This window comes from Achromobacter seleniivolatilans (genome assembly GCF_030864005.1).
Taxonomy (GTDB): domain Bacteria; phylum Pseudomonadota; class Gammaproteobacteria; order Burkholderiales; family Burkholderiaceae_B; genus Achromobacter; species Achromobacter seleniivolatilans.
The window spans coordinates 1605398-1660686 of record NZ_CP132976.1 but is presented as its reverse complement, the minus strand read 5'-3'; the positions used below and the strand labels follow the sequence as shown (position 1 = coordinate 1660686).

The 55289-nt window shown below is 61.6% G+C and carries 59 protein-coding genes (2 of these 59 running past the window's edge); 40 read left to right on the top strand and 19 right to left on the bottom strand.

The genetic code is table 11. From position 1 onward, the window contains the following. Positions 1–181, bottom strand: partial view of a cardiolipin synthase ClsB gene (gene clsB, locus RAS12_RS07460; protein ID WP_306946808.1) — the start only. 1022 nt of this gene lie to the left of the window's left edge; 181 of the gene's 1203 nt are visible here — the first part of the coding sequence; the start codon lies at positions 179–181; its stop codon lies off the left edge, out of view. Next, complete coding sequence (locus RAS12_RS07455; protein ID WP_306946806.1) at positions 178–948, bottom strand: endonuclease/exonuclease/phosphatase family protein; 771 nt, start codon at positions 946–948, stop codon at positions 178–180. The genes clsB and RAS12_RS07455 overlap by 4 nt, the downstream gene beginning before the upstream one ends. Before the next feature lie 193 nt (positions 949–1141). Here RAS12_RS07455 and fhuE point away from each other — a divergent pair, with 193 nt between their 5' ends. After that, positions 1142–3337, top strand: coding sequence for a ferric-rhodotorulic acid/ferric-coprogen receptor FhuE (fhuE, locus tag RAS12_RS07450; RefSeq protein ID WP_306946804.1), 2196 nt, complete (start codon positions 1142–1144; stop codon positions 3335–3337). 98 nt (positions 3338–3435) lie between these two features. Here the strand turns inward: fhuE and RAS12_RS07445 are convergent, their stop codons facing one another. Next, positions 3436–3726: a hypothetical protein gene (locus tag RAS12_RS07445; RefSeq protein WP_306946802.1), complete on the bottom strand. Its 291-nt coding sequence runs from the start codon at positions 3724–3726 to the stop codon at positions 3436–3438. A 185-nt stretch (positions 3727–3911) separates the two neighbouring features. Here RAS12_RS07445 and RAS12_RS07440 point away from each other — a divergent pair, with 185 nt between their 5' ends. Continuing rightward, positions 3912–4103 carry a hypothetical protein gene (locus tag RAS12_RS07440; protein ID WP_306946800.1) on the top strand — a complete coding sequence of 64 codons (192 nt, stop codon included), beginning with the start codon at positions 3912–3914 and terminating at the stop codon, positions 4101–4103. A gap of 39 nt (positions 4104–4142) precedes the next feature. After that, a complete protein-coding gene (locus RAS12_RS07435; protein WP_306946798.1) occupies positions 4143–4679 on the top strand; it encodes a hypothetical protein in 537 nt (178 codons plus the stop codon). A gap of 9 nt (positions 4680–4688) precedes the next feature. Here RAS12_RS07435 and RAS12_RS07430 read toward each other — a convergent pair whose 3' ends face one another. Together RAS12_RS07430 and RAS12_RS07425 are read right to left on the bottom strand one after the other, a co-directional pair. Further along, positions 4689–4913 carry a YMGG-like glycine zipper-containing protein gene (locus RAS12_RS07430; protein WP_306946796.1) on the bottom strand — a complete coding sequence of 75 codons (225 nt, stop codon included), beginning with the start codon at positions 4911–4913 and terminating at the stop codon, positions 4689–4691. Positions 4914–4923: 10 nt separating this feature from the next. Further along, a complete protein-coding gene (locus RAS12_RS07425; RefSeq protein ID WP_306946793.1) occupies positions 4924–5307 on the bottom strand; it encodes a hypothetical protein in 384 nt (127 codons plus the stop codon). 246 nt (positions 5308–5553) lie between these two features. Between RAS12_RS07425 and RAS12_RS07420 the strand changes: the two genes are divergently transcribed. The 13 genes from RAS12_RS07420 to RAS12_RS07360 all read left to right on the top strand — a co-directional run bounded on the left by RAS12_RS07420 (position 5554) and on the right by RAS12_RS07360 (position 20843). After that, positions 5554–6684, top strand: coding sequence for an NAD(P)/FAD-dependent oxidoreductase (locus tag RAS12_RS07420; protein WP_306946791.1), 1131 nt, complete (start codon positions 5554–5556; stop codon positions 6682–6684). Positions 6685–6725: 41 nt separating this feature from the next. Continuing rightward, complete coding sequence (locus tag RAS12_RS07415) at positions 6726–7877, top strand: NAD(P)/FAD-dependent oxidoreductase (RefSeq protein ID WP_306946788.1); 1152 nt, start codon at positions 6726–6728, stop codon at positions 7875–7877. A gap of 57 nt (positions 7878–7934) precedes the next feature. Beyond that, positions 7935–9560 carry an ABC transporter substrate-binding protein gene (locus tag RAS12_RS07410; protein WP_306946786.1) on the top strand — a complete coding sequence of 542 codons (1626 nt, stop codon included), beginning with the start codon at positions 7935–7937 and terminating at the stop codon, positions 9558–9560. A gap of 6 nt (positions 9561–9566) precedes the next feature. Continuing rightward, a complete protein-coding gene (locus RAS12_RS07405; protein ID WP_306946784.1) occupies positions 9567–10517 on the top strand; it encodes an ABC transporter permease in 951 nt (316 codons plus the stop codon). Between the two features lie 7 nt (positions 10518–10524). Then, on the top strand, positions 10525–11424 hold the full coding sequence (locus RAS12_RS07400) for an ABC transporter permease (RefSeq protein WP_306946782.1): 900 nt from the start codon (positions 10525–10527) through the stop codon (positions 11422–11424). Then, entirely contained in the window at positions 11421–13094 is a 1674-nt protein-coding gene (locus RAS12_RS07395) for a dipeptide ABC transporter ATP-binding protein (RefSeq protein ID WP_306946781.1), read from the top strand. Before RAS12_RS07400 ends, RAS12_RS07395 begins: the two co-directional genes overlap by 4 nt. A gap of 468 nt (positions 13095–13562) precedes the next feature. Continuing rightward, entirely contained in the window at positions 13563–14675 is a 1113-nt protein-coding gene (locus RAS12_RS07390) for an ABC transporter substrate-binding protein (RefSeq protein ID WP_306946779.1), read from the top strand. Between the two features lie 17 nt (positions 14676–14692). Then, a complete protein-coding gene (locus RAS12_RS07385; RefSeq protein ID WP_306946778.1) occupies positions 14693–16567 on the top strand; it encodes an ABC transporter permease in 1875 nt (624 codons plus the stop codon). Continuing rightward, positions 16567–17430: an ABC transporter ATP-binding protein gene (locus RAS12_RS07380; RefSeq protein WP_306946776.1), complete on the top strand. Its 864-nt coding sequence runs from the start codon at positions 16567–16569 to the stop codon at positions 17428–17430. Before RAS12_RS07385 ends, RAS12_RS07380 begins: the two co-directional genes overlap by 1 nt. Then, complete coding sequence (locus RAS12_RS07375; protein WP_306946774.1) at positions 17423–18166, top strand: ABC transporter ATP-binding protein; 744 nt, start codon at positions 17423–17425, stop codon at positions 18164–18166. Before RAS12_RS07380 ends, RAS12_RS07375 begins: the two co-directional genes overlap by 8 nt. After that, complete coding sequence (locus tag RAS12_RS07370) at positions 18163–19890, top strand: FAD-binding protein (protein ID WP_306946772.1); 1728 nt, start codon at positions 18163–18165, stop codon at positions 19888–19890. The genes RAS12_RS07375 and RAS12_RS07370 overlap by 4 nt, the downstream gene beginning before the upstream one ends. Beyond that, positions 19890–20258, top strand: a complete 369-nt coding sequence (locus tag RAS12_RS07365; RefSeq protein ID WP_306946770.1) for a 2Fe-2S iron-sulfur cluster-binding protein — start codon at positions 19890–19892, stop codon at positions 20256–20258. Before RAS12_RS07370 ends, RAS12_RS07365 begins: the two co-directional genes overlap by 1 nt. 96 nt (positions 20259–20354) lie before the next feature. Beyond that, a complete protein-coding gene (locus tag RAS12_RS07360) occupies positions 20355–20843 on the top strand; it encodes a winged helix DNA-binding protein (protein ID WP_306951345.1) in 489 nt (162 codons plus the stop codon). Between the two features lie 8 nt (positions 20844–20851). Here RAS12_RS07360 and RAS12_RS07355 read toward each other — a convergent pair whose 3' ends face one another. After that, positions 20852–22015: a CaiB/BaiF CoA transferase family protein gene (locus RAS12_RS07355; RefSeq protein WP_306946768.1), complete on the bottom strand. Its 1164-nt coding sequence runs from the start codon at positions 22013–22015 to the stop codon at positions 20852–20854. Continuing rightward, positions 22005–23336, bottom strand: a complete 1332-nt coding sequence (locus tag RAS12_RS07350) for an acyl-CoA thioester hydrolase/BAAT C-terminal domain-containing protein (protein ID WP_306946766.1) — start codon at positions 23334–23336, stop codon at positions 22005–22007. The genes RAS12_RS07355 and RAS12_RS07350 overlap by 11 nt, the downstream gene beginning before the upstream one ends. A gap of 230 nt (positions 23337–23566) precedes the next feature. On the opposite strand from RAS12_RS07350, the gene RAS12_RS07345 reads away from it, so the two are divergent. From RAS12_RS07345 to RAS12_RS07270, 16 genes are all read left to right on the top strand, one after another. After that, complete coding sequence (locus RAS12_RS07345) at positions 23567–24373, top strand: ABC transporter ATP-binding protein (protein WP_306946764.1); 807 nt, start codon at positions 23567–23569, stop codon at positions 24371–24373. A gap of 2 nt (positions 24374–24375) precedes the next feature. Further along, on the top strand, positions 24376–25179 hold the full coding sequence (locus RAS12_RS07340) for an ABC transporter permease (RefSeq protein ID WP_306946762.1): 804 nt from the start codon (positions 24376–24378) through the stop codon (positions 25177–25179). A 51-nt stretch (positions 25180–25230) separates the two neighbouring features. Further along, complete coding sequence (locus tag RAS12_RS07335; RefSeq protein ID WP_306951343.1) at positions 25231–26235, top strand: zinc-binding dehydrogenase; 1005 nt, start codon at positions 25231–25233, stop codon at positions 26233–26235. Positions 26236–26256: 21 nt separating this feature from the next. Continuing rightward, positions 26257–26682, top strand: a complete 426-nt coding sequence (locus RAS12_RS07330; RefSeq protein ID WP_306946759.1) for a PaaI family thioesterase — start codon at positions 26257–26259, stop codon at positions 26680–26682. 11 nt (positions 26683–26693) lie between these two features. Next, the gene (locus RAS12_RS07325) at positions 26694–27548 is read left to right on the top strand and encodes a VOC family protein (RefSeq protein ID WP_306946756.1); all 855 of its coding nucleotides are present in this window, start codon (positions 26694–26696) and stop codon (positions 27546–27548) included. Next, the gene (locus RAS12_RS07320; RefSeq protein WP_306946753.1) at positions 27538–29073 is read left to right on the top strand and encodes a class I adenylate-forming enzyme family protein; all 1536 of its coding nucleotides are present in this window, start codon (positions 27538–27540) and stop codon (positions 29071–29073) included. The genes RAS12_RS07325 and RAS12_RS07320 overlap by 11 nt, the downstream gene beginning before the upstream one ends. A 60-nt stretch (positions 29074–29133) precedes the next feature. Next, positions 29134–30219, top strand: a complete 1086-nt coding sequence (locus tag RAS12_RS07315; protein ID WP_306946751.1) for an ABC transporter substrate-binding protein — start codon at positions 29134–29136, stop codon at positions 30217–30219. Beyond that, a complete protein-coding gene (locus tag RAS12_RS07310; protein WP_306946748.1) occupies positions 30216–30977 on the top strand; it encodes an ABC transporter ATP-binding protein in 762 nt (253 codons plus the stop codon). Before RAS12_RS07315 ends, RAS12_RS07310 begins: the two co-directional genes overlap by 4 nt. A gap of 3 nt (positions 30978–30980) precedes the next feature. Further along, positions 30981–31763 (top strand): ABC transporter permease, encoded by a 783-nt coding sequence (locus RAS12_RS07305; protein WP_306946745.1) that lies wholly within the window; start codon positions 30981–30983, stop codon positions 31761–31763. Further along, positions 31735–32517, top strand: coding sequence for a class II aldolase/adducin family protein (locus tag RAS12_RS07300; protein ID WP_306946743.1), 783 nt, complete (start codon positions 31735–31737; stop codon positions 32515–32517). The genes RAS12_RS07305 and RAS12_RS07300 overlap by 29 nt, the downstream gene beginning before the upstream one ends. Positions 32518–32545: 28 nt before the next feature. Further along, complete coding sequence (locus RAS12_RS07295) at positions 32546–33538, top strand: ABC transporter substrate-binding protein (RefSeq protein ID WP_306946741.1); 993 nt, start codon at positions 32546–32548, stop codon at positions 33536–33538. Positions 33539–33682: 144 nt separating this feature from the next. Further along, positions 33683–34177 (top strand): rhodanese-like domain-containing protein, encoded by a 495-nt coding sequence (locus RAS12_RS07290; protein ID WP_306946738.1) that lies wholly within the window; start codon positions 33683–33685, stop codon positions 34175–34177. A gap of 1 nt (position 34178) precedes the next feature. Then, on the top strand, positions 34179–35108 hold the full coding sequence (gene epsC / locus RAS12_RS07285; protein ID WP_306946736.1) for a serine O-acetyltransferase EpsC: 930 nt from the start codon (positions 34179–34181) through the stop codon (positions 35106–35108). Beyond that, positions 35105–35338, top strand: coding sequence for a helix-turn-helix domain-containing protein (locus RAS12_RS07280; protein WP_306946734.1), 234 nt, complete (start codon positions 35105–35107; stop codon positions 35336–35338). Before epsC ends, RAS12_RS07280 begins: the two co-directional genes overlap by 4 nt. A gap of 85 nt (positions 35339–35423) precedes the next feature. Further along, positions 35424–36356, top strand: coding sequence for a family 2A encapsulin nanocompartment shell protein (locus RAS12_RS07275; RefSeq protein ID WP_306946733.1), 933 nt, complete (start codon positions 35424–35426; stop codon positions 36354–36356). An 8-nt stretch (positions 36357–36364) separates the two neighbouring features. Then, positions 36365–38347: a family 2A encapsulin nanocompartment cargo protein cysteine desulfurase gene (locus tag RAS12_RS07270; protein WP_306946731.1), complete on the top strand. Its 1983-nt coding sequence runs from the start codon at positions 36365–36367 to the stop codon at positions 38345–38347. 84 nt (positions 38348–38431) lie between these two features. Here the strand turns inward: RAS12_RS07270 and RAS12_RS07265 are convergent, their stop codons facing one another. From RAS12_RS07265 to RAS12_RS07250, 4 genes are all read right to left on the bottom strand, one after another. Further along, complete coding sequence (locus RAS12_RS07265) at positions 38432–40084, bottom strand: methyl-accepting chemotaxis protein (RefSeq protein ID WP_306946729.1); 1653 nt, start codon at positions 40082–40084, stop codon at positions 38432–38434. A gap of 161 nt (positions 40085–40245) precedes the next feature. Continuing rightward, positions 40246–40911 carry a glycosyltransferase family 2 protein gene (locus tag RAS12_RS07260; protein WP_306946726.1) on the bottom strand — a complete coding sequence of 222 codons (666 nt, stop codon included), beginning with the start codon at positions 40909–40911 and terminating at the stop codon, positions 40246–40248. Next, positions 40883–41509 carry a class I SAM-dependent DNA methyltransferase gene (locus tag RAS12_RS07255; RefSeq protein WP_306946724.1) on the bottom strand — a complete coding sequence of 209 codons (627 nt, stop codon included), beginning with the start codon at positions 41507–41509 and terminating at the stop codon, positions 40883–40885. Before RAS12_RS07255 ends, RAS12_RS07260 begins: the two co-directional genes overlap by 29 nt. Next, entirely contained in the window at positions 41497–42546 is a 1050-nt protein-coding gene (locus RAS12_RS07250; RefSeq protein WP_306946722.1) for an acyl-CoA dehydrogenase family protein, read from the bottom strand. The genes RAS12_RS07255 and RAS12_RS07250 overlap by 13 nt, the downstream gene beginning before the upstream one ends. Positions 42547–42729: 183 nt before the next feature. On the opposite strand from RAS12_RS07250, the gene RAS12_RS07245 reads away from it, so the two are divergent. From RAS12_RS07245 to RAS12_RS07235, 3 genes are all read left to right on the top strand, one after another. Further along, positions 42730–43122: a PRC-barrel domain-containing protein gene (locus RAS12_RS07245; RefSeq protein WP_306946720.1), complete on the top strand. Its 393-nt coding sequence runs from the start codon at positions 42730–42732 to the stop codon at positions 43120–43122. A gap of 12 nt (positions 43123–43134) precedes the next feature. Next, the gene (locus RAS12_RS07240) at positions 43135–43425 is read left to right on the top strand and encodes a hypothetical protein (protein WP_306946718.1); all 291 of its coding nucleotides are present in this window, start codon (positions 43135–43137) and stop codon (positions 43423–43425) included. A gap of 149 nt (positions 43426–43574) precedes the next feature. Further along, on the top strand, positions 43575–44210 hold the full coding sequence (locus RAS12_RS07235; protein WP_306946716.1) for a class I SAM-dependent methyltransferase: 636 nt from the start codon (positions 43575–43577) through the stop codon (positions 44208–44210). 59 nt (positions 44211–44269) lie between these two features. Here the strand turns inward: RAS12_RS07235 and RAS12_RS07230 are convergent, their stop codons facing one another. The 7 genes from RAS12_RS07230 to RAS12_RS07200 all read right to left on the bottom strand — a co-directional run bounded on the left by RAS12_RS07230 (position 44270) and on the right by RAS12_RS07200 (position 50398). After that, the gene (locus RAS12_RS07230; protein WP_306946714.1) at positions 44270–45655 is read right to left on the bottom strand and encodes a 3-carboxy-cis,cis-muconate cycloisomerase; all 1386 of its coding nucleotides are present in this window, start codon (positions 45653–45655) and stop codon (positions 44270–44272) included. 24 nt (positions 45656–45679) lie between these two features. After that, positions 45680–46258, bottom strand: coding sequence for a protocatechuate 3,4-dioxygenase subunit alpha (pcaG, locus tag RAS12_RS07225; RefSeq protein WP_306946712.1), 579 nt, complete (start codon positions 46256–46258; stop codon positions 45680–45682). A gap of 3 nt (positions 46259–46261) precedes the next feature. Next, a complete protein-coding gene (gene pcaH / locus RAS12_RS07220) occupies positions 46262–46963 on the bottom strand; it encodes a protocatechuate 3,4-dioxygenase subunit beta (protein ID WP_306946710.1) in 702 nt (233 codons plus the stop codon). 71 nt (positions 46964–47034) lie between these two features. After that, a complete protein-coding gene (locus RAS12_RS07215) occupies positions 47035–48315 on the bottom strand; it encodes a TRAP transporter large permease subunit (protein WP_306946709.1) in 1281 nt (426 codons plus the stop codon). Continuing rightward, positions 48312–48878 carry a TRAP transporter small permease gene (locus tag RAS12_RS07210; protein ID WP_371321294.1) on the bottom strand — a complete coding sequence of 189 codons (567 nt, stop codon included), beginning with the start codon at positions 48876–48878 and terminating at the stop codon, positions 48312–48314. Before RAS12_RS07210 ends, RAS12_RS07215 begins: the two co-directional genes overlap by 4 nt. Before the next feature lie 49 nt (positions 48879–48927). Continuing rightward, entirely contained in the window at positions 48928–49371 is a 444-nt protein-coding gene (locus tag RAS12_RS07205) for a type II 3-dehydroquinate dehydratase (RefSeq protein ID WP_306946705.1), read from the bottom strand. Positions 49372–49390: 19 nt separating this feature from the next. Then, the gene (locus RAS12_RS07200) at positions 49391–50398 is read right to left on the bottom strand and encodes a TRAP transporter substrate-binding protein (RefSeq protein WP_306946703.1); all 1008 of its coding nucleotides are present in this window, start codon (positions 50396–50398) and stop codon (positions 49391–49393) included. 131 nt (positions 50399–50529) lie between these two features. Here RAS12_RS07200 and RAS12_RS07195 point away from each other — a divergent pair, with 131 nt between their 5' ends. Next, positions 50530–51354, top strand: coding sequence for an IclR family transcriptional regulator (locus RAS12_RS07195; RefSeq protein WP_306946701.1), 825 nt, complete (start codon positions 50530–50532; stop codon positions 51352–51354). A gap of 76 nt (positions 51355–51430) precedes the next feature. Next, positions 51431–51814 carry a 4-carboxymuconolactone decarboxylase gene (gene pcaC, locus RAS12_RS07190; RefSeq protein ID WP_306946699.1) on the top strand — a complete coding sequence of 128 codons (384 nt, stop codon included), beginning with the start codon at positions 51431–51433 and terminating at the stop codon, positions 51812–51814. Positions 51815–51874: 60 nt separating this feature from the next. Here pcaC and RAS12_RS07185 read toward each other — a convergent pair whose 3' ends face one another. Continuing rightward, entirely contained in the window at positions 51875–52831 is a 957-nt protein-coding gene (locus tag RAS12_RS07185; RefSeq protein ID WP_306946697.1) for a hypothetical protein, read from the bottom strand. Between the two features lie 148 nt (positions 52832–52979). Between RAS12_RS07185 and RAS12_RS07180 the strand changes: the two genes are divergently transcribed. The 3 genes in view from RAS12_RS07180 to RAS12_RS07170 are tightly spaced (at most 12 nt apart) and all read left to right on the top strand, a layout consistent with a single transcriptional unit that may run on beyond the window. Then, on the top strand, positions 52980–53750 hold the full coding sequence (locus RAS12_RS07180) for a MipA/OmpV family protein (RefSeq protein ID WP_306946695.1): 771 nt from the start codon (positions 52980–52982) through the stop codon (positions 53748–53750). A gap of 12 nt (positions 53751–53762) precedes the next feature. Continuing rightward, the gene (locus tag RAS12_RS07175) at positions 53763–54446 is read left to right on the top strand and encodes a response regulator transcription factor (RefSeq protein ID WP_306946693.1); all 684 of its coding nucleotides are present in this window, start codon (positions 53763–53765) and stop codon (positions 54444–54446) included. Continuing rightward, on the top strand, positions 54415–55289 hold the 5' portion of the coding sequence (locus tag RAS12_RS07170; RefSeq protein ID WP_306946691.1) for a sensor histidine kinase. 508 nt of this gene lie beyond the right edge of the window; 875 of the gene's 1383 nt are visible here — the first part of the coding sequence; it begins with the start codon at positions 54415–54417; its stop codon lies off the right edge, out of view. The genes RAS12_RS07175 and RAS12_RS07170 overlap by 32 nt, the downstream gene beginning before the upstream one ends.

The following is a 55289-nucleotide window of genomic DNA, read 5'->3' as shown; positions in this document are numbered from 1 at the left end:
CTGCGATCAGGACCTGCTGCAATTCCTGACCCACCTTGTCGTCGAACAGGATGAAAGTCTCGACCAGTACCTCGTTCTTTGCGGCCTCGATGGCGCGGCGCACGGCCGGAAAATAGACTTCGCCGTTTTCAAGCAATGTGTAGCGGTTGCCCTCGCGCCATCCCAGATTCACGGCATTCATAACGCAATCTCCGCAGAGATCGGCACATGGTCAGACAGCCGCGACCACACGCGAGACGCCAGCGGCAGGGGCTGCCAGTCGCGCACGTTGCGCACATAGATCCTGTCCAGGCGCAGCACGGGCCAACGCGCCGGAAAGGTGCGGGCAGGGCGGCCCAGCCGGGTCGTGAAGACTTCCTTTGCGCCGCAGCTGACCATCAGACGGTCTGCCTTGTGCCGCCAGTCATTGAAGTCGCCCGCGATAAGCAAGGGTTCATCAGCAGGAACATCGCGGTCCACCAGACGGCAAAGTCTGCGCATTTGTTCGCCGCGATGGCGTTCCAGCAAGCCCAGATGCACGCAAATCGTGTGCACCGGGGTGTCGTGGCCGGGTACGCGCAGCACGCAGTGCAGCAGGCCCCGGCCTTCATGCCCGTGAACGCTGACATCGTGATTCTCAAACCGCTCTATTGGGTAGCGCGACAGGATGGCATTGCCATGGTGCCCGGCGGGATAGACCGCGTTACGGCCATAGGCGTAGTCGGACCACAAGGTATCTGCCAGAAATTCATATTGCGATATGGCGGGCCACGCGCCCACGTGACGTTCCGCGTGGGTCACATGTTCCCCCAGCACTTCTTGCAGAAACACCACGTCTGGCGCTGCCATCCGCAGCGCTTCGCGCAGGTCGTGCAACATAAAACGGCGATTGAAACTGGTGAAGCCCTTATGGGTGTTGACGGTAAGCACCGTCAGCAGCTGCGGGGAACCATCGGCGGGAACTGCCATAGTCGCTCCGGACAGAGAAAAGTCCGTGACTGCCGCAATTCGCGTGCCTGGGCGTAGGCCTGTTTCGAGAGCCCGGGCGATGTAGAAACAGGGTCAGAGCAGAGTCGTAAATTCGCCACACATAATCTACATGCGAATCAGTTGCATTACACTTTTCTCCGATTCATCGTCGGGTCAGGGAAAGGGAATTTACATGCAAGATCAATGGCCTGTTGGCCTCACTGCCGCAGCACGCACACAGTTTGTCCTGCGCCGCACCTGCGGCCTGCTTTTTTTAGCATTCGCATCCGCCGCCGCGTCGGCGCAGCAAAGTGGTGTGGCCACATTGCCTTCCGTACAAGTCGTAGGCGAATCGGACAGCACCACAACCGAGGGCACTGGCTCATACACACCGCGAGCCACCTCCGCCAGCACGGGGCTACCCTTAACGCTGCGAGAAACGCCGCAGTCGGTAACCGTCGTTACCCGTCAACGCATGGAAGATGAAGACATGCGATCGCTGGCCGACGTCATGGCCAGCACGCCGGGCATTTCGGTACAGACCTACGACAGTGAGCGGTCTTCGTTCAGCTCACGGGGTTTCAGTGTCAGCAACTACATGTATGACGGCATGCCCACGAGTTTTGACGTCGGTTATGCGGCTGGGGAGTCATCCATTGATCCCATCATTTATGACCGGATAGAAGTCGTTCGCGGCGCAACCGGGCTGATGACGGGCGCGGGCAATCCATCTGCGTCGATCAATCTGGTGCGCAAACATGCCATCAGCCGCGAATTCAAGGCGGATGTAAGCGTCAGCGCAGGCAATTGGGATACATATCGTGGCTCGGTAGACCTGTCCACGCCGCTAAACACCGAGGGGAGCGTGCGCGGGCGTATCGTATCGGCGTATCAAGACAACCATTCCTATCTGGACGGCTATCAGAATCGCAAGAAGATCTTCTATGGCGTGGTGGATGCCGACCTGACGTCGCGCACCACTCTCAGCATCGGGTTCAACTACCAGAACAACGATCCGCAGCGCAGCAGTTGGGGCGGCTTCCCGCTGTGGTACGCCGACGGCGGCCGTACCGATTGGCGCCGTTCGCTTAACACGGGGGCAGACTGGAGCTCTTGGGGCAGCACGACACAAGGGGGCTTCGCCACCCTGGAACACCGCTTTGACAATGAATGGAAAGTCGAGGCCGCAGTCTCCCATTCCAAGCACGAGATGGACGGCAAACTGCTCTATCTGTACGGCTGGCCCGATCGGGAAACCGGCCTGGGCATGGGCGCATCGCCCGCATGGTACTTGGGGGATCGCAAGCAGAACAGTTTGGACGTCAAGGCGTCCGGCCCCTTTACCCTGTTCGGCCGCCGTCATGAGGCCGTGGTGGGGGCGAGCCTGAATCGCCAATACGCCGATTTTGACTACCGTGCCGCTATGTCCACCACGCCGGTTGGCAATTTCATGAACTGGGACGGTTCCTACCCTGAACCCGATTGGAGCGACACTTCGGTTACGGCAAGCCGATACACCACCAAGCAAACCGGGTGGTATGGGGCGCTGCGCCTCAATCTGGCAGATCCGCTGAAATTGATCGTGGGCGGGCGATACAGCACATGGAAGACTGACTCGGTCGGCTTTGACGGCGGCAGCCGCATGGCCTTTGAGAAGAATGAATTTACGCCTTACGCCGGGTTGTTATACGACATCAATGAAACGTACACCGCCTACGTGAGCTATACCGGAATCTTCAATCCGCAAAGCTATCAGGACCGCAACGGGGGCTGGCTGGACCCGCTGGACGGCAAGGCGTACGAGGCCGGTATCAAAGGCGAGTTTCTGGAAGGGCGCCTGAACGCCAGCGCCGCAGTGTTCCAAGTGGAACAGGACAACGTGGCACAGATCGATCCCGGTTACATGGTGCCCGGCACGATCAACCAGGCCTATTCGGCTGCTCAGGGCACGCGCAGCCGCGGGTTTGACCTGGAAGTCTCAGGTGAAGTGTCGCCGGGCTGGAATCTTGCGGCCGGGTGGTCGCACTGGACCGCCCGTGATGGCCAAGGCAATGCGATTCAGACTGACCAGCCTCGCAGTCTGGTACGGGTCTTCACCACCTATCAATTGCCGGGTGACTGGAATCGACTGACTGTAGGCGGCGGCGTCAACTGGCAGAGCGGTGTTTACTCGATTGGCAGCGGCCCCAATGGAGATGAACGGGTCGGCCAGGGTAGTTATGCCATCACCAACCTGATGGCGCGCTATCGCTTCAACCGCAACCTTACGGCCCAGCTTAACGTCAACAACCTATTTGACCGCAAGTACTACAGCCAGGTCGGGTTCTACAGCCAAGGGGCGTGGGGGGCGGGCAGAAGCGCCGTGCTGACCATGCGGTATCAATACTGAGCCTGGAGCGGGATGCGGCCCGGCGCCGGTAAGTTCTTACCTGGCGGTGTAAAAGCATCCCGCACACCCTGAATCCTCTTCAGCGCTGGCGAGCCCGGTCACGCGGTCAACACGGAAAAGCTCAACAGCATCGCGGCGCAAATGGCCCAAAACACAAGGAGCAGATACACGCCAAACCCGACGCGCTTGCGCCGATGTACTTCGGCAGGGATCGGGGGCGGCGGAGTGGCCCCTGCGGGTTCCAGGTGCGCAAAGATGCCGTTGGCGCAGGGCGGATAAGCCGCTGCTTCCGGCGCGATTGCCTCGCTTGACGCTGTATGGGGATGAAGGAAATGCACCGTTGTGCCGCCGATTTGCATCGGCGCGGGGATGGGCTGGGGCGAGGCCATGGAAGATCCTTGTTTCGACAACCGCGAAACTCGCAGCGCCATGTTGCCGTCTGGCTGCCGCCGCGAAGGGGATTTCCCTCTAGCAAGCGGCGTGCCCAAGACAGTCAGACAAAGGTTTTTTTGCTTGGGCACGCGACTTGCTGAAGGGGGTATGCGGTCTTTCATGGTTTCCCAGGAGAAGCGTCATGGAATTACAGAACAACAATCCCCAATTGGTGCGCCCTTTAAGTGACGGAGAGCGCCGTGCGCAGCGCACGTTGGCTGCTGCGCAACGGCTGCTGCATCCCGATGAACCGCAATCGGAAGCCATTTCTTCGGTAGAGGCCGAATTGGCGGGGTACGTTAAAAACGCCTACGCTCGCCGCGCATACGGTTAAGGAGCGGCATCGGCTGCGCCGGGGCGGGATAATGGCGGCATGACGTCAATATCCCTTCTTACCTTCCTGCAAACCGGCGCGTTTGGCCCGTATATGCCTGTGGCTTCCAGCACGCCTGAAGCGGTAATCGCCGCATTGGGCGAGCCAGAGGAAATCTATAGCCCCGCTGATCTGGATCGCCCGTACCGCGCGGACGATCCAGCCTGCTTCCCGTTGATCATCACGTATGGCGACGCTGAATTTCATTTTGCTGCGGCAACGGCTCTGGCCACCGTCTTTGTGGATAGTTTCAGCGGACGAGGGGGCGTGGCTTGCGGCGGCTCGCTAGCGTTAATGCAAGCAGACCTGCTGCCCGTTGGCATGGCTATGCAACAGTTTCTGGACACAGCGCCAGGCTATGGAATCGGTATCCGGTCCGTGCGGCCTCATATGCCGCCATTTGCTTTTCAAGTAAGAACAGCCGGCGGCGTGGATATCGGGTTTGAGCACGACGATCCTGACGACTCCGAGTCAGTGCCGCGATTGACGTGGTTCTGCTGGACACCGGGGGCGGACTCGTCCCCGGCGCCTGCATAAGGCATTGAATCAGTGGGAGTTTCCACCGCGGATATTGCCCGCGACGCCGCCCGCCACGCCACCTATGGCCGCGCCAGTCCAGGCGCTGCCGCCCGCGATGGCAGCGATACCGGCGCCAGCTGCGGCGCCTATGGCTGCGCCTGACATCGTGCCCTGTTGTTTAGGGGTCATGTTGGTGCAGGCCCCTAGCGTTCCTATTGCAACGCCCAAGATAATCGATCGAATAATCTTCATGACGGCTCCTTCAGGGGGTGCGCTTGGCGCCGGGTACGACGATCTCAAACCACAGGGTTTCGATCACGGGGCGGTCCAGCCGCGTCGGATTGGCGGCATACCAGCGATCCAGCCCGTCACGCACTGAGTCGATGGTATGGGTTTGCAAACCCTTGGAGAATCTGGGGATCAGGCTTTGGCTATCGGGGGGCGCGCGGCGCTCTTGATACGCCCGTTCAACTTGAAGAAGATTGGCCACGCCCAGTAGATAGGCTTTCTTCAGATTGGCGTCGGACTCAGTCCATTGTTTGCCCGTCACAATTGGGACGGGGTCCGCTGTTTGAGCCACGCCGGGCGTGGAAAACAGCAGGGATGCAGCAAGGGCTGCAGGGCCTAGCAGGTGTTTCACTTTCATCGCATCGCTCCTGGCGGGCACAAAAGATAAAAAACAACCTAGGAATGCTGTTCTGGGCAATTGCCGCAACGGGCAAACCCGCAAACAGCATTGCTCAATTTATGTCCGAAAGCGGGCCGCTGCAAGCGCTACGCGAACCGCGCGCCAACGCCGCATGCGATATCCATATGCCGATTAGGTCGTTGGTGCACTGCTGCGACTCATCCAGAATGGCCCGCTGATAAGTCGTGCCTGAAGGATGATTTGATGTCTGTGGTGAAGAAGGTCGTGGTAATCGGGGCAGGTGTGTTGGGTTTAAGTGTGGCAACTGAGGCCGCGGCTCGCGGCGCTCAGGTTGTGGTGGTAGAGCTGCCGCCAGACCATCGCACGGCATCGCTGCGTTCGTACTCTTGGCTGAATGCGTTTGGTGCAGCGCCAGAAAGTTACCGACGGCTGCGTCTGTTGTCCCTGGACCGCTATCGCGCACTTGCTGCTGCGGTGCCGCAAGCGGGCTGGCTGCGGTTCCACGGGTCGCTGACATGGCGCAATGCAGCGCAACAAGAACAATTGAAATCGCGCGCCGCACAGCTGGGCGAGTCCGGATACAGCGCACGCTGGCTCGACACGGATCAAGCCATACACGCGGAACCCGCGCTGGATCGCGCCGCTATCGACGGCTTTGGTCTGGTCGAGTCATCCATTGAAGGCTGGATTGATCTGCCCGAATACCTGAGCGTGTTGCGGCAGGGCTTAAGCGCCCGGCAGGTCCAATTCGTCACGGTGGGCCAATCGCCCCGGCTTCAGGCGGCTGGCGGAAAAATCACAGGTCTGGTGATCGATGATGGCGGCACAATCCACGCGGATGCCGTCGTGCTGGCTGTCGGCGCTGGCACGCCAGAGGTGCTGCGTCAGGTGGGCTTCGAGTTGCCTGCGCAAACCAATAACGCCTTGCTCGTTACGGCTCGCCGTCGCGGCGTCGCGCCCAAGTCTGTGCTGCGCGCACCCGATGTTGCCATCCGCCCGCGTGGGGATGGCGCGCTGGCCCTGCATGCGGACTGGGCCGATCTTGAAGTGACGGGCGATGACACGCAAGGCTGGAGCGTGCCGCCCGGCGTCATTCAAGCCGTGACCACGGCCGCGGCGCGCTGGCTTGATGGCAGCCCCGAATGGTCCGACGTGCGTACTGGCATCGGCCGGCGCCCGATTCCGGGAGATCAACGGGCCGTGGCAGGCGAACTGCCTTCCGTGTCTGGCCTGCATGTCTTGTTCAGCCACAGCGCCGCCACTCTGGCGCCCATTCTTTCCGAATTGCTCGCAGGCGAAATTGTCGATGGCGCTCAGTCGCCGCTGCTGGCCGACTTCCGGCCCGCGCGCTTCGTCACGCCAGCCGCTGCCTGACGCCTTAGACGTTTTCCTGAATCTGTCTGTGTGGATGAAATATGACTGACGTATCAAGTGATTATGTGATTGTGGGCGCTGGCATCTTTGGCGCGTCCCTGGCGTGGACGCTGGCAACAGCAGGCCATTCCGTTACCTTGCTGGAACGCCACGAAGTAGCCAGTGGCGCGTCCGGCGGCCCGGGCCATCGTGGCGTACGCGCCAATAACCGGGATTTGCGTGAGCTGCCGCTGGCCGTGCGCGCGTTGCAGATTTGGCCAACGCTGACGTCCCGGCTCGGCACTGACAGCGGGTTTCAACCTTTGGGCGGATTGAGCCTGGGTGAGTTGGAGCGGGTCGGCGGCACGCATGGCCGCGTAACACTGGCGGCTCGCGCCGCTGTCCAGAACGCGTACGGCGCCCGGACAGAGATTCTGGACGCCGCAGGGGTGCGTGAAAAGCTGCCTGATGTGTCGGATAAGGTGATCTATGCGCTATACAGCCCGAACGATGGCATTGCCGATCACAACATCGCCACTCGCGCCTTTGCACAAGCGGCGGTGGCGCAAGGCGTCACATTGATAGAGGGCGCCAATGTCTCGGCCGTTCAGTCCCATGGCGTTGGCAACGCGTCCGTTGTGTTGGCCGATGGGCGCGTCTACCGGGCCGAGCGGGCGGTGGTGCTTGCCGCGAACACCCAGGTCCCCAAACTGCTGAACGACGCGTTTGGCATTCAGTTGCCAATCTGGTCGTTCAACCCGCAGGTGGCGCAGTTGCGGGTTTCGCGTGATCTGAAGCTGGACTACCTGATCAACCACAGCAACCGGACCTTGTCGATTAAACGCGCCGATGCCGATCACATCACCGTCACGGGCGGCGCCGTCGGCCGCTGGGACGACGAGACCGAAACCGGCAACACAGATCTATCGACCTTGAACGCCAGTCTGACGGCCTTGACCGCCACATTTCCCAAGACGTCGGTGGATACGGTGGTGACCCATCTGGACGCCAGCCGGGCGGATTCCAGCTCGGTGGACCAGATTCCCGTCATCGATCGTGTGCCGGGTCACGAAAGCGTGCTGTACGCGACGGGGTGGAGCGGCCATGGTTTTGCCATCGGCCCGGCCGTGGCTGAAGCGGTCGCTGCGTGGCTGACATCGGGCGAACGCCCCGAGGTGCTGGCGCCGTTTGCGGCCGCGCGTTTTAAAGCGTAAACGCCGGGCAGTCTGCCGCTCTGGCATCGCCGTCCAATCTTTTCATCAGAGCCAATTGTGATCACTGAATATTCGTACACGCACGCGCCCTCGTTGCAACACCGCAAGATCTGGCCCGCCGCCATTGCCGGGCTGTTTGCCGGCGCCTTGCTAGCCAGCACAGCGTTGGCTGCCGAACCCGCGCCCCGCAGCGGCGGAAAACTGGTCTTGGCGCAAAGTTCTTTTCCGCCATGCCTGGATCTGGCGCAAAGCGCACGGGCGCAGAACGCCAGCCGCCAGGCGCTGGATACGCTGTTGGACCAGGACAAGCAGTCGGGCCAGATCCTGCCATGGCTGGCCACGCAATGGGAATTTCAGGACGATGGCAAGAAGCTGGTGCTGCGTCTGCGCGAAGGGGTGACGTTCAGCAATGGCGAGCCGTTGGACGCCAATACAGTCAAAGCAAATTTTGACGCGCTGGCCGTTTATGCCAAGGAAGGGCGCGCGCCGCAGGCATCAGGTTATCTGGCCGGGTACGTGGGGGCAGACGTTTTGGACCCGCTGACAGTGGTTATTCGATTCGACCACCCCAAAGCGGGGTTCCTGCAGGCGTTGACGGAAAAGACGTTGGCGCCGCTGGCGCTCGCCACATTGGCCAAGACGCCTGAACAGCGCTGCCAGGGAGCCATCATCGGCACCGGCCCCTTTGTGATTGATCAGGTGGTGAAGAACGAGAAAATTGTGTTGAAGCGCCGGCCCGACTACCAATGGGCGTCTTCGAACGCCGCGCACAATGGCCCGGCGTATCTGGACGAGGTCACGTTCCAGACAATTTCTGAGGGCAGCGTGCGGGTCGGCTCTTTGGTCAGCAAGCAGGTCGGCGCCATCGAAGAAATTCCAACCGAAGACGTCCAGCGCGTGAAAGCGGCGGGCGCAACGGTGGTGGCGCGCTCGGCAGGCGGTATTGGAATAACCCTTTATCCGAACATTGCCAGTCCCATCCTGGCACACCGCGAGGTGCGGCAGGCACTGGTGATCGGCGTGAACCGCGCGGAGATCATCGAGGCGCTCTACACCGAATACGACAAAGCGGCGACCAGCGTGCTGTCATCCACCGTGCCGGGCTACCTGGACCTCTCATCCAAGCTGGCCTATCAACCCGACGCCGCACGGGCCTTGCTGGACAAGGCAGGCTGGAAGCCGGGCAAGGACGGCATTCGCAGCCGCGACGGGCAACGTTTGCAAGTGGGCGTGACGTGGAGTTTTCCGGGTTACACGCCCACGCTTGAATTGATCAAGGAGCAACTGGCCCAGATCGGTCTGGACTTGCGGCTGAATCTGCGCTCGGACGCCGAAATCGGCGGTGTGATCCGCGCTGGCAACTATGACCTGCGCTTGTCGGATCTGACCCGGCCAGACCCCGATGTCTTGCTGGCGATGTTTTCCAGCAAGTTCGGCCGTGGCCTGGGCGCGCCGCAACCCGAGCTGGATGCCTTGTTGGATCAGCAAAGCGTAACGGTCGACACGGCTCGCCGCCTTAAGCTGGTCGGCGATATCCAAAGCACCATCATCGATCAGGGTTACGCCATTCCGCTGAAAGAGAGCAATACGGTATTCGCGGTGGCGCCCAATGTACGTGGCTTGTGGCTGTCCACGCCACGCTGGCCGGTGTTGCAGGATACGTGGCTGGCCTCCAGCCGCTGATTTCCAATGCGCCGCTACCTGCTTTCCCGCTTTGGACAGGCGATCTTCGTGGTGTGGGCCGCCTTTTCGGTGTCGTTCCTGATCTTGTACGTGCTGCCCGGCGATCCCGTGGCGATCATGCTGGATGCTCGGGGCGAGGGCGTGCTGGCAGACCCCGCGCAAGTGGCCCAGATGCGCAGCCAATTTGGCCTGGATAAGCCTGTCGTCGTGCAGTATCTGACAGCGCTGGGCCGTGCCGTGCAGGGCGACTTCGGGATATCGATCGAGAACGGCCAGGATGTCGTCGAGACGGTTCAAAAAGCCTTGCCCGAAACGCTGAAACTGGCGTCTCTGGCTCTGCTGATCTCGTTGGCGCTGGGCTTGGGTATCGCGCTGGCTGCCACCTACACGCGCCGCCGCTGGCTGTCGGATCTGCTGCTATGCCTGCCGCCGCTGGGCGTCAGCATTCCTTCCTTTTGGATCGGGCTCGCGCTGTTGCAGTTTTTCTCCTTCGGATGGGCGATTTTTCCGGCGACAGGAAACGCAGGCTTTGCGGCGTTGGTGTTGCCCGCGCTAACGCTGGCGATTCCGACCAGCGCGGCCATTGCCCAGGTACTGGCAAAGAGTCTGCAATCCGCCTTGCGGCAGGGGTACATCGACACCGCCTACGCCAAGGGCGCATCTCGCCGCCGCGTTCACTTACTGCATGCGTTGCGCAACGCTGCGATTCCCACGCTGACGCTGGTTGGAATGAGCGCCGGCCACTTGTTGGGCGGTTCGGTGGTGACGGAAACGGTGTTCTCTCGCACAGGCATTGGCCGCCTGACTGAAATCGCCGTGCAGGCGCAGGATATTCCCATGGTGCAAGGGCTGGTAGTGCTGTCCACGTTGATCTATGTGCTGGTCAATCTGCTGGTGGACCTGTTGTATCCCTTGTTCGACCCGCGCATCGTCTCGGCGCAGCGTGCTTACGCATAAAGACCCCATGGCTCGCTCCTATTCCCTTTTGCCGGACCCGTCTATCGCAGCGGCGCAGCCGCGGATGTTGCCCCGCCGCTGGCCGGAATTATTCGGTGACGCCCGCCGTTGGCTGGCGTTGTTGCTGGCGTTGAGTGTCGTGATTGTGGCGCTGGGCTGGGCGTTCTTTCCGGATGTCTTTGCCCCGCAAAGCCCTTTTCAGACCCATGTGGCGTGGCGTTTGCGGCCGCCTTCGGCGGCGCATTGGTTTGGCACGGATTACCTGGGCCGCGACGTTTACGCGCGCGTCGTACATGGCGCTGCATTGTCGTTGAAGGCTACCGTCATTGCCGTTTCTCTGGGGCTTGCTGCGGGTTGCGTGCTTGGGCTGCTGGCGGGATTCTCCGGGCGCGCGGTAGACGACGCGGTGATGCGGATTGTGGATGTGCTGCTGGCTATTCCATCTTTGCTCTTGTCGCTGATGGTCGTGACCGTGCTGGGCTTTGGAACCGTCAATGTTGCGTTGGCGGTAGGGGTGGCCACTATCGCAACCTTCGCCCGCGTGATGCGTGCCGAAGTGTTGCGGATCAAGGCTCACGCGTACATTGAAGCCGCATTTGGCAGCGGTCAACGTTGGTTCGGCGTGTTGCGGCGGCATGTGCTGCCCAACGCGGCCGGCCCTGTGCTGGTGTTGGCCGGGCTGGAATTCGGCTCGGCCATTCTGTCCGTGTCGGCCTTGAGCTTTCTGGGCTTTGGCGCGGCGCCGCCTGCGCCGGAGTGGGGCACGCTGGTCGCCGAAGGCCGCAATTATCTGGTGCGCGCGTGGTGGCTGACCGCGATGCCCGGCGCCGTCATCATCCTGGTGGTGCTGTCCACCAACAGCTTGGGAAAAACTCTGGAACGCCTGCGTACGAAAGGATCGCGATGACTACAGACTCCATTGGTTCAGCCGCGGGTCCGTTGCTGGACGTGCGTGGCTTGCATGTTGCCTATGCCGCCGGCAGACACGCAGTGCATGCCGTGCGTGGCGTCACCTTGCACGTGGATGGGGGTGAAATCGTCGCCATTGTGGGCGAATCAGGATCGGGCAAGTCTTCTACCGCGCACGCGATTATTGGCTTACTGCAAGAGGGCGCGCGCATTGCCAGCGGCTCGATCCGCTTTCAGGGCGAAGAGCTGACCCGCGCAGGCGAGGGCGCATGGCGCCGCCTGCGTGGCGCCCGAATCGGCCTGGTGCCGCAAGACCCCGCCGTCTCGCTGAACCCGGCCATGCGCATTGGTGATCAGGTGGCGGAAGTGCTGCGTATTCACGGTTTGGCAGACCGCGTGAACGCACGTCAGCGGGCGGTGCAGATCCTGGATCAAGTGGGCCTGTCGCAGCCGTCGTTGCGCGCAACGCAGTATCCGCATGAGTTATCAGGCGGTATGCGCCAACGGGTGTTGATAGGCATTGCGTTTGCCTGCCGGCCGGATCTGGTAATTGCCGACGAACCCACCAGCGCGCTGGACGCGACGGTTCAACGGCGAATACTGGATCAGCTGACACTGATGACGCAAGAGTGCAAAACATCGGTCTTGTTGATCACACATGATCTGGCGCTGGCCGCCGAAAGGGCTGACCGGGTCATCGTGATGCGCCAGGGGCTGATTGTGGAGGAAGGGCGTGCGCGTGATGTATTCGAACGGCCCCAACATCCCTACACGCAGGCCTTGCTTGCCGCGCGTCCCGGGGCATCTTCCCGAACGTTTGCGGTGTCGCCTCCAGAAGCGGCCAACGCCGCAGCGATCAAGCCCTTGCTGACGGTCAGCGACCTGAGCAAAACCTTTGCCTTGGCGGGCGGCGCGGCATTGCACGCCGTGCGCGGCGTGTCGTTTGACATTGCGCAGGGCCAGACCCTGGCCCTGGTGGGTGAATCCGGCTCTGGTAAATCCACCACCGCGCGCATGATCGTTCGCATGGAGCAACCCTCGGGGGGCCGCGTCACCTTCGCCGGGCAAGATATTGGCGGCCTCAAAGGCGAAGGGCTAAGGCTCTTGCGGCGGCGTATTCAGTTCGTGCATCAGAATCCGTACAGCTCGCTAGACCCCCGGTTCACCATCGAAGACATCCTGACCGAACCCTTGCGGGCCTTCCGGGCAGGATCGACGCGTGACCAGCGAGCCAGGGCGGCACAGCTCTTGGATCAGGTGGCATTGGAACGCGGGATGCTGTCGCGCAAACCTGCGGCGCTATCGGGCGGGCAGCGGCAACGGGTGGCCATCGCTCGGGCGCTGGCTCTGCAACCAGAGCTGATCGTGCTGGATGAACCGGTGTCCGCGTTGGACGTTGCGGTGCAAAGCCAGGTGCTGGACCTATTGCAGCAATTGCAGGCCGAATTCGGCCTGACCTATCTGCTGATCTCGCATGATCTGGAGGTTGTCCAGCACATCAGCGACCGGGTTGCGGTCATGGCGGCTGGCGTATTGGTGGAGCAGGGCGCCGTGGACCAGGTGTTCGCGAAGCCGCAGCACGCCTACACGCGGGAGCTCCTGGCGGCTCGTCCCGGCTATCGGGATGCCGGTCAACGGCAAACCGAGTTGGACGCTGAAGCGGCCTGAGCGGCGGCGTGGAGCGGGGCAGCAGCACGCGTTGCCCACCCGGCCATCAGCTCAATTCTGCCGGACAACGCGTATTGCGCGCTGTCCGGCGCAGCGGCCGTCGGGGCAGCGCCGGAATGAAACAGCAAACGCCTGCGGGCTGTGTCGATAGATGGCAGTTTCTTAAACGAACTCATGCTTCCGAACTCCAAAAGATTTCTGTGAAATAGCTTGGAGTCATACTAAGGAGCGCCAGCTGTGCAGACAAAGAATATCTAGGCATATGCTTGTTGCCGCATCAGGCGCAGCGACTTGCGGGCAAGGCGTGCTTGCGGTGGAACCCCAGTTTCACACTAGCTTATTGCTAATATTAAGTTAGCGTTTTATCGACAAAAAGTTAATGTTCCGACCTTCATGCCAGCGTGGCATGGCGTGGCGGTGATCAGAAAAACATGATCGCGCCGCGCGTTCAACATCGAGGTCGTCAACATGTCCCGTCGCTACTCCCGCCCGCTGTTCGCAGCGTTGTCTTCGCTTCTGACTGCGTCCGCGCTGGCTGCTGACCCTGTCAGCATCGGTTTCTTTTCTCACCTGTCCGGCAACTTCGCCCAATACGGCATCAGCTTCCAGGAAGGGGTGAACCTGTACCTGGACGAAGTGAAAGCCGCGGGCGGCATCGAAGGCCGTCCGGTAAAGCTCATCGTTGAAGACGATCGCAACTCTCCGCAGGAAGCCGCCACAGTAGCGCGCAAAATTGCTGAAACTCCGGGTGTGGTGCTGGCCATCGGCTCCTGGTCCACCACGGCTTCCGTCGCGGCGGCGCCCATCTTTACTGAAGCGAAGATTCCGCAGATCAGCCCGACCGCATCGCATCCCGACTTCTCCAAATTAAGCCCCTATCAATTCCGCCAGAACAACACGGATGACGTGCTGGCGCAGTACAACGCCGACACGATTCAAAAGCAGTTGAAGGCCAAGACTGTTGTCATTCCTTACTCGCAAGACGATTGGGGCCTCTACACCGGCAAGGCCACGGCTGCCGCCATCGTCAAGGGCGGCGGACAAGTGCTGCTGACCGAAGCCGTGGTGGCAGGCGCGAAGGACTTCCGGCCCTTGGTCAGCAAGATCAAATCGCTCAAGCCGGAAGGCGTGTTCCTGGCGCTGCCGTATCAGGAAGCGTCCATCTTCTTGCAGCAACTGCGCCAGGCTGGCGTCGACATTCCGGTGGGCGGCGGTATTCCGTTGACCTCGCCCAAGTTCCTGGAACTGAGCGGCAAGGCCGCCGAAGGCGTAGAACTGCACACCTTGTTCTTTGCAGGCAACCCGAAGACAGCGGCTTTCACCGAGGCCTATCGTAAAAAGTACAACCGCACGCCAGATCAGTTCGCCGCACTGGCCTATGACGCCACGGGCGTTGGCGTTGCCGCGATCCGCCGCGTGATTCAGTCGGGCAAGCCGCTGACCGGACAGGCCGTGCGCGACGAACTGGCCAACGGTGCGGCCTATCAAGGCATTACCGGCGTGACCAAGTACGAAAACGGCAACGTCCGCAAGGACCCGGTGTTCATCAAGGTCAGCAACGGCCAGTTCCAGATCGACTGATCAAACTGGCGGACGTGATGGAATTGTTCTTCAGCCAGGTACTAAACGGTCTGGCAATCGGTCAGGTGTATGCCTTGATCGCGCTTGGGTTTTCGCTGGTATTCGGCGTTGCCAATCTGATCAACTTCGCCCAGGGCGCGCTCTTCATGCTGGGCGCATTCCTGGCATTCACCGGGGTGTCATTCGGGCTGCCTTTGTGGGTGGCGGCAATTTTGTCGGTGCTGGCGACCACGGTGCTGGGTATGTTGCTTGAGCGCGTGGCGTTGCGTCCGCTGGAGAACGCGCCCTACATCGCGCCGTTGCTGTCGACATTGGCGATCAGCATGGTTCTCGACCAGCTCGCGGAAATTATCTGGTCGCCGGAAGGGCAGGTGTTTGCGCTGCCTTACGAAGAAAAGACCTTCTTCGTGGGCGGCGCCTACATCGGCAGCACGGATATTCTGATTTTCGGGTTCGGTCTTGCGGCGACGGCCGCCTTGACCTGGTTCTTGCGCAGCACCTGGACGGGGCGTAGTTTGCGCGCCACCGCCCAAGACCGCGACGCGGCCTCCCAATTGGGCGTGCGCACGGGTCAGGTCAAGCAACTGGCGTTTGGCCTGGCGGGTGCGCTGGGCGCACTCAGCGGCATTTTGGTGGCGATGTACTTCAAGAGCGTTTTTCCGCAAATGGGGTTGCCGTTCGGGCTGAAAGGTTTTGCCGCGGCGCTGCTTGGGGGCTTGTCCAGCATCCCCGGCGCGGTGCTGGGCGGTCTGCTCCTGGGCGTGGCCGAGACGCTTGCCAGTGCTTATCTGGGCGAGGGGTATCGTGATCTGGTGGCTTACGCGCTGTTGCTGTTGTTCTTGCTGGTGCGGCCGCAAGGCCTGCTTGGCGACCGGCGGCTGGAAGCCTTGGGCGGCGTGTCGGGCGCATCTGGGCCAATGCCAACCACAAGTTTGCTGGCGTCTTCGTCGAGCCAGCGCGCGGCGTGGCGTTCGTACCGGCTACAGCCTCGCGGCTATTTGATGGCGGGTGTGGTCTTTGCGCTGTTGCCGCTGCTCACGCAGAGCGGCTATGTCTTGCAAGCCTTTTCCTACGCGTTGATTTTCGCCTTGCTGGCAGCCAGCGTGACGCTGGTGTCAGGCGCTCTGGGCGTGCTGTCCCTGGGACATGCGGCGTTTTACGGTGTGGGCGCGTATGCGGTGGCCATTCTGGCCAAGCAGTATGGCTGGCCTGTGGAATTGGCCTTGCCCGCAGCGGCGTTGATAACGGCTGCCGTGGCAGTGTTGGCGGCGCTGCCGTTGCGCAAGCTGAATGGCCATACCGCGGCGTTAGGCACGCTGGCTATCGGGCAGGTGGGTTTTCTGGTGTTCATGACATGGATCGATCTGACGCGCGGCCCGATGGGTATGCCCGGCATTCCAGCGCCCCGGTTGGCGCTGGCGGGTGATCTGCGCTTGGGCAGCGTGTCGCACAAGTATTGGCTGGTGGTTGCAGTGACGGCAATGGGCCTGTTTCTGGCCGAGCGCCTGCTCCGTTCGGATATTGGACGCGCATGGCGCGGTATCCGTGAAGACCGGCTGGCGGCGCATACCAGCGGACTGCCAGTGCTGCGGTATCTCTTGCTGGGGTTTGCGGTTTCGGGCGCGTTGGCGGGTCTGGCAGGCGGGCTGTTTGCCTATGTGCAGTCCGTGGTCAGTCCCGACAGCTTCTCGGTTCAAGCGTCGCTGTTGCTGCTGGCGATGGCGGTTCTTGGCGGATTGGGCAATTTGGCAGGAGCCGCCGTTGCGGGTATTGCGCTGACCTTGCTGCCTGAATTGCTCAGGCCGTTTGCGGACTGGCGAATGATCGCCTATGGCGTGCTGCTGTTGTTGATGCTGCGGTGGCGGCCCCAAGGCTTGCTGGGAGCGCATTGATGAATCAAAAACAGAATACAACGCCGGTCGGTCTGACGGCGCAGGCCGTGTCGCGCCATTACGCCGGTGTGCGCGCGGTGCATGACGTCAGCTTCCATCTGGCGCCGGGGCAGACGTTGGCCCTGATCGGCCCGAACGGCGCAGGAAAATCCACGCTGATTCAGTTACTTAGCGGCGTTGCCCGGCCCAGCGCCGGTTCGATATTTTTGGACGGCAAGCGTATTGATCGCCTGCCGCCCGAGCGCATTTGCCGCATGGGACTGGGCCGCAGTTTTCAGACCTCGCGGGTGTTTCCTGCCTTGACCGTATGGGAAAGCGTGCTGCTGGGCACGCAGGCGGCGGCGTTGCGCCAGCTTGGCGGCGGCTTGCTCAATCCGCTGTCCGAAGCGCTGGGCGCTCTTGTCCGCTCGCGGGGATGGCGCAAGCGCACAGGCATCCAGCACGAACGTGCGGAGTACGCAATGCGGTTATTTGGTGATCGCCTGTGGCAGCGCCGCGACGCGCCTGCCTATAGCCTGTCTTACGCGAATCGCCGGCGCCTGGAGCTGGCCCGAGTATTGGCGGGCGATCCGCGTTATGTGTTGCTGGACGAACCGGCCGCTGGCATGAATCCCACGGAAACGGGCGAACTGACGGAGCTGCTGCTGACCTTGCGCCGCACTCATCCCGAGCTTGGCCTGTTGGTGGTGGAACACAAACTGTCGCTCGTGCGGCAGGTGGCGGATCACCTGGTGGTGCTGAACCAGGGGCAGGTGTTGGCCGAAGGCGCGCCTGCGCAAACTTTGGATGATCCGGCGGTGATCGAAGCTTATCTGGGACGGGTTCGCACCCGCCCGTCGGAATCGGATGCGCATCTTGGCTGACACTCTTTCTATTCATGCGGCGCCGCCGCTGCTCGCCATTGCCGGGCTGGACGTCCACTATGGCGCAGTACAGGCGCTCTTTGGCGTATCGCTGCATGTGCAACGCGGTGAAGTCGTCGCCGTCCTGGGTGGCAACGCCTGCGGCAAGTCCACAACGCTGAAGTCCGTGCTGGGGCTTGTCCGGCCATCTGCCGGTTCCATCCATTTGCGCGGCTTGCCCATACACGGTCAGGCGCCAGCAGATGTCATCGCGCAAGGCGTGGCCAGCGTGCCGGAAGGCAGGCGGGTCTTTCCCGAAATGAGCGTGCAGGAAAACCTGCTGATGGGCGCATGGCCGCGCCGCGCCCAACGCGCCGAGGTGGCCGCCGACCTGGAGCGGGTCTATGCCAGTTTTCCGCGTTTGGCGGAACGCCGCCGCCAACTGGCTGGCACCTTGTCAGGCGGCGAACAGCAGATGCTGGCACTGGGCCGCGCATGGCTACGGCAGGCCGAACTTGTTTGCATCGACGAGCCGTCGATGGGCCTGTCGCCCAAGTTTGTCGATAGCGTGTATGAAATCCTGTTCCGCTGGAAAGCGGCGGGCCAGACGATTCTGCTTGTTGAGCAGAACGCGCGCATGGCGCTGGAATTGGCGGACCGGGCCTACGTGTTGCAGCATGGACAACTGGTTACGGAAGGCGCGGCTGCGGAATTGGCGGCCGATGGCGCGGTGCAGCGGGCGTACTTGGGGGCATGATGAACGATCTTGATATCGATACCGATGTGCTGGTGATCGGCGCAGGCGCGGCGGGTATGAGCGCCGCAGTGGCGGCAGCCGAGAACGGCGCTCGCGTGCTGTTGGCCGACCGCAGTCTTATTGGCCGGGGCGGGGCTACCATCATGGCGCAAATGACGGTAGCCGCGGCGCTGGGCGAACAAACCGAAGACCATTGGCGTCATCACTACGACGACACACTGCGCGCTGGCCGGGGCTTGTGCAGCGAGCCGCTGGCGCGGCTGCTGTGTGAAGAAGGCGTGGATGCCATCCGGCTGCTTGAGCGTTGGGGCGTGGGCTGGGCGCGCGAGGCCACTCATCTGCGTCAGGCCCATGCACCGGGGCATGACCGGCCTCGCTGTGTGTACGTGGACTATCTGAATACCGGTCCGGCAGTGGCCAAGACATTGCGCACGCAGGTCGCCCGGCATGACAGTATTCGCCGCGCGGGTGATCTGTATGTGGTGGATGTGCTGGTGCGTGATGGCGTTGCGGCCGGCGCGCTGGCGCTGCACCTGGACAGCGGCCGGCCGGTAGTGATCCGGGCGGGCGCCGTCATCGTCGCCACGGGCGGGCTGACACGTTTGTACCGCCGCAACAGCGCGTCCAGCAATATGGGCGGCGATGGATACGCTTTGGCGGCGCGGGCGGGTGCACGGTTGATCGATATGGAGTTTGTGCAGTTCTTTCCGATCGGGCATTTGGCACCCAGGCTGGTCGGTCTGGACCCGATCATGTGGGACCCGTTTCGCTACAAGCTGGGCGGCGAGCTGCTGAACGGATTGGGCGAACCGTTTGTCGGCAATTACGACAGCGCGTCGCAGGCTACCGGCCGGTATGTTGTGACGCGGGATGCGGCTACCTACGCCATCGTCAAAGAAGTGGAAGCTGGACGCGGCACACCGGCAGGCGGCGCCTACTTGAGCTTTCGGCATGTACCGCCCGAGAAATTGCGCGAGGCCTTTGGTCCGATCATCGACACGCTGGCATCCAATGGCATCGATTTGACCCGCGACATGGTCGAAGTGGCGCCCATTGCGCACTATCACATGGGCGGCGTGCGCGTGGGCGTGGACATGCAGTCAGATGTGCCGCGTTTGTTCGCCGCCGGCGAGGCAGTGGGTGGCGCCAACGGGGCCAACCGCCTGTCAGGCAATGCCATCACCGAGGCCGTGGCATTTGGTTTGCGGGCAGGGCGGTATGCCGCAGAGGCGGCTCAGGCGGCGCCCGCGCTGTCTGCCGCTGCGCTGCGTGTGCAGGAAGCTGTGCGTATCCACGCACTGGAACAAGACGACTCGCGAGTCAATCCGCCCAATGCGGCGGCCTTGCTGCGGCGTCTTCAAGAAACCATGCAAGCGGATGCCGGCCCCTTCCGCACGCGGGCAGGACTTCTGCGCGCTCAATCGCAGTTGCAGGCGCTACGCGACGAATTGGGCGATACCTTGACCGGCAGCGCGGGTCCGCACGATGCGCGCCGCATTGATTGCCTGGACCTGCACAGCATGCTGCTTGTGGCCCAAGCTGTCGTGGCGTCTGCGCTGGCGCGCGAAGAGAGCCGGGGCGCGCATCAACGAGAAGACTTTCCCAGCCTGGACCCCGACTGGCGTTTGAACCAGACCGCTGTGCTTGATCCACAGGGTTGGCGGCTGGAACCACAAGCTGTCTGGACGGCGGGTCCACACCAAGAAACGGCAGGAGCGACGTAGTGGCCATCCCAAACGAATCAGAGACCTGCGTCAACTTGTCGGTGCTGCGCGGGCTGGCCGAAGGCCCATCCCACTATGACGACTATCAAATACCCACGGCGCAGGCGGCCTCCTTGCTGGATGCCTTGCGGTGGATTCGCGAACAACACGACGACAGTCTGGCATTCCGCTATTCCTGTATCAATGCAAACGCTTGCAAGGAATGCATGATGCAGTTTGACGGGAAGGTGGTGTATGCCTGCGTGGCACGGCCGGTGCCGGGCGCGCGCCATGTGGTGGAACCGTTGCCCAACAAAACGCGGCTGCGTGATCTGGTTACGGCGATTGCGCCCGCAAAGGAACGGCTGGTGAATGATGAATCCGACTGACAACGTACTGAGGAGAAAAGCACGGTGAGCAGCAAGCGAGCGACCAAGCAGCACATCGATACGGCAAGCCAGACGCCACAGGGCGCTTTGCGGATTATGTCTGCGGCGCACCTGGCAGAAGGCGCGCATCCCGAGCTGTCAGAGCTGGAATTCGGCATCATCGTGGCCAATAATGCGTTCCAGCGATGGATCACGCGCTGCATGGCAGCCGCCGGCGCGCAGGATCTGGGCGCCACAGACATCCTGGTACTGCATCACGTTCACCACCGCGGCCGCGGCAAACGCTTGGCGGACATCTGCTTCACGCTGAACTATGAGGACACCCACGTCGTTAATTACGCCTTGAAGAAACTGATTGGCCAGGGCCTGATTCAAAGCACGCGCAGCGGCAAGGAAGTGTTCTATGCCACGTCGCAACACGGTTCTGAATTGCTGGGGCGGTTCCGCGAGGTGCGTAAAGAGTGTTTGTTGCAAAGCGTGGAAAGCGAGCTGGACGACGCGCAGGAACTGTCTCGCATCGCCAGCCGCTTACGTTTTCTGTCAGGCATCTACGACCAGGCGGCACGCGCCGCCTCGTCGTTGTAGCCGGCCAACTAGCCCAGCAAGCCGAGCGACTGGGCGCGGTCCACTTGCGCGGGCGACAGCCACTGACTTAGCGCCACCAATGCCGCCGTGCCCCGCAAGGGCTGCGCCACCGGGCTTATCGGCGGGGCTGCGCTGCGGCTAAAGCGTGGCGCCGCTGCGGGCTGTGACACGCCGTCGATCTCAATAAACGTGCCACGTGCCTGCATATGGGCGTGCGCCGGCGCTTCTTCAAAGCTAAGTACGGGCGCGAAGCAGGCGTCCGTTCCTTCCAGCAGCGCGCACCATTCATCACGCGTGCGTTGAGCAAATGCTGTCGATAGGTGCTGCCGCAAGGCGGGCCATTGCGCACGGTCTGACTGCTGTTGCACTAGTGCTGGCGGCAGGTCCAGCAAGGCCAGCAGCTTTTCGAAGAACTTGCGTTCCAACGGGCCGACGGACACATAGCGGCCATCCCGGCAGGCGTACACGTCGTAGAAGGGCGCGCCTGAATCGATCAGATTAACGCCCCGTTCGGCGCGCCAGACGCCTGCTGCGGCCAAACCGAAGAAGGCGGTGGACAGCGAGGCCACGCCATCCACCATGGCTGCATCAATGACCTGACCCTGGCCGCTGCGCGTACGTTCCAGCAATGCGGCCAGAATGCCCAGCGCCAAATACAGTCCACCTCCCGCAAAGTCGCCCAATAGCGCCAGCGGCGGCGTTGGCGGCTGACCTTGGCGGCCTATCGCGTCCAGTGCGCCTGTCAGCGCCAAGTAGTTGATGTCGTGTCCAGCAGACTGCGCCAACGGCCCGTCCTGACCCCAGCCCGTCACCCGGCCGAAAATCAGGCGCGGGTTGCGCGCCAGGCAAACGTCAGGACCCAAGCCCAGACGTTCCATGACGCCGGGCCGGAAGCCCTCGATCAACACATCGGCGTTTTCCAGCAAATCCAGCACCAGGGTGACGGCATCTGGCTGCTTAAGGTCCAGTGCTATCGTCGTACGGTTACGCAATAGCAGGTTGAAGCGCAGATCACGCTGAATGCCTTGTTCCACCGGCTCGCGCCGTTGAATGCGCAGCACCGTGGCGCCCATGTCCGCCAGCAGCATTGCTGCCAGCGGCGCCGGGCCGATACCTTCCATTTCAATGACGGTCAGGCCGGCCAGCGCACCGCCCGCAGTCTTATCCGGCATGTGCGACGGCCAGCGGCGTGTGTTGAGCCACCGCGTTGGACAAGAAGCGGTGCACGGTTTCCCAGGAATCCACATTGGCGCGAGCATTCGCTGCGGCGTCGCCGCCGCCTGTCAGCACGACCCCGGACACCGCATGCGCCCGCGCGAGCTCGGTGGTTGGCACGTGCGGCGCTTGCAAAGCATGCCCGGCCTGGGGGTAATCGTGGTGTTCAACGGCGTGCGGGTGATCTGCCGCCTTCAACGCCTGGGCCACGTCACGCGCATATTGCGTCGACGGCCAATAACCGTCATCGCCCGCCGATAGCAGCAGGACAGGCCCAGCAATGCGTTCGACGGGAATCCGGGCTCGGGCGACAGCCGTTTCATCCTGCTGGGCCTGCACAAAGGCTTGGGCCTGGCGGCGCGGCTCGGGCAGGGCGTCAACAAGGCTCCAGTCTTGCGCAGCATTTTGTTCCCAAACGTGCGCAAGCGCTTGGCCGCCTTGCGTCCAGGCGGGTTTGAAGCGGCCTTCGCCGGGTTTGCCTGCGTTCAGTACGCCGTGCACGACCGAGCTGGGCACATAGGCAATCACCGCCGATACGGCGCGAGGGTAAAGGCTGCCCAGCAACAGCGCCAGTTCGCCGCCGCGTGAATGGCCGCTGACCGCAACAAAATCTCCGGCCGGCTTGACCGTGTGGCGCAACCATTGCAGCGCTCGTTCGAAGTACTCCAATGGAATGCCCGAAAGATAGTCGGGCAGACCGGGCGCACCAAAATAGCCCAACGCAAGCGCCGCGTAACCATGCGAGGCGAACAGGGCGGCGCGCGCATCATTGATGCCGCCGCCCGAGCCGTTGAGCACAACGATGGCAGGGTGGGGGCCAGGGCCAGCCGGAAGGTATAGCGTGCCAACCAGACCATCTTGACGCAGTTCCTGCCGGACGGCGCCGGGTGCGGCGTAGTGCTGTTCAATACGCGCCGACGCATGGTTGCCGTGGCCGTCGGTGGCGGACGCCAGTGTGTGAATCGCGCCGTCCGCGCCCGCTGGCGCGAGCAACAGCGCGGCGTCGGCATCGTCCGTCAACAGAACGGATTGAGACCAGAACGGTCCTTGACCGTCCACGCCTGCATAAGCGCCAGACTCTGGCGCCTGCTGCGCAACATCAATCGCGCCATTGGCATCCAACAGATACACGTTGCGGCTGCGCCAGACCTGTCCGTCGGCCTGTTTCGAGGTCAGCGTGAGCGTGACGGGAGTGTGCGCGGCGAAACCAGACAGCGTAATGGCGCGCGGAACGTCGATCAATGCGACGGCGGGGTGGATGGCAATGCGGGCAGTCATAGGATGCGTTTTCCGAAAACAACAGCGAAGGCCATCGAACTTAGGCGCTGATGACGCCGTCTCCAAGGAAGCTTTTCGCATAGCGTTACTTGTTTTCCGGCTAAGGACGAGCCGCAATTAGCAGATGGGAAATCGGTAGTTCCGAAGCATGTGCGCGACGCATAAGCTGCAAGGCATGTTGTTGTTACGCCGTAGTGTCGGTGTGGACAGCATCGCTAACAAAGCCCTTCATGACCGATCTGTCCGACATTCATCACGCTCACCGCACTTCGCCCAGCCTTCAAGCGACTCCTGCCGCCATTTCGCTAAGAAACGTGTCCAAGCGCTTTGCACGCCGCAATGACGCGCCGCTGCATGTGCTGGACGAAATCAATCTGGATATACCCCACGGGCAGGTTGTGGCCATTCTGGGCGCATCGGGTTGCGGCAAGAGCACGCTGCTGAATCTGATCGCCGGGCTGGCCCACCCGGACGAAGGGGCCATTCTGGTTGAAGGCGCCAGCACGGCGGCCTACACCGATTGGCGCGCGGTGGGATACCTGTTTCAGGACGACCGCTTGTTGCCTTGGCGTACTGCGCGCGACAACGTCTGCTTCGGTCTGGAAGCGGGAACGCTGCCCCGGTCGCAGCGTCAGACGCGAGCGCTTCAAGCGCTGGTCGCTGTGGGCCTGACCGGTTTCGAGAAAGCCTATCCCCACGAACTCTCTGGCGGCATGCGCAGCCGGGTTGCCTTGGCGCGCAGCCTGGTCAACGAGCCGCGCATCCTGTTGCTGGACGAACCCTTTTCCAAGCTGGACCCGGGCACCCGTGCGCAGATGCATGCGGAACTGCTGGCTATTCAGGCCAGCCGTAACATGACTGTCGTCTTTGTGACGCATGACGTCGAAGAAGCGATCGTGCTGGCCGATCAGGTGGTGATCCTGCAACCGCGGCCCGGCCGTATCCGGGAGATCGCGCCGGTGACGCTGGCGCGCCCGCGTGTGCCGGCACAGGTCGAGGTTGCCGAACTGATCCGTCAACTTCGCGTGCTGGTGTAGGTATGACTCAGTCTTCCATTACCAGCGAGCGCACCTCGCTCTGGCGCGTCATGGGCGGCAACGCCGGCAAGCGCCTGTTGCTCGCCGCGCTGTTGCTGGCCGCATGGGCGTTTGCCGCGCGCGGCGTGCCGGCTTACATCCTGCCGGGACCGGCCCGCGTGGCTGACGCCTTGGGCCGCTTGTTGGCTAGCGATACATTTTGGCGCGACCTGGGCGTGACGTTCTGGCGGGTAATCGCCGGGTTTTCGCTCGCGGCCGTGGCCGGCACGGCGCTGGGGCTGCTGTTTGGCAGCCGCCGCAAGCTGGGCGAGTTCTTCGAACCGGTCCTGGCCGTGACCAACACCATTTCGTCAGCGATCTGGGCAATTTTCGCGATCATCTGGTTCGGTATCTCGAACGCCACCACCATCTTTGTGGTGTTCATGACGGCGTTGCCGCTGATCCTGACCAACGTCTGGCAGGGCGCGCGCTCCGTGCGCGCCGACCTGGTCGAGCTGGCGCACAGCTTTCGCATGTCGCCCCTGCGGATTCTGCGCAAGATTTATGTGCCCACCATCCTGCCCGATTTCTTCTCGGGCGCGCGGCTGGCCTTCGGCTTTGGCTGGCGCGTGTCGCTCGTGGCGGAAACCATCGGCGCATCCAATGGCGTGGGCTACCGGCTGCGTCAGGCGGCCGATCTGGTGCAAACGGATCAGGTCTTCGCCTGGACCATCACGCTGATCGTACTGATGATGCTGATCGAGTTCTGCGTGCTCAAGCCGCTGGAAACCTATCTGTTCCGCTGGCGCCGCGCGGCAGCGGACTGACTTCTTAGATTTTCTCTTTTCATTCACGGATTCAATCGTATGTCCCAAACCATGAAGGCGCTGGTGCTCAACGCGCACGGCGACCTGGACCAACTGTCGGTCGTCGAAGACAAGCCTGTGCCGCAGGTGATTCCCGGCCACGTGCTGGTGCGCGTGCGCGCCTCTTCGTTCAACTATCACGACGTATTCACAGTCCAGGGCATGCCCGGTATCAAAGTGCCGTTGCCCGTGGTGATTGGCCTGGATCTGGCGGGCGATATCGCCGAGGTCGGCTCGGATGTGACCGGCTGGAAGGCGGGTGATCGCGTCTTGGTCAATCCGCTGAATCGCGAGAAAGGCCTGATGGGCGAAATGCTGGACGGCGGCATGGCGCAGTACTGCCTGGTGTCGGCCGCGCAGTTGCTGCCGTTGCCCGCCAACGTTACCTACGCGCAAGCCGCCGCCTTGCCCGTGGCTTACGGCACTGCCCATCGCATGCTGGTTACGCATCGCACGGTGCAGCCTGGCGACCGCGTGCTGATCCTGGGCGCAAGCGGCGGCGTGGGCACGGCCAGCGTCATCCTGGCAAAACGGCTGGGTGCGGAAGTGATCGCCTGCGCAAGCGGCGCGGACAAACTGGCCCGCCTGCGAGAGATCGGCGCTGATCACGTGGTTGATTATCGCGAAACCGACTTCTCCAAATGGGCCATTCAGCAATATGGCAAGCCGCAACGGCGCGGCACCGAAGGCGGCGTTGATGTGGTGGTGAACTTTACCGGTGGAGACACCTGGGTGCCCTCGCTGCGCTGCATTCGCCGGGGCGGCCTGCTGCTGACCTGCGGGGCCACCGCCGGTTACGACCCGAAGGAAGACCTGCGCTACATCTGGAGCTTTGAACTGACCGTGAAGGGCTCCAACAGTTTCTACGACGACGACCTGCGCGCGCTGCTGGACCTGGTCGATCGCGGAGATATCGCGCCGTTGATTGACCGCGTGGTGCCGCTGGAAGAAGCAGCCTTAGGGCTGGCTGCCATCCGTGACCGCAAGGTCATCGGCAAGATCATCGTTGCTCCTTGAACCTGACCCGGAAAATCGAACATGTCTGAACAAAACCTGCCCGTTGCCGCCGAGATCCAGACCCGCTTGCTGCGCAGCCCCTATCACCAGTGGCTGGGCCTGAAAGTGCTGTCCGTGGGCGAAGGCGAAATCACGTTGCAAGCCACGTGGCGCGAAGAATGGTCGGTCAACCCCGACAACCCCTACACCCATGGCGGCATACTTGCCGCGCTGATCGACCTGACCGCCGATTGGGCGCTGGTGTCGTATACCGGGCGCGGCGTGCCCACGGTGGATTTGCGCGTGGACTATCACCGCCCGGCAATTCAGGGCGACCTGACCATCCGCGGCAAGGTCGTCAAGGCCGGCAAGCAGCTGTCGGTAGCCGAGGCGCGCATTGAAGACGCGCAAGGCGTGTTGCTGGCCAGCGGGCGGGGCGTCTATCTGACCACGCCGCCCAAGGCCTGAAGGCATCCGTCATGCAGAACGCTTTGCCGCTGGACCATCTTGTGGTCAACACCCGTTTCGACACCGATGAGGCCGCGCGCCTGTTTGGAGGGCTGGGTTTCACGCTGACGCCGCAAGGCCGCCACGCTTTCGGGTCCGTCAACCACTTGATGGTGTTCCAGGACGACTATCTGGAATTGATAGGCTTGCCGACCGATGGGGGCACCTTGCGCCAGGAAATTCTGGACAACCCAGGCGGCATCGACGGGCTGGTCTACAAACCCGCCTCGGCCGACGACGTTCATGCGGCGCTGTCCAAGGCCGGGGCATCGGTTGCGCCCTTGCATGCGTTCACCCGGCCGCTGGAGTTGGACGGCGCCTGGCACGAGGCGAGCTTTCGCACCGTGCGCTACACACCGGGCGCATTTGAAGCCGGGCGTGTCTATTACTGCCAGCACCTGACGCCCGAACTGGTATGGCGCCCTGAATGGCAGGCCCACGCCAACGGCGTCTTGGGGCTCGCCGGTTTGACGCTGGTGTCCTCGCGCGCGCCGTCCGATGCCTTGGCCTATGCGCAGGCCGCGTTCGGACAGGTGCATTTGGGAGCGGAAGGTTTTTCCATTCCCAGCCCGGGATTCTCGGTGACGCTTCTGGACCCGGAAGCCTATGCGCGGCGTTACGACGACCTGGGCTGCGACAGCCTGGGCCGGGACAGCTTCTTTGGCGCCATCGTGCTGCGCGCTGGCAAGCCCGAGGCCTTGCAGCGCCACGTTGCCGCGCTGGGTGAGCAGGTGCGCAGCCAGTCGTGGCAGCGCGATGGCGAAAGCGGTCTGGCCGTGGCCTTGCCTGGACTGAACACCTTGCTGGATTTTGTTTATGAGCACTGAGCGCAAGTTCCACTCCTATAACTTGGGCAATCTGGCGCCACCGGATGGCGACCCCGCCGAATTGGCTGTGATCGCTCTGGACGACGACCTGAACGAAACCCGGCTGACTTCGGGTGAGCTGAGCAGCCTTTCGGACGCGGTGGCGCGCGGTCTGTTGAACCGTGGCCTGCTGCGCGGAGACCGGATCGCGGTGCTGGCGGCCAACAGCGCGCAGTACCTGGCCGTGCTGCTGGGCGCGCAACGCGCTGGTCTGGTGGTCGTGCCCGTCAACTACAAGTTTCCGCGTGCTTTGTCCGACTTCGTCATCCAGGACAGCGGCGCAAAGCTGGTGTTCTGCGACACGGCGCGCCGCGCTCAGGCGCCCGATGGCCTGCCCGTCGTGGAGTTTGGCGGCCAGGGTGATAGCGGGTTTGACGCGTTGCTGAATCCGGGGCCGTTCCAAACGGTCACACCCGAGCCAGACGAGCCCGCGTTCTTTTTGTACACATCGGGTTCCACAGGAAAACCCAAGGGTGTGATGCTGTCGCACCAGAGCCATTTGTGGGTGGTAAAGACCCGGCTTGACGGGCAAAGTCTGGCTGGCGAGCGGTATCTGATCGCCGCGCCGATGTATCACATGAACGCGCTGGCCCTGTGCCAGTTGGCGATCGCGGGACAAGCGACGATTGTGTTGCTGCCGCAATTCAAGGCGCGCCCCTACATCGAGGCGATTGCACGGTATCGGCCCACATGGCTGACCTCGGTGCCGCCCATGATGGCAATGGTGCTGCGTGAACAAGACCTGCTGGCCGATGCCGACCTGAGCAGTGTGCAAGTGGTGCGCATGGGTTCCGCACCGGTAAGCGAAGCCCTGCAAGCCGCCATCCGTCATGCCTTGCCCCAAGCGCGCGTCATTAATTCCTATGGCACGACAGAAGCCGGCCCAGTGACCTTCGGCCCGCATCCCGATGGCGTGGCGCAGCCCGATATGTCCATCGGCTACGCGCATCCCCAAGTGCAGGTGCGGCTGGTCAATGCCGAGGGCGCGCAGGCCGAACAGGGCGTGTTGCACGTGAAAAGCCCCGGCATCATGCTGGGTTATCACAATCGCCCCGATATCCGCGCAGCGATTACGCCTGACGGGTATTACGTCACGGGCGATGTGCTGCGCCGCGACGCGCAGGGCTTCTATTACTTCGTTGGCCGCGACGACGATATGTTCGTCTCGGGCGGCGAAAACATCTTTCCCGGCGAAGTCGAGAAGGTGCTGGAGACGCTACCCGGCGTGCAACAGGCTTGCGTTGTGCCGGTGCCGGATGACATCAAGGGCCACAAACCCGTGGCGTTTGTCGTGCCCGCCGCCGCAAGCGGCTTGACGGAAGACGCCGTCAAACAGCATGTGCTGGCCCACGCGCCTGCCTATCAACACCCGCGCCGTGTCTGGTTTCTAGACGCGCTGCCTCTGGCCTCCACCAATAAAGTCGACCGCAACTTGCTCAAGCAGCAAGCCGTGGACGCGCTGCGCGAAACAGGCGCGTTGGCCTGAACGAGGCGCCGACCCTCCATGTTTGATTTTTCCCTGATTGTTTACCCACGGATACTCGCAATGAAGAAGACCTCTCGCACTCTGGCCCGCGCAAGCGTGGCCGCCTTGGCGCTGTCCGCCGCGTCGGCCGCGCATGCCGCAGACGCGGTCACCGTGGCGCTGGGCATCCCCTTGACGGTTGCCAGCGGCGGCGTCTATGGCCTGGGCAAAGACCTGGGTTATTTCGACCAGGAAAACATCGAGGTAAAAACTATCGTGTTCCAGGGCGCAGGCGCTTTGCTGCCGCAAGTGGCGTCCAAGAAAGTCACTATAGGTTTGCCGCTGCCAGAACCCGTGCTTGCCAGCTACGAGACCGGCAAGACGCCGTTGCCCGTGCGCTACTTCTACAACACCATTCCGTCCAACGAGCTGGAACTTGCCGTGCTGGCGGATGGACCGATCAAGACGATCAAGGATCTGAAGGGTAAGAAGATCGGCGTGGGCGCGTTGACCTGGGGCACGATTCCCTCCACCCGCGCGTTGTTGCGCCAGGAATCGCTGGTGCCGGGCAAAGACGTGGATATCGTGGCGGTAGGCGTGCTGGGATCGGGTTTTCTGGCGCTGAAAGAGGGCAGGGTCGATGCCCTGAACTTCAACAGTTCCTGGACGGCCATGCTGGAACTGACCGGTACCAAGGTGCGCCGCCTGCCGTACCCGCCCATATTCCAGAAGATCAACAGCAACGGCTTTATCGCGCATGAAGACACCCTGCGTGACCAGCCGGACCTGCTGGCCCGCTTCGGCCGCGCTTACACCAAGGCGGTGCTGGCGTGCGACGCCAACCCGCGTCTATGCGCAGAGACGTTCTGGAAGTACCAGCCCGAGGCCAAGCCTAAAGACGGCGACTACCAGAAGAACCTGGACGAGGCCATCGTGCTGGTGAAAAAGCGTATGGACAGCACATTGCGCCGTCCGGACGGCAGCGACCGCGTGGCGGGCGAGTTCGATTTGCCCGTGATCCGTTCATTTGTGGGCGCCATGCACGCCGCTGGCGAATTCAATACCGATGCCATCCCGGTGGAAAAGATCTTCAGCAACCAACTGGTGCCGCAGTTCAGCAGCTTTGACGCTGCTGCCGTACGTGCTCAGGCCAAGGCGGCGCAATGACGGCTACGCCCTTGTTGCAGGCGCAGGCCGTGTCCGTGTCCTACCAGACGCGGCGGGGTAGCATCGACGCGTTGAGCGACGTGGATCTGCGCGTGGGCGAGGGCGAGTTCGTGACGATTCTGGGGCCGTCTGGCTGCGGCAAGTCCACCTTGCTCAAGCTCGCTGCGGGACTGCTTTCGCCCACCCGTGGCCGCATCGAAGTCGCGGGAACTCCGGTCGATGGACCAAACCGCGACATAGGCGTGGCGTTTCAGAAACCGACCTTGCTGCCGTGGCGGACCGTGTTGGACAACGTGCTGCTGCCCAGCCAGACGCTCGGTGAAGACGGCCCGTCGGCTCGGCAGCGCGCCCGCGAACTGCTGGAAGTTGTGGGTTTGCGGGACTTTGCCGATAACTATCCCAACGAGTTGTCGGGCGGCATGCAGCAGCGGGTCGGCCTGGCCCGGATGCTGCAACGCGATCCCAAACTGCTGCTGATGGACGAACCCTTTGCGGCGCTGGATGCCATGACGCGAGAGGCCTTGACGCTGGAATTGCAGCGTATCTGGATGCGCGACCGTAAATCCGTGTTGTTCATTACTCACAGCATTCCCGAAGCCGTCTTGCTGTCCGACCGCGTTCTGGTCATGTCGGCGCGGCCGGGCAGGGTGGTTGAGGACTATCACGTGGATATCGCCCGCCCGCGCTCATTGGCGACGCTGGCAGAACCGGCATTCGTGGCGGCCACCGATCACCTGCGCCGCCACTTCATCAGCTGAATCATGCAAAGACTGACTTCTGTCCTGTATCCCTTGGCCACGCTGCTTGTCGTGCTGCTGGCCTGGCATCTATCCGTCAAATTCTTCCAAGTTCCCGACTACATCCTGACGACGCCGGGCGCCGTGTTCAGCGCGCTGGTATCCGTGTTTCAGGACGGCACCATCTGGCGCCATATCGGCTATACGGTGTCTGCAACCGTCATCGGTTATGCCATAGGCAGTGTGCTGGCGTTGGTGCTGGGCGCGGTGCTGGCCGAGTCCCGCACCTTTGAGAAGTTTGTGTATCCCTTGCTGGTCGCCATCCAGGCCACGCCCAAGGTGGCATTGGCGCCGTTGATTCTTGTCTGGTTCGGGTTTGGCTTGGCGTCCAAAGTGGTGCTGGTCGTTCTGATCTGCTTTTTCCCGCTGTTCATCAACACCATCGTCGGCATCCGCCGTGTGGACCCGGATCTGGTGGACGCGTGCCGGGCATTTTCGGCATCGCGCTGGTACATCTTTCGCCACGTGAAGCTGCCTGCCGCTGCGGGCGACATTTTTGCCGGCTTGCAGATTGGCGTGTCGCTGGCGCTGATAGGCACTGTTGTGGGCGAGCTGGTGTCGTCCGAGGCCGGACTGGGATATCTGATCGGGTCCGCAGCCGTCAATCTGAATGTCAGCACCATGTTCGCCGGGGTCATTCTGCTGGCGGCGTTTGGCATCACAGGCGCGCAAAGCGTGCGCTGGCTGCATCGCAAGATCGTTTTCTGGGAGGCTGCCGGTGGCGCAGATACTCAAGCCCGCAGTTGAGCCCCCACTTGATTCCGCCCGGGCTCAAATGCGCGCTGATCTGGCGGCCTGCCATCGGCTGGCTGCCCTGTATGGCATGACGGACCTGATCTACACGCACATTTCGGCGCGTCTGCCGGGCGCGGACGATCAATTCCTGATCAACCCGTTCGGCCTGCTGTTTGAAGAGATTCGGGCGGACAACCTCGTCACAGTCGGGCCAGATGGCGAATTACTGGACGACCCGAGCGGGCTGGGCATCAACCGGGCGGGCTTTGTGATTCATTCGGCCGTGCATCAGGCGCGGCCGGACGCGGTGTGCGTCATGCATACCCATACGCTGGCTGGCGTGGCGGTGTCCTCCTTGCGCGACGGCTTATTGCCGTACACGCAACATGCGGCCCGCTTTCATAACCGGATTGGCTACCACGCCTATGAAGGGGTGGCCGTGGATCTGGATGAGCGCAACCGTCTGGTGCGCGATCTGGGGCCGCACAAGGCGTTGATGCTGCGCAACCACGGGCTGCTGACCTGCGGGGCGACCGTGGGCGAGGCGTTTGAATTGATGTTCTTTCTGGAATTCGCCTGCCGGGCGCAGTTGCAGATACAGGCAACGGGCCAAGCCGTCGCCGTGCCTGCGCTCGACGCCATCGAACGGGCGGCGGCAACCTTTGACCGCGCTGCGAGCCGCAGCGGACCGCGCCTGTGGCAAGCCTTGCTGCGCAGGTTGGACCACATTGACCCTTCTTATCACTCAATGCCGCGCGGTCTATGACATCGCGCGGTTCTCTATCGGAGCACACATGAACATCCTGCAACTTATCAAACGCGCCGCGGCGCTGACGCTGCTTGCTGGCACGGTGGCGGCGTCGCCCGCACAGGCCGAGAAGATCCGCGTTGGTTACTGGCCCAGCGGTCTGACACTGGGTTACGGCGCTGTCCTTGAGGCCGGCAGTTTCTTCAAGGATCAAGGACTGGAGGTGGAGTACGTACATTTTTCGGACGTCAATGGACCTACCCGCGCCATCGCGGCCAACGCGATTGATCTGGCGTTCGGTTCACCCGCCGCGGGCGCTTTCGCCCTGGCCACCGACGGCGTGCCCGTCAAGATCATTCTGGCGACTCAGCCATCGAACGTGTCGTTCGTAGTACTGGAAGACTCGCCGATCAAATCGCTTGCCGACCTGAAGGGCAAGAAGATCGGCATGTCGCCAGCGGGCAGCTCCACTGCCACCATCGCCAATGCGGTGCTTGCGGGCAACCATGGCATCAAAGAGAACGAGTTCACGCTGGTCCCCGGCAACGAGCCGCGGCTGGTGCAGTTCCTGGCGCAAAAAGAAGTGGATGCCGCCGCGCTGCGCAACGTGACCACAGCGCAATTGAAAGATCTGAAAGTTCGCACCTTGTCGACGTTCGGCGAACAGTGGAAGACGCTGACCAAGGGCGATAGCGTGCCGTACAACGCGGTCGGCGTAGTGCGGGCGGAGTACCTGCAAAAGAATCCTGATGCGGTGGTGCGAGCGATCGTGGCCTTGCGCCAAGCGCTGGAGTACGGCAAGTCCAATCCCGCCCAAGTAGTCAGCGCGGTGCAAAAGGCGGCCAATCTGCCGCAGGCGGATGCACAGGTGTTTGCAGACTTGTGGGATGAGAACTACCGCGTGTCGCTCAACGCCGCCGACCTGGAAACGCTCAAGCGCGAATTCCAGATTTTCAAAGACAACGGCACGCTGAAGGGTGATTTGCCTGCGGGCGCGCTGGACGCCGGCCCGTACGAACAATCCCTGGCCCGCAAGTAAGCCTGCGAGCAAGCGGGCAGGGCGGCTACACAACCAGCGGTTGTTAATTTCCGACTTTTTATTCATTTGGATTTCGCGGCTTTGGGCCTAGATTGTGGGTTCTGTCGCCCTTGCCGCGATCCCTTGTTTGGAGCCCCTTCCACCATGAGCTACGACACCACCGAAGCCGCCGTATCTGAACGGGTCTTGCCCGCAACCCTGGAACAAGCACGCGCCCGGGCGCTGGAACAGCATCTGCCGTATTCAGGCGGCGTCTCGCCGGACGACGCCTGGACGCTTGCCCAAAACGGCGCAGCCGTATTGGTGGACGTGCGCTCGGCCGAAGAACGCAAGTTTGTCGGCCACATTCCCGGTACGGTGCATGTGCCGTGGGCGACCGGAACCAGCCTGACGCGCAATCCGCGCTTTGTGCGCGAACTGGAAGCCAAAGTCGCGAGCGCTGGCGGTAAAGACGCAGTCGTTCTGCTGCTGTGCCGCAGCGGCAAGCGTTCCGCCCTGGCAGCCGAAGCGGCAGCCAAGGCCGGCTTCTCGTCTGTCTTCAACGTCTTTGAGGGATTTGAAGGCGAGATCGACGCCAATCAACACCGTGGATTGAACGACGGTTGGCGCCACCGTGGTTTGCCCTGGGTTCAGGACTGATATGGCGGTATTCGATCTGGATGGCGTGGTGCGGGCGCTGGAAGGCATCCGGGCCGAATGGAGAACTTCCCAACAACGCACCCGCGAACCGGGTGAGCGCGAGTTTCCCTCCCGCGAAGCGTTGGCCGATATCTTCGATAAGTTCAAGCGCGCGCTTTTTCCCATGCGGCTGGGCCCCGTGGACATGCGCCACGAGAGCGAAAACTTCTACGTGGGTTACACGCTGGATGCCGCCTTGCGGAGCCTGCTGGAACAAGCGCGTCTGGAACTGCGGCGCTATGCGCCGGATGATGCCAGCGTGGATGAACGGGCGGCGCTGGTCGTGCGCAGCTTCGCGGCCGCCTTGCCTGACGTGCGGCGTCTGCTGGATAGTGATGTGCTGGCGGCGTATCAGGGCGATCCGGCCGCGCGCAGCGTGGACGAAGTGCTGCTCTGCTATCCCGGCATACACGCGCTGATCCATCACCGGCTGGCCCATCAGCTCTATTTGCTGGAACTTCCGCTGCTGGCGCGCATTGCGGCCGAAATCGCGCATGGCGAAACGGGCATCGACATCCACCCCGGCGCGCAGATCGGCCCGGGCTGTTTCATTGATCACGGCACGGGCGTCGTCATTGGCGAAACCGCGCGTATCGGGCGGCGCGTGCGTATTTACCAAGCCGTGACACTAGGCGCAAAACGCTTTGTCACGGATGCGGATGGCAATCTGGAAAAAGGCGTGGCCCGCCATCCCATCGTGGAAGACGATGTCGTCATCTATGCCGGGGCCACCATCCTGGGCCGCGTGACGCTGGGACGGGGCGCCGTCATTGGCGGCAATGTCTGGATCACTGAAGACGTCGCCGCGGGCGCCGCCGTGACCCAAGCCGGCCCCCGCAGCACACAACGCCAGCGAGAACAGCCGGTGGCCGAGCAGGAGCCTGCTGGATGAGCCAAGACGTCGTGAAGGTGTTTGGCCGCACCGTGCGAGCGCTGCGCGAAACCCAGGGCTGGTCACAGGAACAATTGGCGGAGCGTTCCGATCTGGACCGTTCCTATGTGGGCGAGATCGAGCGCGCGCGCGTCGTTGCGTCAATCGTGACCGTACACAAGCTCGCCACTGCGCTGCAATTGGATGCGGCAAGCCTGTTGGCGCAATGCGGAAGATTCAACCCCGAATGATGGCGATAGCCTGTTGTCGCTCGGTTGGGCGGCGCGCAGACTTCGGTTCAGTCATTTTGATTATTTGTTTATTTCGGAGATTCATATGAGTGCCACCGTAGGCGGGACCGTCGCACTGGGCGACAACGGCGCAAGGCAGTTAGCCAACGCCACCAAAACCGTTCCGCAACTATCCACCATCAGCCCCCGTTGGCTGACCCATTTGCTGCAATGGGTGCCGGTGGAAGCAGGCATCTACCGCCTGAACAAAGTCAAGAATCCCGAAAACATCAAAGTCACATGCACGGCGCGCGAGGCCGAAAACCAGCTGCCGCGCACCTTCGTCGACTACGAAGAGAATCCGCGCGAGTACTTCCTGAACGCCGTCAGCACCGTGTTGGACGTGCATACCCGCATCTCTGATCTCTACAGCAGCCCGCATGACCAGATCAAGGAACAACTGCGCCTGACGATCGAAACGATCAAGGAAAATCAGGAAAGCGAGCTGATCAACAATCCCGATTACGGTTTGTTGTCGCAGGTGACCGAAGAGCAGCGCATTTTCCCGCTGACCGGTGCGCCCACGCCCGACGATCTGGACGAACTGCTGACCAAGGTTTGGAAGGAACCCGCTTTCTTCCTGACGCATCCGTTGGCCATTGCCGCCTTTGGCCGCGAAGCCACGCGCCGCGGCACGCCGCCGCCTACCGTCAGCCTGTTCGGATCGCAGTTCATCACGTGGCGCGGCATTCCGCTGATTCCTTCGGACAAGGTGCCGGTGGCCGATGGTAAGACCAAGATTCTGCTGCTGCGCGTGGGCGACAAGCGTCAGGGTGTGGTCGGTCTGTATCAGCCCGGTTTGCCCGGCGAGCAAAGCCCGGGTCTGTCCGTGCGGTTCATGGGCATTAACAACCATGCAATCGCTTCCTACCTGATCTCGTTGTATTGCTCGCTGGCTTTGTTGGCCGACGACGCGCTGGCCGTGCTGGATGACGTTGAGATCGGGAAATATCACGACTATCCCGATACCTACAAGTAGGCCGCGCGATGAGTCTTGCAGATTCCTCTGTGCCGATTGCCGCCTTGGGCGGCTTGCCGGGCGCGCCGGAAGCGCCCATCGATCCGGGTGAGCTTTCCCGCCTGGCCAACGCCTTCTTCTCGGCGCTGCCAGGGCAGGGCGTGGCGAGTAATGTGCCGGCGGCCGTGCCCCCTGGGGTGCAGGCGCCCTTGAATGTCGCGCCGCCCGGTTCGCCGCTGGTCAGCCCTGCGGGCTTGGGCCCTAGCGTGCCGGGGACCCCGATTCCGCAAGGCTATGCGCCGGGAGCCAACCTGGTGCCCGCGTCGCCCGCGCAATTGCCATCACTGGCGCATCGCGCCCCAGCGTTGTTGCCGCACGCGCAGGCCGGTAACGGCTTGCCGGACAATGTCGTGACGGCGGTGCCTGCATACGAACCGCGCTTTGGATCGGGTGCTACGGGCATTGCGCCCGTGGTTGCCCCGTCTGATGGTTCGGCCCGCGCGGCTGCGCCGTACTATTTCCTGGATGCGTCGCACGGCCAACCATTGGCAGGCAGTGCAGACAGCCCCAATGTACTGGGGGCAACGCGCGTCAGTGATCAGTTGGCGGGGTATTCGTTGCCTGCTTCGGCTCCCGCTGCCGCATCGCCCCAGCCCGCTTCCAATCCAGCGCCTGCCGGCGACCCGCGATACTACTTCGTGGACGCCGTGGTGCTGCCCAGCGGCTATGTGACGCCAGCGCATCCCAATGCGCGCACGGCGCCGCATGCAGGTTCGGATGCGCGTCCGCCATTTGATGTGCACGCGGTGCGGCGCGACTTTCCCGTATTGCAGGAACGTGTCAACGGCCGCCAGCTGGTGTGGTTCGACAACGCCGCAACCACGCACAAGCCGCAAAGCGTCATCGATCGCATTGCGTATTTTTACGCTCACGAAAACTCCAACATTCACCGCGCAGCGCACGAACTGGCTGCCCGCGCCACGGACGCCTACGAAGGCGCGCGTGAACGGGTCAGACGCTTTATCAATGCGCCGGACGTGAACGAAGTGATTTTCGTGCGCGGCACCACCGAAGCGATCAATCTGGTCGCCAAAAGCTGGGGCGCGCAACACGTGGGTGAGGGCGATGAGATCATCGTGTCGAACCTGGAACACCACGCCAACATCGTGCCCTGGCAGCAATTGGCCGCCGCCAAAGGCGCACGCCTGCGCGTGATTCCCGTCGACGACAGCGGCCAGATTCTGCTGGATGAATACCAGAAGCTGCTCAATGACCGCACGCGTATCGTGTCGGTGACGCAGGTCTCGAATGCGTTGGGCACGGTAACGCCTATCAAGCAGATCGTTGACCTGGCGCACCGGGCGGGCGCCCGCGTGCTGGTCGATGGCGCCCAGTCGGTATCGCATATGCGGGTGGATGTGCAAGACCTGGGCGCTGATTTCTTCGTGTTCTCGGGCCACAAGATCTTCGGACCCACTGGGATTGGCGCAGTCTGGGCCAAGCGCGAGGTGCTGGAAGACATGCCGCCGTGGCAAGGCGGGGGCAACATGATTGCCGATGTGACTTTCGAGAAAACGGTATTCCAGCCCATACCCAATAAGTTCGAAGCCGGTACTGGCAATATCGCCGATGCCGTCGGATTGGGTGCGGCGCTGGACTACGTGACGCGATTGGGCATTGAAAACATCGGCCGCTACGAGCACGAGCTGCTGGTCTACGGCATGCGCGGATTGGGCGCTATCAAGGGCGTGCGGCTGATCGGAACGGCGGCAGAGAAAGCCAGCGTCATGTCGTTTGTGCTGGCCGGCTACAGCACGGAAGAGGTGGGTCAGGCGTTAAACGATGAAGGCATCGCTGTGCGCACGGGCCACCATTGCGCGCAACCCATCTTGCGCCGCTTTGGCGTGGAAACCACGGTGCGGCCGTCGCTGGCGTTCTACAACACCTACGACGAGATCGATCGCTTGCTGCAAGTGGTGCAACGCTTGTCTTCTGCCCGCCGCAACGGCTAAGGCGAGCTTGCGGCCCGGCTCTGCATGCAGAGCCGGGCCGCACGTTTTACTGATGGCGATGTTGCCTTCGCATCCACTCGTCGTCTATCGCATGAGCCGCTCGTGTTGGACAACGCCAGGATAGTGTTCAACATATGACGCCGTTGGCCGAACGGCATGGCTGATGTCCGACGTATTGAACAAGCCGACCAGCGTTCTCAAATGAGATGCCTGTTCGCTTGCCGCAACTGCCAGGCTGGTGGCGTCATCCGCAAGTGCGGCATTTTCCCGCGTGTTCCGGTCCAGGCCGCGGATGACCTCATTCACTCCGGCAATGCGAGTGCTTTGTTCGTTACTGGCCACCGAGATTTCGCGCATGATGCTCGACACCGTTTTCACACTTTCAACGACTTCCTGCATGGTCGTGCCAGCGTGATCCGCCAAAGTATGTCCGGCTTGCGTATTCTCCACCGCCGCGCCGATAAGAATCTTGATTTCTTTGGCCGCTGCCGCTGAACTCTGCGCCAACGAACGCACTTCCGCCGCCACAACGGCAAAGCCGCGTCCTTGGGCGCCTGCTCGGGCGGCTTCTACGGCAGCGTTCAGTGCCAGAATGTTGGTCTGGAAAGCAATGCTGTCTATCACGCCGATAATTTCGGATACCTGCTGGGAAGATGCGTCGATCTTACGCATCGTGGCGACGACTTCTGCCATGACCTCGCCGCCCCGCACGGCAACTTCGGAGGCCGACTCAACCAAATGCGTGGCATGTACAACGTTCTGGCGGTTCGTGTCCACGATGGATGTCAGCTCATCCATGTAGGACGTGGTCTGTAGCAGGGATGCTGCTTGATCTTCTGTTCTGGCGCTGAGATCCCGGTTGCCCTCCACCAGGGCGGCTGCATTATTGACAATCGATTCCGTGCCTTTACGCACATCAGACACAATGCTTGCGAGACTGTCTCGCATATGGGCGATAGAACTGATGACGCCTCCGGCCTGTGCGGCTTTCGTGTCGATATTGACCAGAAGATTGCCGCCTGCAATACCCGATGCAATCGCGCTGAGTTCATAGGGTTCAGCACCCAGAGCGCGCCGGATAGAACGAATGGTCAGGCTAACAATCAAGACTCCCAAAACGGCGCTAAGCAAAGTGATCGCGATCATGAACGTCTGAAAGCCCGCCGCGGCTTCACGCGCGCTGGAAGACTCCGCCTGATTCATACGCTCTTGCAGATCAATGAACTGGTTGATGCGAGCCAGCCATTCAATGAACGCGGGGCGCGCTTGCTCCAGCATGAGATTCACGGCAGCTTCATGCCGTCCTGAATTGCGTAGCTCAATTACCCGATCGATCAGCGGCAACGTGTGCGCTTCGATGTCCTTGATACTGGCCAGGATTCTTCTTTCCTCAGTTGAGACATTGCTGTCGTTGTCGAACATCTTGTCCAGCAGCACGGCGGATTCCGCATAGGCAGCGGCCAACTGTGAAATTTCCTGGATGAACGTGCTGGTTTGTCCTTGCGGGGCCAAGACCACGTCGCGCAGGCTGATCGCCCGGTCATGGACGCTGCCACGGAAATTGATCGCATAGCGCTGCTTGACACTGTTCAGATCGCCGATCGTGGTCAGCGAATTCGATATGGCATTGACGCGGGTGATTCCCATTGCGGTCAAAAGGCACATCATCAGCAGTACAAGTGAGAATCCCAAGACCAGACGAGATTTCAAAGACAAGTTGGAAAAGAGGCGAGGCATGTAAACGCAGGCTCCGAGATGGCGCAGACCTGAAGAAAAGTCGGCATTGTTATTAGGAGAGAGCCCGAGTTTCTGATGCCAGCAACCGGTCTTCCAGGACAGCACGAAGGTATGGCAAATGCCCCATGGGAACCATCAGATATTTCTGAAAAAACAGTGCGCTAAACCTTGGAATTGAACTCGCGCAGCGCGCTTGCGAAGCCGCCTTCAACGCGGGAATAGGGGCGTGCGCTGGTTGTGACCCTGGGCAGGGCGCTCCAGGCGATGCAGCAGCCGTCCAGTTGCAGACGGTCAACAATCGCTTGATCTTCGCTGCACGCCAAGGCGGCAAAGCCGCCAATGCGCCGGTAGGCTGGCGCCGCAATACCCAGGTTGGCGCCATGCACGTGGCGGTGCCCGTCCTTGTCCTGATAATGCAAGGCAAAGTGGCGCCGGGCTGCTTTGGCGTTCGACCCATGTGCGGCCCAGCCCGTGACGCCCACAGTGCCGCAGACCACATCGGCCTGCAGCGACAACTGATCCACCAGCCAGCGCGGCGACACGCGCGTGTCGGCATCGGTAAAAGCGAGCCAGCGCGCACCGGCCGTCAGCAGATGCTGTGCGCCAACGGCGCGGGCCATCCCGACGTTGCGCGCGCGGATTGTCAGGCATCGCACCGGCCAGGCTGCTGCCAGCTTGGCAGTCCGGTCGCGGCATTGATCCAGCACCACCACAATCTGGACGGGTTCGTCTTGTAGTAATGGATGGCGCGCCGCAGCGGTGGCTGACTTCAGGCAAGCGGCGATGTGGCGCTCTTCATCATGGGCAGGAATGCAAATTCCGATCATCGTCGTGTCCTTGCTGCGGCGGCTGTTTGCGCCAGATATCCAGCCTGAACTCCGTTTCCAGGTGATGGACGAGTAAAGTCATGCCGGGCATTTGGGCAATCGCTTCGTGTATGGCGTCGGTGTGCTGACGGCGGTCAGAAAACGCGGGGCGAAAATGGCAGGCGACCACCTCTGCGCCTGGTTGCAGGCAATGCCAAAGACGCCTGAGAAATCCGGCCAGGTCGGCGTCGTTAAAGTAGTAAGCAATCTCGGAGACAATCGCCAGATCAAAACTCTGCCGGGCGTCCGGCCATTGGCTGGGCAGTCGCAGAGCTAGCACCTCGACGCCTTTCTCTTGTTGCGCTGTGACTCGGATACGGCATCGCTGTACGGCGGTCGGTGATCCGTCAACTGCGCAGACCTGTGTGCATCGCTGTGCCAGCCGCAGGGTCATATCGCCTTCGCCGCAACCCGCTTCGAAGGCGTGGGCGTAGCGCTGCCTGCATAACGCAGCCAGAATCAGTTCGCGCTTGCGCTGCTCGTACCAAGCGTCGCGCACGCGCCACGGGTCTACGCCGCTTTGATACAAGCGCTCGAAATGTCCGTCTACAGAATCCATGGCGGCTCCGTAAGCGCCGCTACCAGCGCGCCATGGGCCGCTTGATCACGTTCAGCGTGGCTCTGCCGGATAAATACCGGTAAGTCCGCCATGGCCTGGGCAAATGCGGCGTCCTGGCACATCGGACCGGCGCCCAATGCGCGCGCTGCTCTCAGCAGCACTTCCTCTGCCGCGGCTTCAACGGCCAGCCTGGCTCTAGCGGTGACCAGCGCACAGCCGTCATCCGGCGCGGCATCAATAGCGGATGCAGCTTCGCGCAGTACGGCGCGAGCCTGGGCAAGCGCGGTATCAGCGGCCCCCAAATGGGCTAATCGGAAGGGGTCCACATGTTCCAGCCCGCTTGGCGCGCTGGCTGCCAGCCGCAGCCGCTGCGCAACACGGGTGACGCCACCGTACCAGCAGGCAGCCACCCCCGCGCCACCATGCAGAAATCCCGGTCGATCAACGTAGGCGCCTGGCGCTCCGACCAGCGTCCCAAATACGCGATCAAACCGCACATTCACTGTGGCGCTGGTTCGCATTCCCACTGCATGCCAGCCCGGGTCGATCATCGTGACGCCAGCCTGATCCAGGTGCAGGGCAGCCAGACACGGGCGGCCCGCGCGGTCCCACCCGCTGACAAGCGCATGCGTCAGGTCCAACGCGCCAGAGCACCAGGCCTTTATCCCGTTGAGTTCCACTCGGCCATCCGTTAAACATGTAATCCCGACCCGATACTGAGGCGGCTCGGCACACCACACCCCCCAGCGGCTGCCAGCCAGCGGGCCAGCGGCGCCATGCAGTTCCGCAAGAATAGCCAGCGCATCGGTATGACCCTCGAACAGCTTGGCCAGCCCCAGATCCGCCGCGCCAACCTTGGCCAGGGTCTTCCAGCGAGACAAGGTGTCTCCTGACCCTGGCATTGGCAAGGCGTCGCATCCCGCGTCCACCAGCGCGCGCAAGCTCTGGCCGGGCACTACCGGCCAAACCATGTCCGCCAATTGTTCATCCAGAAGGTCGGCGGCGGCGCGAGTGGCGCGATTTATCGTTCTGAACATGGGTTGAGTCCTTGCGCCGTGCTGGACGCGCTTTTTCCTCTAGCCGCAATTCTTATTCCCGATAAGCGGTTCCGTTGCTCCGCGCTGCTGCACGTTCAGCACACTGCGGGACCGGAACTTGCTGATGCAGCGGGACCGCCACCCGGCGTTACGAACGGCCAAACGGCCACCAGGAGACGCGCCATGATCGAGAAATCCGCCGCCATTGGATGGGCTGTTCTGTTGGGAGTGATGTCCAATGTGCCTATTGCCGCGGCGCAGGGTGCGCCGCAGTCCGTAACCGAAGTTCGCGTTGATGTGGCCAAAATTGCTGCGGGCTACCGGGCGTCGAAGATAAGCGGCGCCACCGTCTACAACGGCAATAAGGAAAAAATTGGCACTGTGGACGATTTGATTCTTGGCCCGCCTGAGTGGGAGCCCTATGCGGTGCTGTCCGTTGGCGGCTTGCTGGGCGTGGGTACGCACTTGGTAACGGTGCCATTAGCCAGCATCCAGGTTGTGGAGGATCAGTTTCAGCTTCCGAATGCGTCCAAAGACAGCCTGAAGGCGCTGCCAGAGTTCACCTATGCCAAGTAAGGGAGCCACACTATGAAAAGAACCGCCAAGCACTCATTGGTAGACACCGGCGCGGGCGACGACGCGCAACAGCAATCGCTAGGTCAGCGATTGAAGGCCATCGACGACGCGCGCCCTGATTTCCCCGGCGAGCATCTGATTGTGTTTGGGCTGGGCGCACTGCTGATGGTGGCGGGCATGCGCGGGCGCACCGTCCTGCGCCGGGCTCTATTTACGGCGGCCGGCACCGCGCTTGTCGGGCGCGCTGCCAGCGGCACGGGCGGAATTTCGAAGATCGCTCGTCTGATCAGGACGGTACGCTAGGCAGCGGGTGAAGCGCAGGGCAGGGGAGTGGAGTGCATTTTGACACGGGTGATTACGCCCGGTTCTGGGTGTGGGCAGTCTAGTGCGGGTATGGTCATCTAAAAAAACCTACCGCATTACAAAGCGCTCACTCAGGAGTTGGAAGCACCATGTATTTCAGGCCATCGTGCAAGACCGTCGCGCACCCCAAGCGGGTATCCAGCGCGTCAATGAGCTGGCTGCAAGAGCGAAAACAGTTCATCAAGGCACTGTTGAACAATCCCGCCGCCATAGGCGCCGTCGCGCCATCGGGCGCGGCGCTGGCGGCCGCCATTACGGCGTCCATCCAGCCCCGGGCGGGAAAAGTGTTGGAGCTGGGTTGCGGCACGGGCGTCTTCACGCGAGAAATGCTGCGGCGGGGCGTCCATCCATCCAGCCTTGTCCTGGTTGAACAGGACACAGAAATGAGCCGCGACCTACGCAAGCAGTTTCCAGAAGCAACCGTGCTCCAAGTGCCCGCGCAAGAACTGTCCCGCGAAAGCCACCCCGAACTGGACGGAATCGGCACGACCATCTGCGGTCTGCCGTTACGGAACATGAGCGGGACGCACCACCAGCAGTTGCTCGCCGCCGTGTTCGGCGCCATGCGTCCGGGTGGCGCCATGCACCTGTTCACCTATGGCGTGCGTTGCCCGATATCTCCGGCTGTACTGGCCGCTTGCGGCGTGTCGGCACGCAGATCAAGGTTTGTTCCTATGAACTTGCCGCCTGCGTCGGTGTATAGCTTGACGGCGGCGTCGGCCTAGATGCCCTCTTCAAAATAAATCTAACTCTGTGAAAATGGCGCAATTTTTGCCGGATAAAATTAAGTGCCCACGCTCTGTTTCCAATGCGCCAGCACCGTGTCACAAATGGACGATGCTGCGCCCACATAATTCTCCGGCTTTCCCAACTGTTCAATCTCTTCATCACTAAACAAGTCACGCATCAAGGGATCGACGGATAAGGCGGCGCGGATACTGACGGGTAACGAGCAATCGTTGCGGATGGCTTCTTTGGTCGCTTGCTCTACCAATTCATGGGCCTGCAGACGTCCGATATGCGACCCCAGCGCCAGTGCGTAAGCCTCGGCCAGGATCAAACCCTTTGTTGCGTCCAGGTTTTCCTTCATCCGCAGGGGGTGGACGTCTAGCCCGTCCAGAATTCCGACCAGATGCCGCAGGGCGCCGCCGGTCAACGACGCGATTTGCGGCAAGACATCCCATTCGGCTTGCCAGCCACCTAACGCGCGTTCGTGTTCTTGAATCATTGCAGACAGGATCGTCGAAACCAGCGGAGGAACGCGCGTCGCAGCGGCCAGAATCGCCGCGCAGCCGACGGGGTTGCGCTTATGGGGCATGGTGCTTGAACCGCCTCGCCCAGGGCCGCCGGGCTCGGCCAGCTCTCTGACTTCTGTCTGAGCCATCAACGAGATATCGCGGGCGATCTTGCCGAGCGTGCCCGTCAAGACGCCAAGGGTCGCGGCGATGTCGGCCAGGCGGTCTCGATGCGAATGCCATGGCATGGCGGGCAATGCCAGCCCCAACTCAGCGGCCAGCGCCTGTGAAACCGCAGGGGCTGAAGTGCCAAGGCTGGCTAACGTGCCAGCAGCACCGCCGAATTGCAGCTGCGCCACCTGAATTCCGTCCTGCCGCAATCGCAAACGGCTGCGCTCTAATGCCTGTAGCCAGCCGGCCGTCTTGGCGCCAAAAGTCGTAGGTAGCGCGTGTTGTAACCACGTGCGGCCCACCATGATGGTGTCCCGATGGACGGCAGTCAGCCGCGCACATGCCTCTGTGGCGGCCAGAAGATCCTGATCCAGTTGGGATGCCACCTGACGAATCTGCAACACAAGTGCCGTGTCCAGAATGTCTTGGCTGGTGGCGCCCCAATGCACATACCGCGCAGCCTCGGGATCGACCCTGTGTACCGCTGCCGTCAATTGCTTGACGAAAGGGATGGCGATATTGCCGGCCGCGATTGATGCGTCGGCAATGGCGGCCAGGTCCAGCATGCCGTCAACATCTCCAACGTGGCAGACATCATGGATGCAAAGGGCGGCACTTGCCGGAATTACTCCGCAGTGACCCTCGGCACGCGCCAGCGCCGCTTCCACCTCCAGCATCCGGCGGATTATTCCTGTTCCTGAGAACAAGGCCATGATGTCGCGATCGGAGTAGATCTGCTCCGTCAGTCCGGAAATTACGGTCATGAGATTGGGGCGCCGTCAGCGCGGTCAAATATCAAAGAACACGGTTTCGCCCGAACCTTGCAAGACCACGTTCCAGCGCAATATGCCGCTGCCGGTGTCGTGCGCGATCAGCGTTTCCCGGCGGGCGGCGGGCACCTTGCTCAGTATCCAATCCTGCTCATTCGCACGCGTCTCGTCCGGAAAGTACATCCGCGTCGACAGGTGCTTGAGCAGGCCTCTCATGAATAGCGAAACCACAAGGTGCGGGGCCTGCTGCGACCCATCCGGCCCTGCCACCGGCCCGGGCTTGATCGTAGTGAAGCGGAAAGACCCATCGGGCTCGGTCGGCACGCGGCCGAACCCTGTGAAGCTGGCGCTTTGGGACTCCGCGCTGGCAAATCCGGGATCATCGGGATGCCGGTACACACCGCGCGCGTCGGCTTGCCAGAGCTCGACCATGCCGTCGGGCACGGGGTTGCCCTGCCCATCGGTGACGCGTCCTTCAATCACGATTGCGGTCGCTTCCAGGTGGGGCAGGCCGGCGGTAAGGTCCGCACAGTTCAAGCCGGACAGCCCGATGTGCAAGTAGGGGCCGACGGTTTGCGAGGTAGTGGGATAGAGCATGGCTTACTCCAATGGGGTCGCGTTGCGGCCGCGCAGCACGATATCGAAGCGGTAGCCCAGCGCGTATTCGGGCACGGTGGTTTCCCAATCGAGCGTCGCGATCAGCCGGTTGCGCGCCTTGACGTCCTGGATGCACTGGAAGATGGGGTCGAACTCCAGCAAAGGATCGCCCGGGAAGTACATCTGCGTAACCAGGCGCGTGGCATAGGCGCGGCCAAACAAGGAAAAGTGGATGTGTTGCGGGCGCCATCCGTTGTAGTGATTGCCCCAGGGATAGGCGCCGGGCTTGATCGTCTTGAACTGGTAGCGGCCCTGCGCATCGGTGACCGTCCTGCCTTCACCTCTGAAGTTGGGATCAAGCGGAGCGTCGTGCTGATCGCGCTTGTGCAAATAGCGGCCTGCGGCGTTGGCCTGCCAGATTTCGATCAGCGCATCGGGGACCGGGCGGCCGTTTTCGTCCAGGACGCGGCCCGACACAATGATTCTTTCTCCGATCGCGTCGGCGCTTGCCACACGCGTCAAGTCGTTGTCGCCTTGCCTGACAAACGCGGCGCCGAAGGCCGGTCCCGTAATTTCAGATAAGGTCTGCGGTACGACGATCAGGGCTTCGTTGGGCGAGCGCAGTTGTGTGGAGCCGTAGGGATCGAACCGGTAGCCGGGCTGAGTGTTCCAGAAAGGGCGCCGGTATTGAGCAAGATGGGTCATTGCGGAAAATCTCCTTTGAAGCGCTTCCCAGGCGGTCATCCGGCCAGGGAAGCGCAGACGGTTCGCACCGGTCAGCCGCCAAACCAACGGGCGGGCACGATTACCAGGGCAGGGAAGGCCACCATCAGGAACATGATCAGGAACTCCGCCACCATGAACGGCACGACACCGCGAGTGACATCATCCATCCGCATCTTTCCGACGCCCGCCACGACATTCAGGACGGTGCCTACGGGCGGCGTGACCAGGCCGATCGAATTGTTGATGATGAAAAGCACACCGAAGTACACCGGATCAATGCCCGCCGCCCGCACCAGCGGCATCAGCACCGGCGTCAGAATCAGAATGGTGGGCGTCATGTCCATGGCCGTGCCAACCACCATGACCAGCACCATGATGGCCGCCATTAGCAGAATCTTGTTGCCCATGAACGGCTGCAGCAGGTCCACGACCTTGGCGGGCAGGTCGGCCACGGTAATCAGCCAGGCGCTGACCATGGCGGCCGCAATAAGAAACATGACGATGGCGCTGGTCTTGGCAGCCGAGACAAACACCGCATAGAGCTGGTTGAGCTTTAGCTCCCGGTAGACCAGCGTGGACACGAACAAGGCGTACACGGCGGCGACCACCGCGGCTTCCGTGGGCGTAAATACGCCCATGCGCAAGCCCACCAGGATGATGACCGGCAGCATCAGCGCCCACAACGCCTTGCGAAATGCCGTGGCAATTTCCTGTGCGGATTTGCGTGGCGGCGGAACCACTTTTTCTCGCCGGACCAGCCACGCCCAGGTCAGCCACAGGGCGCCGCCGATCATCAGGCCGGGAACGATGGCCGCCATGAACAGCTTGGAAATCGACACATTGGCCGCCACGCCAAATATGACCAGACCGATGCTGGGTGGAATCACCGGGCCGATCACGCCGGTCGCGGCAATCAGGCCGCCGGCGGTCTCCTTCTTGTGGCCAGCGCTGACCATCATGGGCAGCAGCAACGCGGTCAGTGCGGCCGCGTCGGCCACTGCCGAGCCGGACAAGGCGGACAAGAGGCAGCCGGCCATGATGGTGACGTATCCCAGCCCGCCCTTGACGTGGCCAACCAGGGCCAGCGCCAGATCCACAATGCGACGCGACAGCCCGCCGACATTCATGATCTCGCCCGCAAGCATGAAGAACGGCACGGCCAGCAGCGGAAAACTGTCCGCGCCGCCGATCACGTTCTGCGCGAGGATCTGCGAATCAAAGATGTCCAGGTGCCACATCAACGCGACGCCGCTGGCCAACAATGCAAAAGCGATCGGCACGCCCAGCGCCATGACCCCCAACAACGAACCGATGAAAACGGCGATGGTCATGCGCTTCTCCCGGGAGCGCGCTGTTGCGCATCGTCCAGAATTTGCTTGAGCTGCACGGCTTCTTCGGATTCTTGAACCATGATCAGATCCTGGTCATTCAGCTTGCCGCTCAGCACTCGGTACAGGTCGACCGCGATGATCAGCCCGGCCAACGAGGAAAACACCAAGCCTGACGCGTACACGATGGCCAGCGGCAAACCGCTGACCGGCGCGCTGACGTCGGCATTGATCACGGCCTGTTCCCAGCTGCCTTTGAACATCAGGCCCACGATGTAAAGCATGATGATCTGGCCCGTCACCAGGCAGATCTTCTTGCCCGCAGTCGGCAGCTTCGCCACCACCATGTCCATGCCCAGATGTCCGCGTTCCTTGAGAGCAATTACGGCCCCCAGGAAGGTCAGCCAGATGAACATCCAGCGTGAGATTTCCTCGGACAGCGTAATGCCCGAGTTAAAGCCGTAGCGCGCAACGACGTTGCCGAAGACCAGCACCACCATCGCCGCCAGCAACAAGGCGATGGCCACTTCAAGCACGCGGCAGACACCTCCGATGAATCTGTCTATGAAGACCATGGCCGGGCCCCGCTAAGAATCAGAGGAAGGTTCGCCCGCTTCATGCTTGGGCTTCCCGCAGGATGTCGACAAGGCCCCGCAGCGCCGTCAGGTAAGAATGCGGCCCAAGCCCTTGCACGGTGCCGCGCACCGCGGGGGAGATGATCGAATGCGCGCGCCAGGCCTCGCGCGCCGCGATGTTCGACATATGGACTTCCAGGGTGGGGAAGGGCATGGCCTTGATCGCGTCATGCAGGGGCACCCCGTGCTGGGTCAGGCCCGCCGGATTCACCAGGGCGCCTTGCGCAGCGTCAATATTCTCGTGCAGGAAATCGATCAGCGCTCCCTCGTGGTTGGATTGCAATGTCGATAGTTCGACGCCTAAGTCGCCGGCCAGGGCGGCCAGGCGCTGGTTGATCTCCGCCAGCGTGGTGGTGCCATAGATATGCGGCTCGCGGCGGCCGAACAGATTGAGGTTCGGGCCATGCAGGACAAGAATCTTCATGATAGGTACGCCGTTGCGTTTACTTGCGGATGCGCGAGAGTTCGTCGTTGTAGAGCTTGACGATCGCCGGGTCGTAGCTGCCGGTGAAGTGCTCAATGACCGGCTTGACGATCTGCTGCATTCGAGCCTTTTCGCCTGGCTCGATCGTGTTGTATTGAATGCCTTTTGCCTGAAGCTCCGCCACGGCCTTCTGCGCGGTTTCGCGGCTGACCTTGCGCTGATAGCTGCGGGCCTCGTCGGCGGCTTCATTCATGATGCGTTGCTCGGCGGGAGACAGCTTGTCCCAGAACTTCTTGCTGACCAGCACGATGTTCGCGGCGTAGACATGATTGGTCGCACTGACGTACTTCTGCACCTCGTAGAACTTGTTCGACAAGATGACCGAGTACGGATTTTCCTGACCGTCAACGGCCTTGGATTCCAGGGCGCCGTACAGTTCTGCAAACGGCATGGGCACCGGATTGGCCTTGAACGCCTTGAACGTGTCCAGGAACACCGGGTTGGGAATCACCCGGATCTTGAGGCCCGCCAAATCTTCCGGCTTGGTAATGGCGTGCTTGGAATTGGTCACATTGCGAAAGCCCAAATCCCAGAAACCCAATGCGACCAAACCCTTTTCGGGCAGTTTGGCGATCAGTGCTTTACCCAGTGGACCGTCCAGCAGCGCGTCTGCCTGTCCAAAGTCGGTGACGGAGAAGGGCAGGTCGATCAGCCCGAATTCCTTGACGATGCCCGCCAGTGATGTGGATGCGGGCGCTGACATTTCCTGCACACCGCCTTGCAATCCCGATTGCTGCTGCATTTCATTGCCCAACTGGGACGCCGGGAACTCCTTGACCTTCAACTTTCCGCCACTCTTGGCGGCCAGTAATTCCGCAAATTTCTGTACGCCAGCACTTACGGGATGGTCGGTGTTGTTAAGGTGGCCAAACCGAATCGTGCGTTCCTGGATATCTTGCGCGGTGGCCGTCATGGCGGCGGAGCATAGGGCGCCGATCAAAGCCAAGCGAAAAATGCTGGTCTTCATGGTTGTCTCCTTCCTCGTTTTTCTGGAATGGTCTCGATGTCTTGCAAGACGCTGAGGTGGAATGTAATTCCGAGTGGAATACTTTTCCACCTAGGGTTATCATCCATCAAACCACTACTTGTTGAGACGACATGGCCGGAGTCCTCGAACGTGCGCTCGCCGTCATGGAGCACTTATCCTCCAGACCCGAAGGCGTCCCCTTAGCCTCTCTTGCCCAGCAGCTGGAGATACCCCAAAGCGCAGCTCACCGGCTGTTAACCGACTTGTGCCGCTGCGGCTATGTGCGCCAGATTCGCGACCACGGCGACTACGCATTGACTGCACGCGTGGCGTCGATCGGCTTGAGCTATCTGGCGGCGACCGGCATCGTTGATATCGCCCAGCCCCTTGTGGATCGCCTGGCGGATATTTCCGGTGAACTGGTTCGCCTGGCTATCGTCGACAACGAACGCCTGACATGGGTCGCCAAGGCACAAGGCGCACGCCATGGCCTGCGATATGACCCGGAAATGGGATCGGATGCCAGGCTATCGTGCAGCGCATCCGGCCACGCCTGGATGCTGACCATGTCCGACGAGAGGGCGCTTGACCTGGTTTCGCGGCAAGGCTTCGGGCAACCAGAGGACTACGGTCCCAACGCGCCTACAACCATCGCAGCTTTGACCCAAATTCTGCACGACGGCCGCAAACGCGGCTACGCAATGATCAACGAAGTGTTTGCGCCGGGCATGACCGCGATGGCGGCACCCGTACAGCGCAAGGGCGAAGACGCCATTGGCGTGCTGAGTATCGCCGGCCCGGCCTTGCGCCTGACCGAAGCGCGCATGCTGGAACTTGGGCCGCACTTGTTGGCGGCGGCCGATGAACTGGGATTGGCCAGTCTGGCGTCGCCAATGTTTCGAACGCGCTTTCCCATGCAAGGCCGAAACGCCGGCGAAGACACGCCAGCACGATAGGTCTTGCGCTTTTCCAGACGCCATCCGTAGTCGCTCAGGACATCACGCGCATTGAACGCCAACAGAGGAGACAAGCATGAACGAGCACGAACGATTCGAGCAGGGACGGGTAGTGCGTACCGAAGTGCTGGGCGAAGCGCATGTCAGCCGCTCGCTGGCGTCATCGACAAATCTCAACCGAGAGTTCCAGGATCTGATCACACGCTACGCCTGGGGCGAAATCTGGACACGTCCGGGCTTGCCGCGCCACACGCGCAGCCTGCTCGTGATCGCAACCATGATCGCGTTGAACCGCGAGACTGAGCTCAAGCTGCATCTGCGCGCCGCCGCGAACAACGGCGTCACGCTGGACGAAGTAAAAGAAGTGCTTTTGCAATCCGCGATCTATTGCGGTGTCCCGGCGGCCAATTCGGCGTTTCACATAGCTGCGGAAATCTTCGCGGAAGAGATTGGGCATTGAGTTATGGCGGGGCTGATCTTGCAACCGCGACGTGCTGGGCACGTCTGGCCCGGTTTACGGTCATGCGGTCGTGCCATTAGCCTTTAGCTTCGCCAAATATTCGGCGCGTTCGAGCAGCAGATTGTTGTGTTGCAGGAATTGCTGCTGAAGTGCGGCATGATCAGGATCAGCCTCGAGTGCTTGGTAGTCGATCCAGCTGCCGGGGATAGGGGGCAGGCTGTCGTACTGTTGCTGTGTAATTGCCGTTGCTGCTTTTACTATGCGGCCGCCAAGAAGATCGGCAATCTTCTCTGCGCGGACTTGCGCCGAATTCGGACCCGAACGACCAGCAGATTCGTTAAATATCGGGTTGTTCAGAAGTGTGCTTACTTGTGCGCTCCATATGTTGTCGCCCATTGTCACGCCGCCTTGGTTGTCGATCTGAGCGACGACTTTTCCACCTACTACTACGTCTGCATAGCTCTTCATGGCGGGGTGGTCCGCTAGAAACTCAGAAGAGGGAACTGCTCGATGACGATTTTCAAGGCCGCTTTGCATCGCGGCGAGATACGCCGAGCGCCTCGCGATGAATTGCTGATAAATCTCCTCGGGGAGCTCAGCTATTTTGACTCCTTTTGATTGGTCCAGACGATAAACCTGAGCGTCGATCTTCAGAGGACCGCTATGGTGAAAGTGATCGTCTGGAAAGTTGAAAGTTATTTCCTGGGGCGCATCTTCCACCGCTGATAGCGATCCAGGCGGGAGTGGAGGGATCGCTGGCGCGTCGTGCTGGTCTGCGTCGGCGATCGCCTCAGAGTATGCGTTGCCAGTGTCATTGACGTGACTTTGCCTTGCAGTCGAGCTGTAGGCTGCGTTCGAGGCGTGAGTAGATACTGATCCGATCGATGACATAGCAATGAACCTATTACGAGTGAGAACAAGGGTGCCGTCATGCTGGCGCACCAACTGATTGTCCAAGACGATTGTTAATTTTTTCTTAATGCGCCCGTTGGGATTGCCATCCACATGTTGGCTCATTGCCGTTCGGAGGCTAGCGACGAGTTGAGACCGAGCCGCCTGCACGACTCGTTTACCTCCAACTTTTTTTACTCAGCCTCGCACCAGTAAGTGTGCGGTAAGACAGCTAGGGAGACCATGCGTGCCTGTCTTTCCTTGAGTAAAAACCATGCAAATTCGTCCCTTTGTACACACGTCCCTTTTTGCTGCGCTCGCCTTAGGGTTCTTGCCTCAAATTTCCTACGCGGATGATGTCCCGCAAGCCTCGTCCGGCCAATGGGGCTTGGGTTTGGGCGGGGGAGCGAGTCGTCCTGCATACAAAGGCGCCGACACCAAGGGCTTTGGCCTCCCCATCATCACCTATGACAGCGAACGTTTTCACTTTGCCGGGACCACCGCGGACTGGAAGTTCGCAGGCACCAATCAGCTCAGCTTCTCCCTCAGAACCCGTTATGCGCTGGGCGATGGCTACGATGAAGATGATGCGGACATCCTGGATGGGATGAAAAAGCGCAAAGCCGGCATTTGGCTCGGCGGGGCCGTAAACTGGAAAACGTCGCTCGCCACCGTTTCCCTCGAAGTGCTCAAGGACGTTTCAGCCAGCAAGGGCCTGCAGGCAAACCTGGGCATCGAACGCAACTTCACCGCCGGCAGATTCGTGTTCACGCCGCGCGCCGCCGTACTCTGGGGCAATAGTAAGTACCAAGACTATTACTTTGGCGTGACTTCCGCCGAAGCCACCCCGCGCCGCGCGCAATACAATGCTGATGCCACTACGAACTTCCAATTGGGCCTGAGAACCACCTATCTCTTCAACAAGCACCACTCCATGTTTGTCGATGTCGGCGCCACCTTCCTCGGCAAAGAAATCAAGGACAGCCCGCTGGTCGAGCGTAGTGTCATTCCGGGGGTGGTTGCCGGTTACATGTATCGTTTTTAATCACCTCGTCGCATGAATCGTATCGCCCTTGTTGAAGATCACGAGCGCTTGGGTCAGCTTGTTGTCAAGGCCTTGGCTGCGGCCGGCATCCAGACCGACCTCTTTACTCGGGCGGATCAGGCCGCGTATGCAGTGGCCCACGCCGAGTACACCTTGATCATCGTTGATCGTGGGTTGCCGGACGGAGACGGCCTCGACCTCGTCAAGAAGCTGCGCAGCGCCGGCAACCGTCTCCCTTGCCTGGTACTCACCGCGCGCGACGCGCTGCACGATCGCGTGTCGGGCCTGGAGGCTGGGGCGGATGATTATCTGCCTAAGCCATTCGCCATGCAGGAGCTCGTTGCCCGTGTGCGCGCGCTGATGCGCCGGCCCATTCAAATGCAGAGCCTTACCGCCTCTTTTGTCGATGTCGAGATTCGCCCCGAATCACGCAGCATGATTTGCAAGACCGAGGCCATCACCTTACCGGCGACAGAGTTGCAAATTATGCTGACGCTGGTGCGCGCCCAAGGCCAGACAGTTCGACGCACAACGCTAGAAAAGGCCGCATGGAGTTTTCATGAAGTCACCCCCAACGCCCTCGACGTGGCGATGCACCGGATTCGAAAAAAGCTCGATGCCATTGACAGCAAACTACATATCGTCAACATCCGTGGGCAAGGGTATGCGCTTCAAGAATCCCAAAGTGCGTCGTAGCCTTACCGTTCAGCTTCTGTTGGCTTCGGTGGGCGGGCTCGTAGCGGCCATCGCCCTGGTGGGCATGACCTTGGCCATCCTTGTCGATTGGCAATCCTCGACATTCGCGGAGATGGGGGTGCGGGACAATGCGTTCGATATTGCCGCGAGTGTCAAGTTCGACCCGTCTGGTTATCCGGTAGCCGTTGACCTCCCGGATGACCTTGAAAAAATGTTCGATGGGTTGCCGAAAGACGCCACGTTCCGCATCCTCGATGTAACGGGCGCGGTGCTCATCACTGCCGCGCCCGGCCCCGCGCTGACGATGCTCACCGCCCGCATGACCGGCCCCCCAGAAGTGGGCACCATCTTATTGGACGGCGACTTCGAGTTTCGGGTGGCCACGGTGCCCATCGATCAAGCGCACGCCACGTTTTATGTCCAGATGGCTCAGAGCGAACGCCTGACGTCCATGGTGCGAGTCACCGACAGCAAGACCGCGCTCCAAGTCGTGATCGTTACCTGCATTCTTGCTGCCTTGGTCTTCGGCGCAGCCATTACCTTGACGCTCAAACGCATGTTGCAACCGCTGCTCGATGCGTCGACCGCCGCCTCGCAGATTTCAGCCCGCAATCTTAGCGAGCGAATCGATGCGGCCCCGCTGCCGCAAGAGCTCCGCCCCTTGATTGCTGCCTTCAATAGTGCACTGGGTAGATTGGAAACGGGATATCGCGTCCAGCAAGATTTCCTTGCGGCCGCGGCCCACGAACTGAAAACGCCACTCGCGCTTGTCAGGGCAGAAATTGAGTTGAGTGATTTCCCCGCCAGAGATGTGTTGTTGCAAGACATCGACCTGATGAGCCG

Excerpts from the sequence above, each read along its gene's own strand:
- RAS12_RS07345 (WP_306946764.1), top strand. The coding sequence starts at position 23,567 with ATGACCGATCTGTCCGACATTCATCACGCTCACCGCACTTCGCCCAGC.
- RAS12_RS07370 (WP_306946772.1), top strand. The coding sequence starts at position 18,163 with ATGATGAACGATCTTGATATCGATACCGATGTGCTGGTGATCGGCGCA.
- RAS12_RS07440 (WP_306946800.1), top strand. The coding sequence starts at position 3,912 with ATGGAATTACAGAACAACAATCCCCAATTGGTGCGCCCTTTAAGTGAC.
- RAS12_RS07265 (WP_306946729.1), bottom strand. The coding sequence starts at position 40,084 with ATGCCTCGCCTCTTTTCCAACTTGTCTTTGAAATCTCGTCTGGTCTTG.
- RAS12_RS07425 (WP_306946793.1), bottom strand. The coding sequence starts at position 5,307 with ATGAAAGTGAAACACCTGCTAGGCCCTGCAGCCCTTGCTGCATCCCTG.
- RAS12_RS07340 (WP_306946762.1), top strand. The coding sequence starts at position 24,376 with ATGACTCAGTCTTCCATTACCAGCGAGCGCACCTCGCTCTGGCGCGTC.
- RAS12_RS07445 (WP_306946802.1), bottom strand. The coding sequence starts at position 3,726 with ATGGCCTCGCCCCAGCCCATCCCCGCGCCGATGCAAATCGGCGGCACA.
- RAS12_RS07275 (WP_306946733.1), top strand. The coding sequence starts at position 35,424 with ATGAGTGCCACCGTAGGCGGGACCGTCGCACTGGGCGACAACGGCGCA.
- epsC (WP_306946736.1), top strand. The coding sequence starts at position 34,179 with ATGGCGGTATTCGATCTGGATGGCGTGGTGCGGGCGCTGGAAGGCATC.
- RAS12_RS07400 (WP_306946782.1), top strand. The coding sequence starts at position 10,525 with ATGGCTCGCTCCTATTCCCTTTTGCCGGACCCGTCTATCGCAGCGGCG.
- RAS12_RS07380 (WP_306946776.1), top strand. The coding sequence starts at position 16,567 with ATGAATCAAAAACAGAATACAACGCCGGTCGGTCTGACGGCGCAGGCC.
- RAS12_RS07180 (WP_306946695.1), top strand. The coding sequence starts at position 52,980 with ATGCAAATTCGTCCCTTTGTACACACGTCCCTTTTTGCTGCGCTCGCC.
- RAS12_RS07435 (WP_306946798.1), top strand. The coding sequence starts at position 4,143 with ATGACGTCAATATCCCTTCTTACCTTCCTGCAAACCGGCGCGTTTGGC.
- RAS12_RS07250 (WP_306946722.1), bottom strand. The coding sequence starts at position 42,546 with ATGTTCAGAACGATAAATCGCGCCACTCGCGCCGCCGCCGACCTTCTG.
- RAS12_RS07185 (WP_306946697.1), bottom strand. The coding sequence starts at position 52,831 with ATGAGCCAACATGTGGATGGCAATCCCAACGGGCGCATTAAGAAAAAA.
- RAS12_RS07360 (WP_306951345.1), top strand. The coding sequence starts at position 20,355 with ATGTCTGCGGCGCACCTGGCAGAAGGCGCGCATCCCGAGCTGTCAGAG.
- pcaC (WP_306946699.1), top strand. The coding sequence starts at position 51,431 with ATGAACGAGCACGAACGATTCGAGCAGGGACGGGTAGTGCGTACCGAA.
- pcaG (WP_306946712.1), bottom strand. The coding sequence starts at position 46,258 with ATGCTCTATCCCACTACCTCGCAAACCGTCGGCCCCTACTTGCACATC.
- RAS12_RS07280 (WP_306946734.1), top strand. The coding sequence starts at position 35,105 with ATGAGCCAAGACGTCGTGAAGGTGTTTGGCCGCACCGTGCGAGCGCTG.
- RAS12_RS07230 (WP_306946714.1), bottom strand. The coding sequence starts at position 45,655 with ATGACCGTAATTTCCGGACTGACGGAGCAGATCTACTCCGATCGCGAC.
- RAS12_RS07245 (WP_306946720.1), top strand. The coding sequence starts at position 42,730 with ATGATCGAGAAATCCGCCGCCATTGGATGGGCTGTTCTGTTGGGAGTG.
- RAS12_RS07395 (WP_306946781.1), top strand. The coding sequence starts at position 11,421 with ATGACTACAGACTCCATTGGTTCAGCCGCGGGTCCGTTGCTGGACGTG.
- RAS12_RS07455 (WP_306946806.1), bottom strand. The coding sequence starts at position 948 with ATGGCAGTTCCCGCCGATGGTTCCCCGCAGCTGCTGACGGTGCTTACC.
- RAS12_RS07205 (WP_306946705.1), bottom strand. The coding sequence starts at position 49,371 with ATGAAGATTCTTGTCCTGCATGGCCCGAACCTCAATCTGTTCGGCCGC.
- RAS12_RS07320 (WP_306946753.1), top strand. The coding sequence starts at position 27,538 with ATGAGCACTGAGCGCAAGTTCCACTCCTATAACTTGGGCAATCTGGCG.
- RAS12_RS07385 (WP_306946778.1), top strand. The coding sequence starts at position 14,693 with ATGGAATTGTTCTTCAGCCAGGTACTAAACGGTCTGGCAATCGGTCAG.
- fhuE (WP_306946804.1), top strand. The coding sequence starts at position 1,142 with ATGCAAGATCAATGGCCTGTTGGCCTCACTGCCGCAGCACGCACACAG.
- RAS12_RS07430 (WP_306946796.1), bottom strand. The coding sequence starts at position 4,913 with ATGAAGATTATTCGATCGATTATCTTGGGCGTTGCAATAGGAACGCTA.
- RAS12_RS07290 (WP_306946738.1), top strand. The coding sequence starts at position 33,683 with ATGAGCTACGACACCACCGAAGCCGCCGTATCTGAACGGGTCTTGCCC.
- RAS12_RS07310 (WP_306946748.1), top strand. The coding sequence starts at position 30,216 with ATGACGGCTACGCCCTTGTTGCAGGCGCAGGCCGTGTCCGTGTCCTAC.
- RAS12_RS07175 (WP_306946693.1), top strand. The coding sequence starts at position 53,763 with ATGAATCGTATCGCCCTTGTTGAAGATCACGAGCGCTTGGGTCAGCTT.
- RAS12_RS07405 (WP_306946784.1), top strand. The coding sequence starts at position 9,567 with ATGCGCCGCTACCTGCTTTCCCGCTTTGGACAGGCGATCTTCGTGGTG.
- RAS12_RS07235 (WP_306946716.1), top strand. The coding sequence starts at position 43,575 with ATGTATTTCAGGCCATCGTGCAAGACCGTCGCGCACCCCAAGCGGGTA.
- RAS12_RS07240 (WP_306946718.1), top strand. The coding sequence starts at position 43,135 with ATGAAAAGAACCGCCAAGCACTCATTGGTAGACACCGGCGCGGGCGAC.
- RAS12_RS07335 (WP_306951343.1), top strand. The coding sequence starts at position 25,231 with ATGAAGGCGCTGGTGCTCAACGCGCACGGCGACCTGGACCAACTGTCG.
- RAS12_RS07270 (WP_306946731.1), top strand. The coding sequence starts at position 36,365 with ATGAGTCTTGCAGATTCCTCTGTGCCGATTGCCGCCTTGGGCGGCTTG.
- RAS12_RS07315 (WP_306946751.1), top strand. The coding sequence starts at position 29,134 with ATGAAGAAGACCTCTCGCACTCTGGCCCGCGCAAGCGTGGCCGCCTTG.
- RAS12_RS07255 (WP_306946724.1), bottom strand. The coding sequence starts at position 41,509 with ATGGATTCTGTAGACGGACATTTCGAGCGCTTGTATCAAAGCGGCGTA.
- RAS12_RS07350 (WP_306946766.1), bottom strand. The coding sequence starts at position 23,336 with ATGACTGCCCGCATTGCCATCCACCCCGCCGTCGCATTGATCGACGTT.
- RAS12_RS07355 (WP_306946768.1), bottom strand. The coding sequence starts at position 22,015 with ATGCCGGATAAGACTGCGGGCGGTGCGCTGGCCGGCCTGACCGTCATT.
- RAS12_RS07305 (WP_306946745.1), top strand. The coding sequence starts at position 30,981 with ATGCAAAGACTGACTTCTGTCCTGTATCCCTTGGCCACGCTGCTTGTC.
- RAS12_RS07415 (WP_306946788.1), top strand. The coding sequence starts at position 6,726 with ATGACTGACGTATCAAGTGATTATGTGATTGTGGGCGCTGGCATCTTT.
- pcaH (WP_306946710.1), bottom strand. The coding sequence starts at position 46,963 with ATGACCCATCTTGCTCAATACCGGCGCCCTTTCTGGAACACTCAGCCC.
- RAS12_RS07420 (WP_306946791.1), top strand. The coding sequence starts at position 5,554 with ATGTCTGTGGTGAAGAAGGTCGTGGTAATCGGGGCAGGTGTGTTGGGT.
- RAS12_RS07215 (WP_306946709.1), bottom strand. The coding sequence starts at position 48,315 with ATGACCATCGCCGTTTTCATCGGTTCGTTGTTGGGGGTCATGGCGCTG.
- RAS12_RS07330 (WP_306946759.1), top strand. The coding sequence starts at position 26,257 with ATGTCTGAACAAAACCTGCCCGTTGCCGCCGAGATCCAGACCCGCTTG.
- RAS12_RS07260 (WP_306946726.1), bottom strand. The coding sequence starts at position 40,911 with ATGATCGGAATTTGCATTCCTGCCCATGATGAAGAGCGCCACATCGCC.
- RAS12_RS07200 (WP_306946703.1), bottom strand. The coding sequence starts at position 50,398 with ATGAAGACCAGCATTTTTCGCTTGGCTTTGATCGGCGCCCTATGCTCC.
- RAS12_RS07195 (WP_306946701.1), top strand. The coding sequence starts at position 50,530 with ATGGCCGGAGTCCTCGAACGTGCGCTCGCCGTCATGGAGCACTTATCC.
- RAS12_RS07390 (WP_306946779.1), top strand. The coding sequence starts at position 13,563 with ATGTCCCGTCGCTACTCCCGCCCGCTGTTCGCAGCGTTGTCTTCGCTT.
- RAS12_RS07295 (WP_306946741.1), top strand. The coding sequence starts at position 32,546 with ATGAACATCCTGCAACTTATCAAACGCGCCGCGGCGCTGACGCTGCTT.
- RAS12_RS07325 (WP_306946756.1), top strand. The coding sequence starts at position 26,694 with ATGCAGAACGCTTTGCCGCTGGACCATCTTGTGGTCAACACCCGTTTC.